Origin of the sequence: Tomitella biformata AHU 1821 (assembly GCF_000524475.1) — a bacterium.
Lineage (GTDB): Bacteria > Actinomycetota > Actinomycetes > Mycobacteriales > Mycobacteriaceae > Tomitella > Tomitella biformata.
Map to the genome: position 1 here is coordinate 1 of NZ_BAVQ01000013.1, position 56,034 is coordinate 56,034.

At 68.6% G+C, this 56,034-nt stretch carries 55 protein-coding genes (1 of these 55 only partly in view); 25 read left to right on the forward strand and 30 right to left on the reverse strand.

The genetic code is table 11. The annotated features are described in order from the left end of the window. Positions 1-85 precede the first annotated feature (85 nt). The 6 genes from TBIF_RS06825 to TBIF_RS06850 form a co-directional block, all read right to left on the reverse strand. Entirely contained in the window at positions 86-1,102 is a 1,017-nt protein-coding gene (locus tag TBIF_RS06825; protein ID WP_024794092.1) for an alpha/beta fold hydrolase, read from the reverse strand. 124 nt (positions 1,103-1,226) lie between these two features. Then, on the reverse strand, positions 1,227-2,144 hold the full coding sequence (locus TBIF_RS06830) for an AurF N-oxygenase family protein (protein ID WP_024794093.1): 918 nt from the start codon (positions 2,142-2,144) through the stop codon (positions 1,227-1,229). 74 nt (positions 2,145-2,218) lie between these two features. Continuing rightward, positions 2,219-2,500, reverse strand: coding sequence for a DUF2516 family protein (locus TBIF_RS06835; RefSeq protein ID WP_038170183.1), 282 nt, complete (start codon positions 2,498-2,500; stop codon positions 2,219-2,221). An 88-nt stretch (positions 2,501-2,588) separates the two neighbouring features. Then, positions 2,589-3,362: a hypothetical protein gene (locus TBIF_RS06840; RefSeq protein WP_024794095.1), complete on the reverse strand. Its 774-nt coding sequence runs from the start codon at positions 3,360-3,362 to the stop codon at positions 2,589-2,591. A gap of 44 nt (positions 3,363-3,406) precedes the next feature. Then, positions 3,407-3,856 (reverse strand): helix-turn-helix domain-containing protein, encoded by a 450-nt coding sequence (locus TBIF_RS23085; RefSeq protein WP_024794096.1) that lies wholly within the window; start codon positions 3,854-3,856, stop codon positions 3,407-3,409. A 125-nt stretch (positions 3,857-3,981) separates the two neighbouring features. Next, positions 3,982-5,196: a DUF445 domain-containing protein gene (locus TBIF_RS06850; RefSeq protein WP_051461400.1), complete on the reverse strand. Its 1,215-nt coding sequence runs from the start codon at positions 5,194-5,196 to the stop codon at positions 3,982-3,984. A gap of 197 nt (positions 5,197-5,393) precedes the next feature. Between TBIF_RS06850 and TBIF_RS06855 the strand changes: the two genes are divergently transcribed. Then, entirely contained in the window at positions 5,394-6,107 is a 714-nt protein-coding gene (locus tag TBIF_RS06855; protein ID WP_038170190.1) for a TetR/AcrR family transcriptional regulator, read from the forward strand. Here the strand turns inward: TBIF_RS06855 and TBIF_RS06860 are convergent, their stop codons facing one another. Next, complete coding sequence (locus tag TBIF_RS06860; protein ID WP_024794099.1) at positions 6,108-6,332, reverse strand: DUF167 domain-containing protein; 225 nt, start codon at positions 6,330-6,332, stop codon at positions 6,108-6,110. A 144-nt stretch (positions 6,333-6,476) separates the two neighbouring features. Here TBIF_RS06860 and TBIF_RS23090 point away from each other — a divergent pair, with 144 nt between their 5' ends. Beyond that, entirely contained in the window at positions 6,477-6,896 is a 420-nt protein-coding gene (locus TBIF_RS23090; RefSeq protein WP_038170192.1) for an ArsI/CadI family heavy metal resistance metalloenzyme, read from the forward strand. Positions 6,897-6,900: 4 nt separating this feature from the next. Here TBIF_RS23090 and TBIF_RS06870 read toward each other — a convergent pair whose 3' ends face one another. Continuing rightward, a complete protein-coding gene (locus tag TBIF_RS06870) occupies positions 6,901-10,188 on the reverse strand; it encodes an error-prone DNA polymerase (RefSeq protein WP_024794100.1) in 3,288 nt (1,095 codons plus the stop codon). A gap of 154 nt (positions 10,189-10,342) precedes the next feature. On the opposite strand from TBIF_RS06870, the gene TBIF_RS06875 reads away from it, so the two are divergent. Beyond that, entirely contained in the window at positions 10,343-11,239 is an 897-nt protein-coding gene (locus tag TBIF_RS06875; protein WP_024794101.1) for an alpha/beta hydrolase fold domain-containing protein, read from the forward strand. Here the strand turns inward: TBIF_RS06875 and TBIF_RS06880 are convergent. The 3 genes from TBIF_RS06880 to TBIF_RS06890 form a co-directional block, all read right to left on the reverse strand. After that, positions 11,221-11,676: a HEPN domain-containing protein gene (locus tag TBIF_RS06880; RefSeq protein WP_024794102.1), complete on the reverse strand. Its 456-nt coding sequence runs from the start codon at positions 11,674-11,676 to the stop codon at positions 11,221-11,223. The two genes, TBIF_RS06875 and TBIF_RS06880, sit on opposite strands and share 19 nt — an antisense overlap. Next, positions 11,676-12,152, reverse strand: a complete 477-nt coding sequence (locus TBIF_RS06885) for a helix-turn-helix domain-containing protein (RefSeq protein WP_235174559.1) — start codon at positions 12,150-12,152, stop codon at positions 11,676-11,678. Before TBIF_RS06885 ends, TBIF_RS06880 begins: the two co-directional genes overlap by 1 nt. 143 nt (positions 12,153-12,295) lie before the next feature. Next, positions 12,296-13,636, reverse strand: coding sequence for a DUF2786 domain-containing protein (locus TBIF_RS06890; RefSeq protein ID WP_024794104.1), 1,341 nt, complete (start codon positions 13,634-13,636; stop codon positions 12,296-12,298). A gap of 144 nt (positions 13,637-13,780) precedes the next feature. On the opposite strand from TBIF_RS06890, the gene TBIF_RS06895 reads away from it, so the two are divergent. Further along, entirely contained in the window at positions 13,781-14,386 is a 606-nt protein-coding gene (locus tag TBIF_RS06895) for a carboxymuconolactone decarboxylase family protein (protein ID WP_024794105.1), read from the forward strand. Here the strand turns inward: TBIF_RS06895 and sigJ are convergent, their stop codons facing one another. The 4 genes from sigJ to TBIF_RS06915 all read right to left on the reverse strand — a co-directional run bounded on the left by sigJ (position 14,387) and on the right by TBIF_RS06915 (position 18,850). Continuing rightward, positions 14,387-15,301 (reverse strand): RNA polymerase sigma factor SigJ, encoded by a 915-nt coding sequence (sigJ, locus tag TBIF_RS23095; RefSeq protein ID WP_038170195.1) that lies wholly within the window; start codon positions 15,299-15,301, stop codon positions 14,387-14,389. A gap of 22 nt (positions 15,302-15,323) precedes the next feature. Next, positions 15,324-15,818 carry a hypothetical protein gene (locus TBIF_RS06905; RefSeq protein ID WP_024794106.1) on the reverse strand — a complete coding sequence of 165 codons (495 nt, stop codon included), beginning with the start codon at positions 15,816-15,818 and terminating at the stop codon, positions 15,324-15,326. 540 nt (positions 15,819-16,358) lie between these two features. Further along, positions 16,359-17,960: an ABC transporter permease gene (locus tag TBIF_RS06910; RefSeq protein ID WP_024794107.1), complete on the reverse strand. Its 1,602-nt coding sequence runs from the start codon at positions 17,958-17,960 to the stop codon at positions 16,359-16,361. After that, entirely contained in the window at positions 17,957-18,850 is an 894-nt protein-coding gene (locus TBIF_RS06915; RefSeq protein ID WP_024794108.1) for an ABC transporter ATP-binding protein, read from the reverse strand. The genes TBIF_RS06910 and TBIF_RS06915 overlap by 4 nt, the downstream gene beginning before the upstream one ends. 253 nt (positions 18,851-19,103) lie before the next feature. Here TBIF_RS06915 and TBIF_RS06925 point away from each other — a divergent pair, with 253 nt between their 5' ends. Next, positions 19,104-19,427, forward strand: coding sequence for a putative quinol monooxygenase (locus TBIF_RS06925; protein WP_024794109.1), 324 nt, complete (start codon positions 19,104-19,106; stop codon positions 19,425-19,427). Positions 19,428-19,537: 110 nt separating this feature from the next. On the opposite strand, the gene TBIF_RS06930 is transcribed toward TBIF_RS06925, so the two are convergent. Next, positions 19,538-20,107 carry a TetR/AcrR family transcriptional regulator gene (locus tag TBIF_RS06930; protein ID WP_024794110.1) on the reverse strand — a complete coding sequence of 190 codons (570 nt, stop codon included), beginning with the start codon at positions 20,105-20,107 and terminating at the stop codon, positions 19,538-19,540. Positions 20,108-20,155: 48 nt separating this feature from the next. Here TBIF_RS06930 and TBIF_RS06935 point away from each other — a divergent pair, with 48 nt between their 5' ends. From TBIF_RS06935 to TBIF_RS23105, 6 genes are all read left to right on the forward strand, one after another. Further along, entirely contained in the window at positions 20,156-20,611 is a 456-nt protein-coding gene (locus TBIF_RS06935; RefSeq protein WP_038170203.1) for a PaaI family thioesterase, read from the forward strand. A 188-nt stretch (positions 20,612-20,799) separates the two neighbouring features. Then, on the forward strand, positions 20,800-21,261 hold the full coding sequence (locus tag TBIF_RS25980; protein WP_200182834.1) for an NAD-dependent epimerase/dehydratase family protein: 462 nt from the start codon (positions 20,800-20,802) through the stop codon (positions 21,259-21,261). Between the two features lie 15 nt (positions 21,262-21,276). Continuing rightward, complete coding sequence (locus TBIF_RS25985; protein WP_200182833.1) at positions 21,277-21,525, forward strand: NAD-dependent epimerase/dehydratase family protein; 249 nt, start codon at positions 21,277-21,279, stop codon at positions 21,523-21,525. Between the two features lie 110 nt (positions 21,526-21,635). Further along, on the forward strand, positions 21,636-23,012 hold the full coding sequence (locus tag TBIF_RS06945; RefSeq protein ID WP_235174562.1) for a hypothetical protein: 1,377 nt from the start codon (positions 21,636-21,638) through the stop codon (positions 23,010-23,012). Between the two features lie 82 nt (positions 23,013-23,094). Continuing rightward, positions 23,095-23,703, forward strand: coding sequence for a type 1 glutamine amidotransferase family protein (locus tag TBIF_RS06950; RefSeq protein WP_024794113.1), 609 nt, complete (start codon positions 23,095-23,097; stop codon positions 23,701-23,703). Next, positions 23,700-24,161, forward strand: a complete 462-nt coding sequence (locus tag TBIF_RS23105) for a MarR family winged helix-turn-helix transcriptional regulator (protein ID WP_038170207.1) — start codon at positions 23,700-23,702, stop codon at positions 24,159-24,161. Before TBIF_RS06950 ends, TBIF_RS23105 begins: the two co-directional genes overlap by 4 nt. Before the next feature lie 75 nt (positions 24,162-24,236). On the opposite strand, the gene TBIF_RS06960 is transcribed toward TBIF_RS23105, so the two are convergent. The 4 genes from TBIF_RS06960 to TBIF_RS24415 all read right to left on the reverse strand — a co-directional run bounded on the left by TBIF_RS06960 (position 24,237) and on the right by TBIF_RS24415 (position 29,223). Then, entirely contained in the window at positions 24,237-24,707 is a 471-nt protein-coding gene (locus TBIF_RS06960; protein WP_024794114.1) for a DUF4262 domain-containing protein, read from the reverse strand. A gap of 60 nt (positions 24,708-24,767) precedes the next feature. After that, entirely contained in the window at positions 24,768-26,357 is a 1,590-nt protein-coding gene (locus tag TBIF_RS06965) for a DNA polymerase Y family protein (protein WP_024794115.1), read from the reverse strand. Further along, a complete protein-coding gene (gene imuA', locus TBIF_RS06970) occupies positions 26,354-27,139 on the reverse strand; it encodes a DnaE2-dependent mutagenesis accessory factor ImuA' (RefSeq protein ID WP_051461401.1) in 786 nt (261 codons plus the stop codon). Before imuA' ends, TBIF_RS06965 begins: the two co-directional genes overlap by 4 nt. Positions 27,140-27,417: 278 nt before the next feature. Further along, entirely contained in the window at positions 27,418-29,223 is a 1,806-nt protein-coding gene (locus tag TBIF_RS24415) for an HNH endonuclease signature motif containing protein (protein ID WP_024794117.1), read from the reverse strand. A 235-nt stretch (positions 29,224-29,458) separates the two neighbouring features. Here TBIF_RS24415 and TBIF_RS25640 point away from each other — a divergent pair, with 235 nt between their 5' ends. From TBIF_RS25640 to TBIF_RS23115, 3 genes are all read left to right on the forward strand, one after another. Then, positions 29,459-29,872, forward strand: a complete 414-nt coding sequence (locus TBIF_RS25640; protein WP_158506321.1) for a hypothetical protein — start codon at positions 29,459-29,461, stop codon at positions 29,870-29,872. Between the two features lie 8 nt (positions 29,873-29,880). Next, positions 29,881-31,047, forward strand: coding sequence for a low temperature requirement protein A (locus tag TBIF_RS06985; protein ID WP_024794119.1), 1,167 nt, complete (start codon positions 29,881-29,883; stop codon positions 31,045-31,047). 254 nt (positions 31,048-31,301) lie between these two features. Then, positions 31,302-32,600: a beta-propeller fold lactonase family protein gene (locus TBIF_RS23115; protein ID WP_158506322.1), complete on the forward strand. Its 1,299-nt coding sequence runs from the start codon at positions 31,302-31,304 to the stop codon at positions 32,598-32,600. A gap of 26 nt (positions 32,601-32,626) precedes the next feature. Here the strand turns inward: TBIF_RS23115 and TBIF_RS06995 are convergent, their stop codons facing one another. Both TBIF_RS06995 and TBIF_RS07000 read right to left on the reverse strand, forming a co-directional pair. Continuing rightward, a complete protein-coding gene (locus tag TBIF_RS06995; RefSeq protein ID WP_024794121.1) occupies positions 32,627-33,271 on the reverse strand; it encodes a response regulator in 645 nt (214 codons plus the stop codon). Then, positions 33,268-34,407: a sensor histidine kinase gene (locus tag TBIF_RS07000; RefSeq protein ID WP_024794122.1), complete on the reverse strand. Its 1,140-nt coding sequence runs from the start codon at positions 34,405-34,407 to the stop codon at positions 33,268-33,270. Before TBIF_RS07000 ends, TBIF_RS06995 begins: the two co-directional genes overlap by 4 nt. A 108-nt stretch (positions 34,408-34,515) precedes the next feature. On the opposite strand from TBIF_RS07000, the gene TBIF_RS07005 reads away from it, so the two are divergent. After that, positions 34,516-35,073 carry a hypothetical protein gene (locus tag TBIF_RS07005; RefSeq protein WP_024794123.1) on the forward strand — a complete coding sequence of 186 codons (558 nt, stop codon included), beginning with the start codon at positions 34,516-34,518 and terminating at the stop codon, positions 35,071-35,073. A 7-nt stretch (positions 35,074-35,080) separates the two neighbouring features. Here the strand turns inward: TBIF_RS07005 and TBIF_RS23120 are convergent, their stop codons facing one another. Together TBIF_RS23120 and TBIF_RS07015 are read right to left on the reverse strand one after the other, a co-directional pair. Beyond that, positions 35,081-36,022 (reverse strand): hypothetical protein, encoded by a 942-nt coding sequence (locus TBIF_RS23120; RefSeq protein ID WP_200182832.1) that lies wholly within the window; start codon positions 36,020-36,022, stop codon positions 35,081-35,083. 115 nt (positions 36,023-36,137) lie between these two features. Further along, positions 36,138-37,007 (reverse strand): LLM class flavin-dependent oxidoreductase, encoded by an 870-nt coding sequence (locus TBIF_RS07015; RefSeq protein WP_024794125.1) that lies wholly within the window; start codon positions 37,005-37,007, stop codon positions 36,138-36,140. A 142-nt stretch (positions 37,008-37,149) separates the two neighbouring features. On the opposite strand from TBIF_RS07015, the gene TBIF_RS07020 reads away from it, so the two are divergent. Beyond that, positions 37,150-38,961 carry a feruloyl-CoA synthase gene (locus TBIF_RS07020; RefSeq protein ID WP_024794126.1) on the forward strand — a complete coding sequence of 604 codons (1,812 nt, stop codon included), beginning with the start codon at positions 37,150-37,152 and terminating at the stop codon, positions 38,959-38,961. A 34-nt stretch (positions 38,962-38,995) separates the two neighbouring features. On the opposite strand, the gene TBIF_RS07025 is transcribed toward TBIF_RS07020, so the two are convergent. Both TBIF_RS07025 and TBIF_RS07030 read right to left on the reverse strand, forming a co-directional pair. Next, the gene (locus TBIF_RS07025; RefSeq protein ID WP_158506323.1) at positions 38,996-39,793 is read right to left on the reverse strand and encodes a sugar phosphate isomerase/epimerase family protein; all 798 of its coding nucleotides are present in this window, start codon (positions 39,791-39,793) and stop codon (positions 38,996-38,998) included. Positions 39,794-39,870: 77 nt separating this feature from the next. After that, positions 39,871-42,192, reverse strand: coding sequence for a sulfatase family protein (locus TBIF_RS07030; RefSeq protein WP_024794128.1), 2,322 nt, complete (start codon positions 42,190-42,192; stop codon positions 39,871-39,873). Between the two features lie 678 nt (positions 42,193-42,870). On the opposite strand from TBIF_RS07030, the gene TBIF_RS07035 reads away from it, so the two are divergent. The 9 genes from TBIF_RS07035 (at position 42,871) to TBIF_RS24420 (ending at position 53,068) form a co-directional block, all read left to right on the forward strand. Beyond that, positions 42,871-44,463: an ABC transporter substrate-binding protein gene (locus TBIF_RS07035; RefSeq protein ID WP_024794129.1), complete on the forward strand. Its 1,593-nt coding sequence runs from the start codon at positions 42,871-42,873 to the stop codon at positions 44,461-44,463. A 37-nt stretch (positions 44,464-44,500) separates the two neighbouring features. Further along, positions 44,501-45,457 (forward strand): ABC transporter permease, encoded by a 957-nt coding sequence (locus tag TBIF_RS07040; protein WP_024794130.1) that lies wholly within the window; start codon positions 44,501-44,503, stop codon positions 45,455-45,457. Then, the gene (locus TBIF_RS07045; RefSeq protein ID WP_024794131.1) at positions 45,457-46,320 is read left to right on the forward strand and encodes an ABC transporter permease; all 864 of its coding nucleotides are present in this window, start codon (positions 45,457-45,459) and stop codon (positions 46,318-46,320) included. Before TBIF_RS07040 ends, TBIF_RS07045 begins: the two co-directional genes overlap by 1 nt. Positions 46,321-46,354: 34 nt before the next feature. After that, positions 46,355-48,097, forward strand: coding sequence for a dipeptide ABC transporter ATP-binding protein (locus TBIF_RS07050; protein ID WP_024794132.1), 1,743 nt, complete (start codon positions 46,355-46,357; stop codon positions 48,095-48,097). 38 nt (positions 48,098-48,135) lie between these two features. Then, positions 48,136-49,140 (forward strand): TauD/TfdA dioxygenase family protein, encoded by a 1,005-nt coding sequence (locus TBIF_RS07055; protein ID WP_024794133.1) that lies wholly within the window; start codon positions 48,136-48,138, stop codon positions 49,138-49,140. 247 nt (positions 49,141-49,387) lie between these two features. Beyond that, entirely contained in the window at positions 49,388-50,653 is a 1,266-nt protein-coding gene (locus TBIF_RS07060) for an ROK family transcriptional regulator (RefSeq protein ID WP_024794134.1), read from the forward strand. A gap of 161 nt (positions 50,654-50,814) precedes the next feature. Next, a complete protein-coding gene (locus TBIF_RS07065; protein ID WP_024794135.1) occupies positions 50,815-51,168 on the forward strand; it encodes an MmcQ/YjbR family DNA-binding protein in 354 nt (117 codons plus the stop codon). Next, positions 51,165-52,487, forward strand: coding sequence for a replication-associated recombination protein A (locus TBIF_RS07070; protein ID WP_024794136.1), 1,323 nt, complete (start codon positions 51,165-51,167; stop codon positions 52,485-52,487). Before TBIF_RS07065 ends, TBIF_RS07070 begins: the two co-directional genes overlap by 4 nt. A gap of 98 nt (positions 52,488-52,585) precedes the next feature. After that, entirely contained in the window at positions 52,586-53,068 is a 483-nt protein-coding gene (locus tag TBIF_RS24420) for an META domain-containing protein (RefSeq protein WP_024794137.1), read from the forward strand. A 67-nt stretch (positions 53,069-53,135) separates the two neighbouring features. Here the strand turns inward: TBIF_RS24420 and TBIF_RS07080 are convergent, their stop codons facing one another. From TBIF_RS07080 to TBIF_RS07095, 4 genes are all read right to left on the reverse strand, one after another. Next, complete coding sequence (locus TBIF_RS07080; protein WP_024794138.1) at positions 53,136-53,435, reverse strand: SHOCT domain-containing protein; 300 nt, start codon at positions 53,433-53,435, stop codon at positions 53,136-53,138. Between the two features lie 89 nt (positions 53,436-53,524). After that, entirely contained in the window at positions 53,525-54,157 is a 633-nt protein-coding gene (locus TBIF_RS07085; RefSeq protein ID WP_024794139.1) for a hypothetical protein, read from the reverse strand. 141 nt (positions 54,158-54,298) lie between these two features. Beyond that, positions 54,299-55,204, reverse strand: a complete 906-nt coding sequence (locus TBIF_RS07090; protein ID WP_051461399.1) for an SDR family NAD(P)-dependent oxidoreductase — start codon at positions 55,202-55,204, stop codon at positions 54,299-54,301. Between the two features lie 26 nt (positions 55,205-55,230). Further along, positions 55,231-56,034: the 3' portion of an enoyl-CoA hydratase/isomerase family protein gene (locus tag TBIF_RS07095; protein ID WP_024794141.1), read on the reverse strand. The gene runs 24 nt beyond the window's last position; only the last 804 of its 828 coding nucleotides appear in the window; its start codon lies off the right edge, out of view; its stop codon occupies positions 55,231-55,233.

The following is a 56,034-nucleotide window of genomic DNA, read 5'->3' on the forward strand; positions in this document are numbered from 1 at the left end:
GTGGGAATTTCTTACATTCCCTTCCTTGCACCTCCGGAGGTGTTTGTGAAGGCCTACTCGATATATATCAGCTCGGCACGGCAAGTTAGCTCGTCACCTCGACGAGGTGCCGCAGTTCCGCGTTGAACTCGAAGGGCGCCTCGACGGGGGTCATGTGCCCCGCGCCGTCGAGCACCACATAGCGCTCTAGGGCGCCGGTCGCCCGCAGCATCTCGGCCATCCGCTCCGAGTGCACGGCCGGGGTCAGCCTGTCCGCAGAGCCGACGATCACGGTGGTGGGCGCGGTGATGGCCGCCAGGCCTACCCGCACGTCGACGTCGCTGAGCGCCACGCCCCAGCGGCCGCGGTTGCGGGCCCGGCAACTGCCCACGATGGCCCGGCTGAACGCCACCTGCGCGCGAGTGGAGCCCCCGCCCATCGAGGCATATTGGAAGCCCCAGGCCGGCAGCAGGCCCGCGGCCAGCGGGGCGGAGAGCGCGACCCGGCCCACCGCGTACGCGCCGGGCAGTCGTGTGGGGAAGGGCAGCACGCCGAAATCGTTGAGTAGGCGGTCCGTCGCGGTGCTGGCCAGCACGACGCCACGGCACTGCTCGGACACCAGGCCCGGGTACCGCCCCGCCCAGGCGCTGATCGTCATGCCGCCCATGCTGTGGCCGACCAGGATCGCGCGCTGCCCGCCGGCTACCGCGGCCCGTACGACGGCGGCGAGATCGTCGCCGAGGGTAGCGATGGTGGGCTCGCTGAGGCCGCTGGGAGTGCGTCCGTGCCCGCGCTGGTCGTAGACGATCACCCGGTGGCTCTGCGCCAAATCGTTGATCTGCGCGTTCCACACCCGCGAGTGGCAGGACCAGCCATGGCTGAGGACGATGGGGACGCCGTCGGCCGGGCCGCGCGCCTCCGTGTAGATGGCCGTGCCGTCATCGGCGACCACCTCGAGGATCTCCGGATCGATGGTCGGATCGCGCAGCAGCAAATCCATCGCGCGACGGCGATCGTGGGTGTCCGAGGCCGAGGGGACTCGTCGGCCGCCGCCCCCGAATCGCGTGAGAGCCAGCGCGGTTGCTGGCCGCAAGGGCAGATTGGTGCCTGGAATATTGACCATCAGCCCGATCCTTCTCCGCTCCCACATATCTACCCGCACACGCAGGTGTCCCCCGCGAGAACGCGGGGACACCGTTGTAGCGTAGAACTTTTTCGACCGCGCCGCAGCAATAAAATCCCAGCGCCTAGGCGATGTGCGCCCGGCGCAGCAGCAGTGCGGACGGCCCGCCGATCAAGCCGATTGAGTCCAGGAATTCCACCGTCCCCGCGCAGCCCTCGTGGAGCATCGCGGAATAGTGCCGGTTGTGGCGCGCCGCGCGTCGCGCCTGCTTCGGGTCGAGGCCGACGGCCCGGTACACCTCGGGGCTGACCAGTGTGCGGACGATGAAGAACGCGACACCGCCGAGCGACAGCCGGACATACCAACGTTGCAGCCGAGTGAGCTCCGCCGCCTTGCGGATGGCCTCCTCGCGGGCGAAGCGGATGTGGCGGGCCTCCTCGGTCACGTGGATCTTGCTGACCTCCCGGGTGATCGGCTGGATGCGGGCATCGCGCATGAAATCGCGCTGCATCATGTCCAGGATCTCCTCCGCGAACAGGGTGCCGCCGTAGGCCAGCGAGCCGGTGGACGTGGACTTGAAGAACGTGCCCAGCCACATCAACACCCGACCGGGCTTATAGCTGGGGATCCCGTAGGTTTGCGCCGCGCGGGCGAACATCGCGGAGTGCCGGCACTCGTCGCCGATCTCGGTCAGCGCGAACCGCACATGGGCGCTGGCGAAGTCCTGCCAGTAGATATCCCGCAGGAGCATCTGCATCAGGATCATCTCGAACCAGATGCCGGTGGAGCTGATGCTCGCAGCCTCGTGCGCGGTCAAGGCCACGCGCTGCTCCTGCGACATCGATTCCCACAGTTCGGTGCCGTACAGGCTGCACCACTCCGGCGTCATGCCGTACAGGGCGGGGTCGAGGGGCTGGTCCCAGTCGATCTCGACATTGGGGTCGAAGGATTTACGTGCGGAGGAGTTCAGCAGCCGGGCGGCGGTCTCTTGCCGAGGCGGCCGCGGCGCTGGCGGCTGGACACGATTTCCGGTGATCGACATGATCGACCCGCTCTCGCGAAATGTAGCCAGGACTTCCGGTTACATACATCCAGTATGGCACCGGGCCCGCGAAGTCACCAGGACTTTGGCTGCTGGATCTCGTCGACCTTGGGGCGGACATCGGCCATGTACACGCCGATGGCGACCACGCCGATGACTCCAAACAGGCTCACCGGCCCCATCAGGAAGATCACGATAGTCGACACCGCGAGGATGCCGAGCCAGATGGGCTTGGTCAACTTGCCCACGGCTGGGAACGCGTCCGCACGCTGCCGGATCGCATGAACCACCGCCACGGCCCCGAAAGCGAGGGCGGCGAGCTTAAGGGCGAAGAACAACCACGATACGGTTTGCACCCCGTCAGTCTACGGATAGCAGACGCCCTGGCCACCATTACGGTGTCCAGGGCGTCCGATAACGCTATTCGGCAAGTGCCGAGCTAATTCAGGCCTTCTTGCCCGGGGCCCGCTTGGCGGCGGGAGCAACCGGAGCAGCCTTGGCAGCCGGGGTGGCCGGGGTGGCCTTGGCGGCCGGCTTGCTCGGGGCGGCCGGAGCAGCCCTCTTCGCGGCCGGGGCCTGCTTCTGCGCCGCCTCGGAAACCTTCGCGGCAGCCTCGGTGGCGGACTTCTTCGCCTTGTCGGCGATCTCGGTCACCTTGTCGGCAGCGTCGGCGCCGGCGTCGACCACACGGTCAGCAGCCTCGTTGAGCTCCTCGCCGGCATCGATGCTGGCATCGCCGATGCGGTTGGAGACCAGGCCGCCCAGCTTGGCGGCGCGCTCGCCGACCTCACGGGTACGGGCCGCCACGGTGCCGAGGGCCTCCTCGGTCAGCTCGCGGGCGTCGGCGACATAGGCCTCGGCGCGCTCCAGGTTCTCCTCGACCAGCGGCTGGTGGCGGAGGCGCTCGACGGCCCCCTCGCCGCGCTCTGCGAGGGAGTTGTACAGGTCGGTCGCGACCTGGACGTACGCCTCGGCGACCTTGCGGAGCTCCTCGGGGGTGAACTTCTCGCGGAGGTCGGAGATCTGGGTGGGGACATCCTCGGGCAGCCCCTGCAGACGCTCACGGGTCTCCTCCGCCTTGGCCTGCCAGTCCGCGGTGCGGGCCTCGGCACGCTCGCGCAGCTTGGTGGCGACCTCAGTCACGGCCTGCAGCGCGTAGTCGCCTGCACCGACGGCGGCGAACAGCGGGGTCTTTACATTCTCGATCGGGTTGGACATGTCACGCTCCCTGAATGGGTAGATTTCGGTCGGTCGACCGGTGGTCAATTGACCGGTGCCGTCACCTTGGGATCGGCTCCGGCTGCCTCGACGGCTGCGGTTGCAGCCGCCACGGCGACGTTCTCTCGACAGAAGGACTCGTAGACCTCAAGGACCACTTGCCGCTGCCGCTCCGTCAAAGCGGGGTCACTGAGCACGGCGTCTCGCACCGGGCTCGGCTCACGCTGCTCGAGGATTCCCGCGCGGACATACAGCGCCTCCGCGGACATCCTCAGCCCCTTGGCGATCTGGCCCAGGACCTCGGCTGAGGGCTTGCGCAGCCCCCGCTCGATCTGACTCAAGTACGGATTACTCACCCCCGCACGTTCAGCCAACTGCCGCAGGGAGAACTGCGCGGTCTCGCGCTGCGACCGGATGAAGCTGCCGATGTCCTGCGCGGTGTTGACGACCTTTTCCGTGCCGATCGCAACCGCATTCTCTACGTTCTCAGTCATGGCATCCTCCGTTGGCTACGAACCCAGAATAGCAGATCTGCTAACTATTGCAAGCACGTTGCTTGCACTGGGGTAATTTTCCCTGTGCGATCGATCACGCTGGTCCAGACTGTTTTAATGCTCAACTACCCGCCGACGATGACTTGCGAAACAACGTGAATCACCAAGCCAGCTAGCGCTCCGACCACCGTTCCGTTGATCCGGATGAACTGCAAATCCCGCCCGGCCTGCACCTCGATCTTGCGGCTGGCCTCCTCCCCGTCCCACCGCGCGACGGTGTCGGTGATGACGCTGGTGATCTCGCCGGAGTAGTTCTCCACCACGTATCGCGCGCCGTCTGAGAGCCAGCGGTCGACCTTGCCGCGTGCCGCCGGATCGTCCCGCAGGCGCTCGCCGATACGGATGCTGTACTCGACGAACTTTGTCCGCAATGTGCTCGACGGGTCCCGGACCGAGTCCTCGATCAACTTCTTGGCGATCCGCCACGCCGCCTCCGCCGCCGTCGCGATCTCCTTGCGCCCCATCAGCTCGGCCTTGACCTTCTCCGCCTTGGCCATCGTCGCGGGATCGTTCTGGAGGTCCCGCGCGAAGTCGACGAGGAACGCGTTCATCGCCTGCCGAATCTCATGCTGCGGGTCCGAGCGCACCTTCCAGGTGAACTCGACGATCTCTCGGTGGATCTTCTCCCCCACCATCATGTCGACGAACTTCGGCGACCAGGTCGGCGAATCGCGCGTGATGACCCGGTCGATGGTCTCCTGCGAGCCCAGCGCCCACTCGTACGCCCGCTCGCACAGCATCTCGATGATCGGCAGCTGGCGGTCCTCCTTGAGCAGCTCCTCGAGGACCTTGCCGATCGGTGGGCCCCACGCCGGCTCGGCGAGGCGGCGCACGATGGTCGCGTCGATGATCTGCTGGACGTCGTCGTCCTTGAGCACCGTCACCAATCCCAGCGCCAGCGTCGACGCCTCCGCCGCCACCCGCTCGGCATTGCGCGGCTGTGCCATCCACGTGCCGACCCGCTCGGGGATGCGCGCCGACTCGAGCTTGCCCAGCACCGCCTCCGGCGCCAGGAAGTTCTCGCCGACGAACGAGCCGAGGCTCTCCCCGATCTGATCCTTCTTCTTTCGGATGATGGCGGTGTGCGGGATCGGGATCCCCAGCGGATGCCGGAACAGCGCCGTGACGGCGAACCAGTCCGCGAGCCCGCCGACCATGCCCGCCTCAGCCGCGGACTTCACATAGGACACCCAGCCGTGCTCACCGCCGCCCTCCGAGAGGAGGCACAGCAGGTACACCAGCGTCACGCCCACCAGGAAACCCGTGGCCACGAGTTTCATGCGGCGCAGATCCTTGACCTTCGCAGCGTCGTCAAATGTTGTCAGCACCTAGCCATTGTCGCCGCCGCACGCCCGCCGCGCGCGCTATCGGGGGCCAACGTCACATTCGCGGGAAGGATGACCCGCCACCGCATGCCACCGCATTCCTGGCACCACATACAGTTGCTAGAGACAGAAATCGGCAGAGTTGACAGGCAATGTGGAGCACGGTGACGGACAGCAAGCAATCGGCAGCCCCGGTGATCGATGGCCGGAAGCGGCGCTGGCAGGAACATAAGCTCGCCCGCAGGTCGGAACTGGCCGACGGCGCGCTGGCCGCTATCCGGCGCCGCGGAAGCGACATCGGCATGGACGAGATCGCCAGCGAGATCGGCGTGTCCAAGACCGTGCTCTACCGCTACTTCGAGGACAAGAGCGACCTCACCAGTGCCGCGACGCTCCGCTTCATGGAGAACCGGCTAGCACCCGCCCTCGCTGAGGCCTTCTCCCAGGACTTGGACGAGTTCGGGCTGGCCGAGGCCGCCATCTCCGTCTATGTCCGCACGGTCGCCGACGAGCCGGAGATCTACCCGTTCGTGATGGGAATGAAGGCCACCGGGCCGGGTGTCCGCGACGCCGTCGCGGCGAGCGAGCAGATCGTCGCCGACATGCTCGCCGAGGTCCTGCGCCTGCACCTCGCGCAGCGCGGCCTCGCCACCGAGGGCTCGAGCACCTGGGCATACGGCGTCGTGGGCGCGGTGCAGGTGGCCACCCACCGCTGGATGTCGCATCGCACGACGGACGTCGACGAGCTGATCGAGCACCTGCTGATGCTGGCCTGGGGCGCCATCGAGGCGATCGTCAAGGCTAATGGCTCCCGCGCCCAGTTCATGGCGGCAAACCACATCCTGCCCACGCCTGACCAGAGCTGACTACTCGGACACCTCGAACCGTTTGTGCCGCGAGGTGTGGCCCGAGACCAGCTCCACACGGCTCTTCGACACGCCGTAGTGCTTGGCCAGCACCTCGATCGCGGCCTTGTTCGCCTTGCCCTCCACCGCCGGCGCGCGCACGAAGACCACCAGGGTCCCGTCGTCCTGCCGCTCGACGAGGGGGCCCTTCTTGCTGTTCGGCTTGATCTGCGCGCTGACGATCATGCGGCCAGTATCCCGCACTAGTGGCCACTGCGGCGGACGCCGCCCCCAGACCCTGATTCGATACCTATCTATATTGATATTTCTAGATTCAGAGCGCAAGATGGCATCGACAGTTATCAATACAACGCCATTGGAGTGACCGTCATGTCCCGCGCCCAGCTCGCCCTCAATGTCGCCGACCTCGAAGGCTCGGTGACCTTCTACTCCAAGCTATTCGGCGTCGAGCCCGCCAAACGCCGACCCGGTTACGCGAACTTCGTGATCGCAAATCCGCCACTCAAGCTCGTCCTGATCGAGGGCGAGCCCGGCCAGGCCACCCGCCTGGACCACCTCGGCATCGAGGTGGAGACCGCCGAGGAGGTCGCCGCGGCCACCACCCGACTCAAGGCCGCCGAGCTCGCCACCTTCGAGGAGAATGACACGTCCTGCTGCTACGCGCTGCAGGACAAGGTCTGGGTGCACGGTCCCGGACAGGAGCCGTGGGAGGTCTACGTCGTGAAGGCCGACGCCGAGCAGATGGGCGAGAGCCCCGCCATCGACGGTCCTGCCTGCTGCGCAGGCTGACCTCCTACTGGTAGTTCCGCGACTTCACCGCCATCCTCAGGTCCAGGGGCTCGAGCCGCTCGGCGACCACGCTGACCGCGCCCGTCGCGTTCTGCACCTGCCCGCGCACCAGCAGCGCCGTCGCGGTGTGTGCCAGCTGTTTGTGCCGCGCCCACAGCCCCACCGAGCACACGACGTTGACCATCCCCGTCTCGTCCTCGAGGTTGATGAACGTCACCCCGCCCGCGGTGGCCGGGCGTTGGCGGTGCGTGACGGCGCCGGCGATAAGAACCCGGGAGCCGTCGCGCACCCCGAGCAGCCCGTTGGCCGGCACCACACCGAGCGAGTCCAGGTGCGCGCGCAGGAACTCGGTGGGATAGCTGTCCGGGGAGATGCCGGTGGCCCACACGTCCGCCGCCGCCAGCTCGAGCTTGCTCATACCCGGCAGCGACGGCGCGTTGGCCAGGGTGCCCAGTCCCGGCAGCTTGTCCGGGCGCTCGGCCGCCGCCGCACCCGCCGACCACAGGGCCTGGCGGCGGGTGGCCCCAAAGCAGTCGAAGGCGCCCGCCGTGGCGAGGGCCTCGGCCTGCGCGGTCGAAAGTTCCACCCGGCCGGTCAGATCCAGCATCGACGTGAAGTCGCCATCCGCGCGTCGGGCATCCTCTATCTCCTGTGCCTTGTCCGCCCCGAGGCTGCGGATCCCCGCCAGGCCCAGGCGCAACTGAAGACCGTCGCCCTCGAGGGTGGCCTCGGCCAGGCTCGCGTTGACGTCGACGCCGTGGACCACGACGCCATGCCGGCGGGCATCGGCGACGAGGGACTGCGGGGAGTAAAAACCCATCGGCTGCGCCCGCAGCAGCGCCGCGCAGAATGCCGCCGGGTGGTGCAGCTTAAACCACGCGGAGTAGAACACCAGCGCGGCGAAGGACTGCGAATGGCTCTCGGGGAAACCGAAATTGGCGAAGGCGTAGAGCTTCTCGTAGATCCGGTCCGCCTTCTCGCCGGTGATGCCGTGGAGCTGGCGCATGCCGTCATAGAAGCGCCCGCGCAGCCGGTCCATCTTCTCCGGCGAGCGCTTGGAACCCATGGCCCGGCGCAGCTGGTCCGCCTCGGCCCCGCTGAACCCGGCGACGTCCACCGCCAGCTGCATCAGCTGCTCCTGGAACAGCGGGATGCCGAGGGTCCGGGCCAGCGCGGGCTCCATCGACGGGTGCTCAAAGCTCACCGGCTCCGCACCGTTGCGCCGCCGGATATACGGGTGCACCGAGCCGCCCTGGATGGGGCCGGGGCGGATCAGCGCGACCTCCACGACAAGGTCGTAGAAGTTGCGGGGCTTGAGCCTGGGCAGTGTCGCCATCTGCGCGCGGGACTCCACCTGGAACACCCCGACGGTGTCCGCGCGCTGGAGCATCTCGTAGACGGCCGGCTCGGCGAGGTCGAGCTGCGCGAGGTCCACGGTGAGGCCCTTGTGCTCGGCAACGAGGTCGATCACGTAGTGCAGCGCGGACAGCATGCCTAGTCCCAGCAGGTCGAACTTCACCAGACCCACTGCCGCGCAATCGTCCTTGTCCCACTGCAGGACGCTGCGGTTCGCCATGCGGGCCCACTCGACGGGGCATACGTCGGCGACGGGCCTATCGCAGATCACCATGCCGCCGGAGTGGATGCCCAGGTGGCGGGGGAAGTCCTCGATCTGGCCGGCGAGGTCCAGGACGGCGGCGGGGATGTCATGATGCTCGTCTTTCTGGCCGCCGACTCGGCCCCAGCGGCTGACCTGCTTGCTCCACGCATCTTGCTGGCCCGGCGAGAACCCGAGCGCGCGCGCCATGTCCCGCACCGCCGAGCGCCCCCTGTAGGTGATGACGTTGGCGACCTGCGCGGCGTGGGTGCGGCCGTACTTTTGGTAGACGTACTGGATGGCCTCCTCGCGGCGGTCGGACTCGATGTCCACGTCGATATCGGGCGGGCCGTCGCGGTCCGGGGACAGGAACCGCTCGAACAGCAGCCCGTTGCGGACGGCGTCGACCGCCGTGATTCCCAGGGCATAGCAGACGGCGGAGTTCGCGGCCGAGCCCCGGCCCTGGCAGAGGATGTCGCTGCGCCGGCAGAACTCTACGATGTCCCAGACCACGAGGAAGTAGCCGGGAAAGTCCAGCTGCTCGATCACGGCTAGCTCGTGCTCAATCTGCTTGTACGCCTTGGGGTTCTCCCGCGCGCTGCCGTAGCGCCGGGCCGCGCCGCGCATGGTCAGCTCGCGGAGCCAGCTGCGCTCGTCGTGCCCGGTCGGCACATCGAACGGTGGCAGCTTGGGCGCGATCAGCCGCAGGTCGAACGCCAGCTCGCGGCCCAGCTCCGCCGCGTGCTCGACAGCCCCCGGGTACCGCGCGAACAGCGCCGCCATCTCCGCCCCCGAGCGCAGGTGGCCCCCGCCCGTCGGCGGCAGCCAGCCCGCGGCGTCGTCGAGGCTGCGCCGGGCCCGCACCGCCGCCATCGCCATCGCTAGGCGGCCGTTCTTGGGCGCCGCGTAGTGCGCGGCGGTGGAGGCGATCACGCCGAGGCGGTGGCGGCGGGCCAACTCGAACAGCGCGTCGTTGCGCTCGTCGTCCTCGGGCACGCCGTGCCGGGTGAGCTCGACGGTGACGTGCTCGCGGCCGAAGCGCTCGATCAGCTCCCCCAGCGCCGCCTCCGCCGCGGCGATCCCGCCGGCCGACTGTAGTGCCTTGCGCACGTGGCCTTTTCGGCAGCCGGTGAGAATCTGCCAGTGCCCGCCCGCCGCGTCGGCGAGCCCGTCGAGGTCGTAGCGGGTGTGCCCCTTCTGCCCGCCGGCCAGGTGCGCGGCGGAGATCTCGCGGGAGAGCCTGCGGTAGCCCTCCTGCCCGTGGGCGAGCACCAGCAGATGAGTGCCATCGGGATCCGGCCCGCCGCTGGCCCCGGCACGCTCTCCCGACGCGCCCAAGTTCAGTTCCGCCCCGAACACGGTCCGCATGCCGAGGCCCATCGCGGCCTCGGCAAAGCGGACCACGCCGTAGAGCCCATCGTGGTCGGTGAGCGCGATCGCCTCCAGGCCCAGCCTCGCAGCCTCCTCGATCAGGGCCTCCGGCTGGCTGGCCCCGTCGAGGAAGCTGAACGCCGAGTGGGCGTGCAGCTCCGCGTAGGGCACCGTCGTGCGCGGCGGCGCCACCTCGGGGGCCAGGTACTCCCCGCGTTTGCGGGACCAGGCGGGGCCGTCGCCGCCATCCCCCACCACGGGCGCACGGCCCGAGAGCACCCGCTCCATCTCCGACCAGGTCTGCGGGCCATCGCTCCAACGCATGACGGACCCCTTCCCTGACAACTACGCACGGTCCCCGCCGCAGGGAAGGAGCGGCGGAGAATAGAACGTTCATTCGAATGATACTTTCGCGTGCCCGCCCCGTCAAGACAGCCCGCGTGGAACACTGGGCGGCGCCCTACGACAAGGAGACCCCTTGAACCTTGAGATGGCCATCGTCTCGGTGTATCTGCGCCGCACCCGCAAACCCGTCTGGTCCGATGTCGACCACTTCGCCAAGCAGCTTCGTGCCCCGAAAGCCGACCCGGCGCCCCCGCGCCGGCTGCGGTCCCGACACCTGGTCGAAGAGTCGACGGTGCGGGGCTTCCGCCTCTTCACGGTGACGCCGCGGGCGGGCGCGACCGGCCGCGGCGTGCTGTATCTGCACGGAGGCGGGTATGTGAACTCGATCGCCCCGCAGCACTGGGCGCTGATCTCGAAGCTCGCCGATCAGGGCGCGACGGTGCGCGTGCCGCTGTACGGGCTGGCCCCGCAGCACACGTTCACCGAGGCCTACGAGCTGCTCGACAAGGTCTACGACGGCCTGGCCGCCGACTCGGATGAGCTGGTCATCATGGGCGACTCCGCGGGCGGCGGCCTCGCTCTGGGCTTCGCCCAGACCCTGCGCGACGCGGGCCGGCCGCTGCCCCGGTCCCTGACGCTGATCGCGCCGTGGCTGGACATCGCGTGCCGCAATCCCGAGATCGACGCGCTAGAGCCGCTGGACCCATGGCTGGCCAGGCCCGGCGCGATCCTCGCCGGCCAGACGTGGGCCGCCGGCACCGACCGCGACAACCCGCGGCTGAGCCCCGTGTTCGGGGACATGACCGGGCTGCCGCCGCTGCACGTGTACTGCGGAACCCTCGACATCGTGTACCCGGACGTCAAGGTGCTGGCGCGGCGGGCGCGAGAGGCCGGCGTCGAAGTGGACCTGACCATCGCCGAGGGCGCCTGCCACGTGTATCCGCTGGTGCCGACGAGGGAGGGCCGGAGGGCGCGCGAGCGGATCGTGGCGATGGCGGCGGGGGCAGATGATCAGTACAAACCAAGCTGACCGATGATGTTCTCCGCCGCCGTGACGATCGCCTGAGCGTGTTTGATTGCCACATCCGCCTCATCGACGGCGGCGTCGTCGCCGGGCCGCTCCGGATACTCCAACTCGTTGCGCCGTCTACGCAAAGCGCCGAACTGTCGAAAGCCCGGACCGAATTGTCCACGCACGGCTTCCTCGACAGCGTAGTGCCCCCCTTTCGTCGTGGGCCGCAGTCCTTGATGTGCGAGCAGAGCGGTCACTGCCTGACGTGCCGCGTCATAGGCGAGTACAAAGGCCGAGTCTGGATCCCGCTTCACGGCTATCCTTGCCGTCTCCAGCGTGACCGCCGCCTTCTTCAGGAGCCGCTCGCCGCTAGCGGTCTCACCAGTGAGCTTCTGCAAAGCCCCGGACGCGACGAGCGCGTTGATCTCGTCTTCGCCACGCCTCCAGCGAGCCATTATGCCTCGAACACGACTGTGAACGCCGACGCCCTGATCTGGGCGACGAGCACATCAGCGGGATCCTGATACTGCTGAGCAGTACGCACAACCGGATTGACCTCGATACCGAGCCGCGCCTGCGCCCGGTCGGCCGCATCGTATACATCGGCCCGGTCGACCTTGCCGACCACCAGCACATCGATGTCCCGCGGCGGAGGTCCGGCCGCGCCGGCATACCGTGCCGCCCATGACCCGAAGATCAGCACCTGCTCGACGCCGTCGACTGCGAACTCTTCGGCGATCACCACCTTCGGCCCGAAGGTTATCTCCAGCAACTGGGTGAGGGCTGGAGCAGCGGGGTGGCTGGTGTTGGCCCGCACCAGCCGGTTTCGCCCCAGCGTCCGACTAGTCACAAGGTCCGCTTCGTCAAGACGGACCACCTCGCGATGCAAAGTGGATAGCGGCACCTTCAAGCGCGCAGCAAGATCGCTCACACCGAACTCCTGGTCAGGGTGCAGCATGAGCCACATCAGCAACTCCGCCTGATGTTGCGACCGGAACACTGGCAGCAACGCAGGACCAACACTACGCATAACTGAAAGATATCTCCCACTTAAAGGGATTGTCAATGGTGGCATCAGATCCGCTCCGAGATCCGCTCCCGATGCCCCGTCAGATCCGCGAGCTCCGCCGCCACCTGCCCCGCACGCCAGCCAGCCCCGTTGGTGACGGCGGTCGACGTCTGGCCCACCTCAGGAAATTGCCGCTCGAACACCTCTCCTACCGCTTCGGCCCGGGCCGCCATGATCGGCACCAGTTGCGTCCCATACTGGACCTCCGCCTCCCGGCTGGCCCCCTCCTTCGCCTCCAGCAACCGCTCCCCGATCCGGTGGGCGAAACCGATCAGGAAGGACCGTCGAAAGCTCGGCGCACGGTTCAATCGCTGCCCGCCGCCGGCCTCCGCCATCGCGTTCGATGCCTGCACCAGCAAGGAGGTGTAGAGCAATTCGCACAGGTCCAGGTCCACGGGCAGGCCGACGCAGCTGGCCAGGCCCAGCCCGCCATGCCAGAGCGCCTGAATGCCGTTCGCATTGGCGACGCTATTGAGCAGCTGCATCTTCGCTTCCGGATACGGGTTGTCGATGAGCAGTCGACGCGTGCGCACCTCATCGACGAGCGAGGCGCCATCATCCGCGTCGACGACCGCGCTGTCGAGCGCATAGCGGGTCATCAGGTCCTGGGCCTTCGCGGAGAGCGACTCGGCCTCCGCGGCGAACGTCGTCGACTCCGCCTTCGCCAGCAGTCCGCGGATCCTGGCGAGCACACGCGGATCCGCCCCGCTACGACCTGAGGGCCGGGCGCTCGCGCGGCCCCACTTCGAGGGGACCGGGATCAGAGGCTCCATCCTCGGTAGCCGGCCGCAGTGCCCGAGGACCTGCAGGATCGCCGTCCATGCCTTTGCGGGGTCGCCGCCCTCTGATTGCCGCCAGTGCGTCACCATTGCCTGAGTGGGGAGGAAGGCGGGCAGCTTCATTTCCTCGAGCTGTTCTCGCCACTGTGCCGGAGCCGTCGTGTGGGCGCTGGTGCGCGAGGCGTGATAGCCGACTGCGGTGGTCACCAGGCGCGTAGCCCGCGCATCGAACTCCCTGCGCACACAGTGCACCGCCTCCGCAGGCTGCCATCCGTTCGCGAAAAGACCGTCGAGGGTCAGGTCGAACATTTCCGACAGCCGGGCATCCGCAATCGCGCGATCCGGGTGGGTGTCCCGCTCCGTCAGCTCCGCCACCACGTTGCTCAGATACGCCGCGTGGGAGCTGCCGCGCGCCGCGTAGTCGATCCCGGCATATACCAACTCCTCCACCTCGGAGAGCCAGTTCCCAGCGCCTCCCCCACTGCGACCCCGACCGGACTGCCGCTGATCACGCCGCTGTTGCTTCCGCTTGCGGGCGGCCCGATTCTGCTGGTTGTTGCGGCTCATGATCGTCCCCTTCGATCGGCGTTTGAGCGAGATCTTATTCCTGCCCTCTGACATCGGCGACACAAGCCGGTCACATTCCGAGCCGCCGCCTCGTCCCATTTGCAGGAGGCCCCACCGCGGCCTCCCCGAGCACAGGAGTCCACCATGGCGCGCATCCCCGCAGTCTCCCCCGCCGACGCCGGGCCGATGACGAAGCTGTCCTACCGCATCGCGGCCCGCAAGTACGGCGAAGTGCCCGAGCCGTTCGCCGTGACCCTGCACCACCCCGGCCTCGCCCGCGCTAGCACCGTCCATGAGTTGATGGCTGAGCGCGCGTCGAAAGTGCTGCCCGCCAATATCCGCGACATCGCCGTGTACCGCACCGCCTGGACCATTGGCTGCTCGTGGTGCGTGGATTTCGGCACCATGCTCCAGCGACTCGACGGCCTCGACACCGAGCGGCTCGCCCACATCGCCGACTACTCGACCTCCGAGCTCTACAGCGAGGACGAGCGGGCCGCGATCGCCTACGCCGATGCCATGACCGGGGACGTCGCCACGGAGGTGACGGACGCACAGGTGGCGGACCTCGAACGGCGCTTCGGCCGGGACGGACTAATAGAGCTGACCTATCAGATCGGGCTCGAGAACCTGCGGGCGCGCATGAATTCGGCGCTGGGCATCCATGAGCAGGGGTTCAGCGCTCAGGATTCCAGCACAGGCGCGTGCCGAGTGCCGTGGGCGGATCAGGACGTGACAGAGCAGGGCTAATCACAGCCGGACGCCGCCGAGCTTCGCGGGATTGACCATGTCGTAGCCGGCCCACACGACGCCATCGCGCACGGCGCAGGCGACGACGCGGCGAGTGATCTCGCGTCGCCCGGTGGCGGGATCCCCCAGACGCCCCCGGTGCAGCAAACCGAGTTGCCCGTTGACCAGCACCGGTTCCAAGGCCAGCAGGTCGTCCGCGCCGTACATGCGTGTGAGGCCCAGCAGGAATCGCCCGACGTGGTCGGGGCCGGTGAGGATGTTGGGCGCGGTGCGACTGGTGCCGCCGGCGTCGCCGATGAACCGGGCGTCCGGGTGCAGTGCCCGCACTACGGCGGCCACCTCGCCCGACGCGACCGCGGCCAGCAACGCCTGCACCCCCGCGTCGTGCTCGGCTTTAGGCGCGAGCACTGGCGCCGCCTCCGCGATCCTCCGTGCGCGGGAGGCAGACTGCCGCGCCGCCGCCGCGGAGATTCCCAGCACGGCGGCGATCTCGGCGAAGGGCACACCGAACCCGTCATGCAGCACAAACGCCACCCGCTGGTCCGGGCCCAGCGTGTCCAGGACGACCAGTGCGGCCAGACGGTTGTCCTCGTCGCGCACCACCGCGTCCAGTGGGTCCTGCGGGCGGGCGCCGGACAGCGGGGTGACGATCGGCTCCGGCAGCCACTGGCCCACGTACTTCTCGCGTCGGACGGCCGCCGACCGCAGATGGTCCAGGCACAGCCGGCCGACCACCGTCGTCAGCCAGGCCCGCAGGTCCTCGATCTCGGCGGGATCGCCTGCCCGGTCCAGCCGCAGCCAGGCATCCTGCACCGCATCCTCCGCGTCGGCGACGCTGCCCGTGAGCCGGTACGCCACCGACAGCAGATGCGGCCGATGCCCCTCGAAGCACCTGGCCAGAGTGTCTGCGTCCATTCCGCGATTCTACGGTTTCAGCTCAGCGCGGCGAGCGCGCTAGCCCTTGCGCGATGTACCCGAGGGAGCCCAGGGCCAGCGCCCATTTGGCGGTGCTGATCGCGGACACGACCCGGGTGCCGGTGTCGGTGATGTGCTGGCGGTTGTCGATCAGGTGCCAGCCCACCACGTTCTCGATGTAGTCCCCGGCGGCGGAGGCCACCGGCGCGATCTCGAGGAATCTCCTCGTCCGCGGCGACAGCGGGGACCGGGAGCCCAAGGCCCGCGCCCCGGCCCGCAGCGCCAGCGCGTAGATCACCGGGTGGACCATGTCCAGGGGATAGTGCGCCCGGTATCCGGCCAGCTCGCGCGTGTCCATGCCTTCCAAGACCGCCCGATAGGACTCCGCGGAGGTGGCTGTCTGGATCTTCAGCAGCTTGGGTCCGGCCGGTCCCAATGTGCGGAGGATGTTGGCCTGCGAGACGACATAGGCCGCCGCCCAGCCGAGGAAGACGCCGTCTGACTTTGTGAATGCCATTGGGCGAGGCTAACAACGATCGGCCGGTTTCGGGCCCGACGCCACCAGAGCCGCACGGCCACCCACACATTCGCAACGACCATCGCGCCGTACGGGATCGCGAACACGACGAGGCTGCCGAGGGTGGTCGCCGGCGCGAAAGCGTACGGGTCGCGATGCTCGGGGTGGAGTAGCTCGGCCACCATGCCAAAGAGCAGAAGCCCGATGAATCCAACCGTCGCGGCGTTCACGGCGGACACGATCGACCGCCCCACCCAGAAGCTCCTCTGGAAGCACACTCCGCCGCCACAGGCGATCGCCATCAGCGGCAGGAATACCACCATCCCGAAAACGCTAACCAAGCCGAATCCCGCCAGCACGTCAGGAAGCGGCAGGTCCAGGAGGCCGCAAACGAGCATCAACGCCACCGTGAGGAACCCCAGTGCGACCGGCGCCGACGCCACCCACACCGCCCTGGCGAAGTCCCCTGGGTGCGGCTGTGGCGAGGTGGCAGAGGGAAGTCCGAAGTCGGTCACCGGGCCATACTCCCACGCCCGCGGATCAGGAGGCGCCCGCGATATCCCGCTTGCCGTATCCGGCGAAACCGATGGCGACCAGCGCCGCCGCGATCACGATCAGCACCACCGATCCCACCCAATCCACACCTGGCACAAGCACATTCGGGGTGAACCATAGCGGGCTGATCGCCAGCACCCAATCCCACAACCGGAACATTGGGCCCAGGATCGTCAGCGCGAAGGTACTCACCACCCCCAGCCAGGCGAGTTCCCGAAACCTCGGCGCCGCGCCCACAAACGCCACGCCGAAGCCAGTGAGCAGCCACACCGACGGCACGGTCGCGACTGCCTGGAGCACCACGTCGCCAACCCCGATCCCGGCGGTCCCCCGCGCCGCCGCGATCGCCCCGATCCCCACCCCGCCCACCACCATCGCCAGCGCCGGACCGACCAGGGCCAGCACCACGTGGGTGGCAAAGTACCGGGTCCGCGTCACCGCCCCAGCGAGGACCAGCTCACCGCGCCCGGCCACCTCCTCCTCGCACACGCGAAGGACGAGCTGCAGGCCGTAGGCGGCGGCGAGGATCGCGAGGATCTTGAGTAGCGTGCGGATGTACTCGAAGGTGAGGTTCGACGACGCCCCGCCGGCGGTGAGCAGCCGCACCAGCTCGGCGTTCCCGGTGAACAGGTCTGCTATCGAGCCGAACAGGAAGCCGAACACGACGCCCAGCACCACGAACCCGGCGGTCCATGCGCACACCGTGCCCCGCTGGAGGCGCAGCGCGAACCCCCACACGCTGGTGACGATCCCCCCGCGGCCTCGGCCTGGGGTGGAAGGGAGCAGGCCCATGCCAAAATCTCGCCGGGCGAGCAACGCGGTGGACACGGCCACGAGCACCACAGCCAGCGCCAGGCACAGCAGCAGCGGCCACAGGTTGCTCTCCGCGGCCGGGCGTACCCGCTGGGTCCACCCGAAGGGCGTGAGCCAAGTCGCCCACCCCGCGCTGCCACTCGCGTCGACATAGCCGCGGACCAGGTATGCCGCGCCGATGGTGGAGACGACGATGGTGGTGGCGGTGCGCGCGTCGGACGCGAGCTGCGCGGCGACCGCGCCGAGGCCCGCGCCCATCAGCCCGCACGCGGTGAAGGTCAGCGCCAGGGCTAGCGTGGCGGTGACTCCACCGCCCGCGGCGCAGGTGACGGCCAGGCAGACGAGCCCGAGGACCACAGACGCGAGCCCCGCCAGCCCGACCGCGACCAGCAGCCTCGTGTGCCGGCCCACGACGCCCGACGCGATCAACTCGTCGCGCCCGGAATCCTCGCTGGCCCGGGTGTTGCGCACCACGATCAGACCGCCCATGACCGCGGCGAACAGCCCGCCGAGCGCCAAAGCCCGCCAGGTGTTGAAGCCGTCTGCCGTGTCCAGGTTCCCGGCCGGGCCGAACAGGAGGCTGAACACCGGATTCGAGCCGAGGGTGATGGAGAGAGCCTTGCGCTGGGCCGGCGTCGTGAAGATCCAGTTGTAGCCGAGGATGGAGCTGGCCGAGAGCGCTGTGATCAGCACGATCCAGGGTGCGATGCGTCGAATGTCCTGGCGCGCCGTGACTTTGAGCAGTGGCTGGAAGCCCGCCAGCAGGCTGCTCACCCGGCCAACTCCTCGCCGTAATGTCTCAAGAACAGCTCCTGCAGTGAGGGCGGCTCCACGGTCAGCGCCGTGATGCCGCGGGCGCTGAGCTCCGCGATCACCGGCCCGAGGTGCTCGACGTCGACCGACATCCGCACCCGCTCCCCGTCCACCCGCAGTTCCCGCACCCCGGGCAGCCCGTCGAGCCCGGCGTTGCCTGCGCCCAGCACCGCGGTCACCGTCGTGCGTGTGTGCTTGCGCATCTGGGCCAGCGATCCGGTCTCCACCACGACGCCGTCACGGATGATGCTCACCCGGTCTGCGAGCGCCTCAACCTCGCTGAGGATGTGACTCGAGAGCAATACCGTGCGCCCACGGGCCTTCTCCGCGAGGATCTCCTCCTGGAAGACGGCCTCCATCAGCGGGTCCAGGCCGGCGGTGGGCTCATCGAGGATCAGCAGTTCCACGTCCGAGGACAGCGCCGCGACGATCGCGACCTTCTGCCGGTTGCCCTTCGAGTACGTGCGGCCGCGCTTGGTGGGGTCCAGCTCGAAGCGCTCAAGGAGCTCTGCACGCCGGGACTCGTCGAGCCCGCCGCGCAGCGCGCCGAGCAGGTCGATGGCCTCTCCGCCGGACAGATTCGGCCACAGGCTGACATCGCCCGGCACGTAGGCCAGCCGGCGGTGTAGCGCGACGATGTCCCGCCAGGGGTCACCGCCGAGCAGCTCGACGTGGCCGGCGTCGGCGCGCAGCAGCCCCAGCAGCACGCGCAGGGTGGTCGATTTCCCGGACCCGTTCGGCCCGAGGAAGCCGTGCACCTCGCCGGGCTTGACCTCCAGGTCCAGCCCGTCGAGCGCCGTGAACTTGCCGAAGCGCTTGACGAGCCCCTCTATCTGGATCACGGGTTCCATGGCTGTGACGCTACGAGCTTGACCCACCGGGCGTCGCCGGTATCGGAGAACCACGCTGGTCGATGCGTTGGGCCGAGAAAAGGCCGAACACGATCAGGCTCAGGCTCAGGAATGCCGCCAGCACGCACCAGAGGGACGAGTAGTCGGCGGCCTCGAGGAGCACCTGATCGGGCTCCTGCGCCGCGTAGGATTGCCCGCGGGACGCGCCCGACGGACCGAATCTACCTGCGCGTCCAGGACACTAAGGAGCGTCATGATCTTCATCGTCGTCAACTTCCAGGTGAAGCCCGAGCTGGCCGACACCTGGCTGGACCTAGTTGCGCCGTTCACCGCCGCCACCAGGGCTGAGGACGGCAACTTGTGGTTCTACTGGTCACGCGCCGTCGAGGACCCCAACCTGTTCGTGCTCGTCGAGGCGTTCCGCGACGAGGCCGCCGCGGTCACGCACGTGCAGGGGCAGCACTTCATCGACGCGATGCGGGACTTGCAGCCGGCCCTCACCGAGACGCCGCGGATCATCAACACCGTTATCGAAGGCACCGAGTGGTCGCTGATGGGCGAGCTCACCGTCGACTGACGGCTCCGCCAGGGAGTACAACACGAAGTTCGACGCGTCACTGCCCGGCGACACGAGGCCGGGACCCTCAGCTACCTGAAGCGGCTCGCGGCCAAGATCGCCCCGCTGCGCTAGGTGCCTGTGTGCCGCTCGATCAGCTCCACCAGGTGCCCACTGACCCGGTCGAGCGGGTCGGTGGACTGCCCGGCGAGCGAGAGCATGACAGCGCCCTCGATCGATGAGATAGCCAGCGTCGCAAGTGATTCCGCGATGGCGTCGTCCGCCCCGTCGCGCCGCAGGCTCGCCGTGAGCACCCGCTCCCAATCCGCGATGGCCGTTCCCGCCTCGTCCGCGGCCCCGGGCGCCTCCGAGCGGCCGAGCGCGGCGCCGACGACGGGGCATCCGGACTCGTAGCCGCTGCCGGCGATGACCCCCTTCCACTGCTCTACGAACGCCCGCATCGCGTCCGCGGTGGGCCGGCCGTCGACCAGCGCGGCCAACCGGGCGGTCATGAACTCGCCCGCGGTGCGGGTGGAGACCTCGATCAGCTCGGCCTTGCCGTGCGGGAAGTGCTGGTAGATCGAGCGCCGGGCCGCCCCGCTGTGCTCGAGCAGCTCCGTGAGCCCGGTGCCCGCCACTCCTTTGCGCCGCACCAGCTCGATCGCGCTCATGACCAGCCGCTCGCGCGGACCTGCCGTCATCGGACCTCCCGTTGCCAATATACCGATCAGTCTACTATCGTCACCGCCATGACCTCGCAGACATTAAACCCCGCCTCCATGTCCGGCCTCGAACTCCTGCGTTGGATGACCACGCAGGAGGATCCCCGCCCCGGCATCGGCAAGCTCCTCGGCATGGTCCCGCGGACCATCGAGCACGGCGAGGTCTCGTTCGCGATCACGCCGCGCGCCGATTTCTCCAACCCTCTCGGCTCCGTGCACGGCGGCATCTGCGCGACACTGCTGGACTCCGTGATGGGCTGTGCCGTGCACTCGACGCTGCCGGCCGGCGTCGGCTACACGACGCTGGAGCTCAAGCTCAATTACATCCGCACCGTTCCCCTGGACGCCGAGGAGATCACCGGGCACGGGACCGTCATCCACGTCGGCCGCACCACTGCCACGGCCGAGGGCAAGGTCTTCGACAGCGCGGGCCGCCTCGTCGCGCACGGCACCACGACGTGCCTGATCATGCGGCCGAACTGACGCCCTAGTTCGGAGCCACGCCCATCAGCGGCTGCGGCGCGCGAACTGGTCGGCGTATCGTTTAGGTCACCAATTGCCGGACCGCCGACAATCTCCACGTCCCCTCACAAGCTCCCGTACTCCCCGACGGCCCGACCCTCCTTTCACTGGCGTGGGCGGCCGATGCGGAAGCACGGAAGGTGGTTGTCATGCGGGTATTTGTGGCAGGTGACGCGGGGGTTGTGGCGCGGTATCTGGTGCCCAGACTGGTCGACCGGGGCCATCAGGTGACGGCCACGACGACGGATGCCGCCAAACTCGACTCCCTGCGGCAACTCGGTGCCGACGCCGTCGTGATGGACGGGCTCAACGCGTCGTCGGTCAGCGCGGCGGTCGTCGCGGCCCGGCCGGAGGTGATCATCCACGAGATGACGGCCATCTCCGACAAGCCCGACATCAAACACATGGACCGCTGGTTCGCCACGACGAATCTGCTGCGCACCGCGGGGACGGACCACCTGCTGGCCGCCGCAGTCCTCGAGGCCGGCGACGCGGACGACCAGCTCGAGCTCGTCCGCAAGCGCCAGTTCCCACTGGTGGGGCAGGGCACCGGCCACAGCTCGTGGGTGCATCTCGACGACGCCGCGAATGCGACCGTGCTCGCGGTGTAGCAGCATGCCACCGGCGTGTTCAACGTCGTCGACGACGAGCCCGCCCCCGCCCGCGAATGGCTCCCCTACCTGGCCTCGTGCGCCGGAGCGAAGCCGCCGATCCATGTGCCCGCATGGATCGCCCGGATGCTCGCCGGCGACGCGGCGGTGACCATGATGACCGAGGGCCGCGGCTTCTCCAATGCCAGGGCGAAGCGGGAGCTCGGCTGGGAGCTGCGCTGTCCCTCCTGGCGCCAGGGCTTCAAGGAGGGCATCGCCGCATAACCTCATGCACTCCCCACCACCTCGGCGAATCCGCTACCGTGGCCAGATGCCGACACGTCGAAAGTATGTCCAGGCCCGCTGAGCCCGGCGGCGCGCTTGACCGCTCCGCTATGACCAGACTCCTGACCACACAGTTCGCCGATCGCATCGCCGTCTACCGGGAACTGCTGAACCATGTCGCCGCCACTGGTTGGCCCTCGCACCCGGATCCGCGGTGGCCCGTCGACACCGACACTGTCGAGGGTCCGTCGCTGACCACACCACATCTGCGGATCCACGTCGCTCACAGCTATCAGGATGGCGCGGACGTGGGCTCGTTCCCGGCGGGCGTGGAGCCTGTGTGCCTGCGGATCCACGTGCAGGGATATTCCGACCAGTACCCCGATCGCGAGGCCGCGGGAACCGACCTCGCGGACGCGGTCCCAGAGGAAGAGGGTGAGGCCTGGGCCCGCGCGTTGCTGGGGCAATGGTCGGACTACGCGTACGAGCTGACTCGGCAGGCCGACGCGGGCGAAGCACGCAGCAGAATGTGGTTCAAGCAGCGGATCTACGTGTTGTTCCTGGCGCCCGACGGCACACCGCTACTCGCGCCGGACAACACCGCATGGCCCCGGATCTGGGAAAGGAACACTGGCGCGCGGAAACTCGACCCAGACCCGTCGTCGACCGAATTGCTCGCGCATATCGCGCAGTTCGGCCCGTATGCGGTGACCGAGGGGATCCGGGATCCCCACACCGAGCCCGACGGCGGTTGGCGGTTAGCGATGACCGGCCTGCCCCTCGACGGACTCACCGACACCTCGGCCGCCACGGCGCGGCAATTGCGAGATGCCGTCCGGGTCCGCGGCGCGGTGGACTCGAAGTTCCGTCCGATCCGAGTGCACCTCGAGCGCGCTACCGCCGTCGTGCACTTCCGGTGGGCCCGCAATCCGAACACCTTCGCCGTGACCTTGCGGTTGCCCCAGACCCGGGGCGAACTACCTGGTCCACCCATGGACACTCCCCGCGGAGTCGCCTACGAGGCATTGGGGCGCTGGCAGGAAGGTCTGCGCACGGGGTTCCTCGTCAGGGGCACCCGACGTCGAATCTACGGAGTGATCCACCTATCGGCGCCGCCTCACACACCCGGTCCACGCTCGCGTGAGTTCGGCATTGCCGAGGTCCTCCCGCTCGCATGGGGTAACGCCGAGGTTCTCGCGGTGTGGCTTGAGGCCTACGTGAACAACGAACAGGGACTGCCGTTTGTCGGGCAGGCCGCGGCCCGCTGGTCGGACGAGACCACCGCGCACGTGGAGGTGCTCGAGGTGACGGCTGGGACTCCGGACACGGTCGTCGCGCAGCTCGCGCACGCCATCACCCACCGCCTGGCGGACCTCGGCGCGGAGACGATCGAGACCCCCTTCCGCGACGAGCACCTTGTCGCGCTCGGCTATGTGGCGCGGCCCGACGGACAGGGCATGGCGCTAGACGTCACCTCGATGCCGTGACCGGCAGACCCGGCCAATGCCCGCCTCCCTGATGCCGTCGGCCTATTGACAACATGTTGTCACAGTGACAGCATGTTGTCTTATGGAAACCGTGCATGTAGCCCTCTATGACACCTTCGTGGATTGGGAGATCGGTCTCGCCATCGACCACCTCAACAAGCCGACCTGGCATAAGCGCCCCGGCCGATTCACCGTCCAGACGGTGGGGCTGACCCGCGATCCGGTCGTGACGATGGGCGGCCTGCGGGTGCTCCCCGACCTCACGCTGGACGAGCTGCAGCCCCGGGACAGCGCGATGCTCATCCTCACGGGCAACGACATCTGGCCCACCGAGCAGTTCGCACCCTTCGCCGCGAAGGCCCGGGATTTCCTCGACGCAGGCGTCCCGGTGGCCGCGATCTGTGGCGCCACCGGCGGACTCGCCCTGGCCGGGCTGCTCGATGACCGCGAGCACACCAGCAACGCCGCCGAGTTCCTCAACGGCGTCGGCTACGCCGGCGCGCACTTGTACCGCGACCGGCCCGCCGTCACCGACCGCGACCTCATCACCGCCTCCGGCACCGCGCCAGCCCACTTCGCACGAGAGGTCCTCGAGCGCCTCGACGTGTTCGAGCCGCACGTGCTCGCTTCGTGGTTCAAGCTCTACGGCGACCGCGACCCGGCCGGATTCTTCGAGTTGATGGCGGAGTGAGCGCACGTGCCAAACAGGATCGGGCTGAGCAGGATCTCCTCAGTGGCCTCGCCCTGGGCGCGTTCCGGCTCAACGGCCAGTTTCTGGAGATCGCGGAGGACCTCGCGCGGCCGGCCGGTCTGACCGCGGCGTGGTGGCAAGTCCTCGGCGCAGTCCTCGACCGGCCGCTGCCCGTTGCGGATATCGCCCGCACGATGGGCATCACCCGACAGAGCGTGCAGCGCATCGCCAACCTTCTCGTAGAGAAGGGCCTCGCCGAGTATCAGCCCAATCCCGCGCATCGCCGCGCCAAGCTCGTCGCGCCCACCGAGCAGGGATTTGAGGCGATCGCCAAGATCAACCCCACCCACTCCGCATTCGCCGGCCGACTCGCCCAGGCGATGGACCCAGCGGAGCTGGCGGATGCGCTGTCCGCGATCCACCGGCTGTCCGCCGCGCTCGAGAGGCTGGCCGACTAGGAAAACCTACGTGCAAGGTCCTCGCTAGGGGGCGATATCCTCGCGGGTCACCTCGATGCCAAACCCGAGACACGCTCACGTCACGTCCGGAGCCACTCCCATCAGCGGCTGCACATTTGCCGGAAACCCGTAACCGGCCTGCCATGGGAAGCGCCCCTCCTTGTCCGGCCACACCAGCTGGATCGCACGGACCTGGCCGTATATCTGTGCCGCCACCCTCAGGTCGATCGGCAGCAGAACCTCGATCGCCACCATGTCGAAGCGCTTGATCAACCTGCCAACCTCCTGGCCGGCGGCGAATTCGCCCCGCTCGATCATCTGCGTGGCGGCCGAGTTCACGATATTCCCCGCAAGCCCGACATCGAGCCCGTAAATCACGAGCTCCGGCAGCCTCTTCGCGGTCAGCCCGACGGTGTACGCGAACGGCGCCGCCTCGGTCTCAGCGTCGCCGAACACCCCCTGCACCGCCCAACCGTGCTTGGCGATCTTGTCGAGCATGTCCTGTAGCTCTGCTTCTTGCCACTTGCGCAGCTGTTCAGCATTCATGATCGTTCCCTTCCTCGTGATGTGTCCGCCCGCTCCCCGGCCCATGACCACGGCCGACGATCACTCGTACCTCCCCTCCACCGTCCAGGCCCCGCCCCGGCAGATCAGCAGCAGCGCGGGTGCGGGGCTTTCCCCGTCAGAATCACGAGACCCCGGCAGCACCTGCGCCCGCGCCGCGCGGAGGCCCAGCACCGGATCCCACCAGCTCTCATCCACCGGCCACGGCCCCGCCCACCGCTCCACCCGCCAGGCCTTCTTCAACCAGCGCAGGGTCCGCGGGTCCGCGCTGAACATCCCGCGGGCGGTCACGAACACTGGATGGCCCACGCCATCCAGCAGCTCCACCGGAGTCCGCTCCCCCTCTGTGCTGAGCACCGACGGCGCGGGCGCGGGCAGCTGTCCGGGCCAGGGCGCCGACGGATCGGCCCGAGGCAGAAGCTGATCGCCCCACGGCAGCAGCGTGATCTGCTCCGCGGGCCCGCGCCCGCCGCTGCGCACCCCGATCTGCACGGCATCGCCGCCGAGCAGACCCTGCACCCGGGAGACGGCGCGTCGGGCACGGTCCTGCCCCTCCCCCGCGCCGCCGAACAATCCCAGCTGCAGCGAGCCCGAGGAGACGACCTCCACGGGCTCGAGCCGCAGCACGGCGATGCCGGCGCTGGGCTTCGCGGCGTTCTTGCCGGAGAGCCAACCGTCCATCTGCCAGCGCACCCGATCCGCCGTGCCCGCGGGGGTGAGTGGCTCGGCGCAGCGCCAGGTGCGGCTGTGCTCCTCCCCCGCCTCGGTAACCGCGTGGATCAGCAGCCGGGTGCAGGCCACGCCCGCCGCGGCGAGCCCGGCGTGCAGCCGCTCCGCGAGCTCGCGCCCGGCAAACGCGGCCATGTCCACGCGGTTGATCGGCGGCTCGCACACCTTCTCCACCGCCAGCTCCACCGCGACCCCACGCGGGGCGGGTGCCCGCTCTGGCTCCCCGCACGCCAGCCTGTGCGCGCGCACCGCGTCCGCGCCGAACCGAGAGGCGACGTCCACCCGCGACAGCCCGGCGAAAGCCCCGAGCGTGCGAATCCCCATGCGCCGCAACAGGTCCACTAAGTCCGCACGCCCCGGACCGGCCAAGCTGGGCTCATCCACCAGCGCGGACAGCGGCAACGGCGCCAGAAACGACGGCCCATCGCCCGGCGCCACTAGGCGGGCGACCTTGGCCGCGACGACAGCCGTCGACAGCTCGTCGGCGATGCCCACCTGGCACTCGACGCCCACCGAGGCGGCGGCGTCGATCAGCGGCTCGGCCACCGCGTGCTCGTCGCCGAAGTAACGGCTGGCCCGGTTCGCGGAGAGCACCAGCAGACCCGGGCGCAGGATCTCCACGCCCGGGACGATCTCCTCGACCGCGCTCACCACGGGCTCGAAGAGCCGGGCGTCGCGGTCCTCGTCCGCCGCCAGGACCATCAGCTCCGGACAGCGCGATTGCGCCTCGCGCCGCCGCAGGCCCCGCCGCACCCCGGCCGCCCGAGCCACCGCAGTGCACGCCAGCACCCGGTTCGCCGCGGTCACCGCGACGGGCAGCGCGGGCGAGAGGTCCTTATCCGCGGCCGCGGCCACCGCGGGCCAGTCCGGGCACCACAAGGCCAGGATCCGACGGCCGCTCATCCCACTCGCCCGATCACAGGGACGGCCGCGGCGGTGGTCAGCCCACGCCACTGCATTGCCTGGCCCTCGCCGTGCCCCAGGCCGAGCCTGGCGCTGCGCAGCGGGAAGGACCGCCCCCGCGCCCGGACCGAGAGCTCCAGCCCGCGCAGCCGCCCGCAGCCCACGCCGAGCCCCTCATAGTTGCCGACCTGCGAGTCGATGCGCGTCTCCGCGCCCTCCCAATCCCCATCTGTGACCACCAGCGCGGTACCGCGATTTCGGGCGCGGGCCACCACCGCCCGAGAGCGGCTGGGTGGCACCACCAGCCCGCCCAAGTCCAGCACCACCAAATCCATGCCGTCGAGCAGCACTGCGGCCACCCCGACCCGGTCCACGCCCGGATCGGGGACCAGCGCCACCCTGCTCAGGTCCGCACCCATCTCCACAGCCGCGAGCAGCCCCAGGCCCTTGTGCCCGATCACCGCCGCGTGCCCGCCGTCGGCCGTGACCGACGCGAGCATGCCGAGCAGCAGGGACGTCGAGCCCGTGACCGAGGTGACCGAGCCGCGGGCGAGCCCCCCATCCGGCAACAGCGCGGCGAGGCCCGGCGGGGCCGCGAGCACCCCGCGGACACTGGCAGGACTCCGCTCGGGCTCCTCCGACGCTGGCGGCCCCTGCGCGACGGGGAGGGTTCGGAGCATGGGCCGCGCCTCCTCGGCCCGCTCGACCCGAGCCGGGACCGCGGCCATCTTCCGCCGCAACGCCTCAATTTGCTCCCCCCGAGAGAGCGATTCCAAACCCATACAACCCACCTCCGCCCCCAGGTCCGCCAGCATGATCACGGGGAAGGCGTGATCTCACATTATTAGAATGATTGTTCGATAACTCAAGTAAACCCGACCGTGGATAGCCCGTCAACCGCCCAGATCAGCGCCGACAAACCCTTCGATCCGCACGCGTCCCAGCACCCGAGAACCTCTGCGAGGAGGCACCCTCTCATCCACCACTGACATCGGCAGCCCAGCCCCGATACCGACGGCAGCACGCAGGCAAGACTGACCCGAAACCGCCTAGTCTCCGGCTATTCCCGTTTTGGTGGGGGTTGCGGTGACGCTGTCGGTGGCGGCTCCTGGCCGCCGGGCACCCTGCGAGCCTTGGGGATATAGCCGGGTGGGCCGGGGAACTCCTCCTGCGGTTCCAGGTACTCCTCGGGGAACAGGTAGTGATTGACCCGTCCCCGCCGCTCCGGGTCGATGCACGCCGGCGGGTGCCAGACCGTGCGGAACGGATACCGGCTCGTGGGCGGGGCGATGGTGGTGGCCCAGTCGTGCTCGCCGGGCCCGACCAGTCCGTGGTGTTCCGGGCAGGCGAAGGCCAAAAGCTCGATATCGGTGTTCCCGTTCTCGGCCCACTCGTCGGTGTGGTGGACCTGGCAGGAATAGCCCGGCCGGGTGCACCCGGGGTGGGTGCAGCCGCGGTCCCCGGCGTAGAGCACGATCCGCTGATCCGCCGACGCCAACCGTTTCGAGCGGCCCAGATGCAGTGGCCGGCCCTCACCGTCGTAGATCACGAGATAGTGGTGGGAGTGGGAGGCCATGCGGATGGCCTCACGGATCGGGATCATGGTGCCGCCCCCGGTCATGGCGTTGCCTGTGGCGGTCTCGAGCTGTTCGAGGGTCATGGTGATGATCGCGGTGACGGGCAGTCCGTTGTGCTGACCGAGGCCGGGTGCGCCGAGTGCCCAGCGGAAGAGTCGTTTCAACGCGTCGTGGTAGATCTGGCCTTGGCTGCGGCGGTCCCGGCTGGCGGCCGCGGACGAGTCCGCAGTGTCGGCCGCATCGGCATCGTGTGGCGCATCGGCGGCATCTGATTCAGTGGCGTCCGGGGTGGGCGTGGATGGTTCCGGTGAATCGGCGGGCTCGTCGGGAGACGGGCTGGGTTCTGCGGGGCGGGGCTGCTCCGACGGTTCAGCGGCCGCGGCGGCCTCGGCGAAGTAGTCGAACAAGTCCTGCTGAGCTGGGGTTGGGTCTGATGGGCAACCCCGACCGCCCGCACCTGAACCTCCACCCGCGCCCGGGCCCCCAGTTGTCGGCGCGGCCCGGTCTGCCCGGTCGTCACCTGTGCCGAGGTCCGCGGCGTCGAAGATCGGGTGCTCATCGTCAGGGTTCCCCACCCCGGGCTGCCCGGCCTTCGCCAAATACGCCTCCACATAGGACCGTGTCTCCGCGTCGATGCAGAAGGAGCCGCGGGTGAGCTTGTCCCTACCCTGCCGGCCCATTCGGAAATACGTTTTGCCTTTCCGCTCCTCCTCGTCGGGGAGATCGCCGTCGGGGTTGAGGTGGGCCTCGATCTGCCGGGCCGCGGCATCGACCTCGTCGGGGTCCGTCTGCTTAGCCAAATCGACCAGCTGCTTCTCGGCCTTGCCCTTCTCCTCCGCAGGGATGTCGGTGGGGAGGCGCTTGAAGAATTTGAGGATCACGTCGGCGTGCTCGGTGTTGATGTCGCCGTCGCGCTGGGCATCCCCGGTGGGTGCGTGCTCCCCGTGGATGGGCTGACCACCGATCCCCACACCGGGGCCCAACAGGACCGCGCTGGCGATGCGTCGTTTCGCGTCGGCGGTGGTGATGTGGAGACGCTTCGACAGCACGATGTAGAGGTGCGTGGCGCCAAGTTCGGTGGCGGCGTTTTGTTGGCCGAGTTGGTTGATCAGCTCGTGGCTGATGCCGGGGATGGTGCGGCTGATCCGCTCGAACCCCTCCACGACGTCGAGGCGGGTGAGGTTGTCGAGATGGTCGAACTGCCGGGTCGCCAACTCCTTGACGGAGGCGTGGGCGAGGTCGAGGAGTTCCGCGGCGGAGAGGCCGTCGAGTTGCCATTGATGAGACATCGCCCCTCCCTCCGTGGGATCAAAGATTCGTAGTTCTTTGAGATACCTGGAGGCTATCTGGACCCTCTGACATTCCCCGGCCCCAGACAGCCAAAAATCACCCCCATTCGATAACGGTACGGTAACGATTGCGGCATCACTCGGCGCGCCGTCGGAGGAAAAGGCCATAGCCAAGATTCCTACCCCTGGCACCGGCGACCTCGTATCGTCAGCACCTCCACCCGCCGCCGCTCCCTTGGGTCTGCTGTTCGACCTGGTCTTCGTCGTCGCCGTCAGTCTGGCCTCGGCGGGCTGCACCGCGAGATGCTGCCCGAGTTCCCCCGCCCTACCTCGGGTCGATCCCCTTGTGCTCGGCCTGCGGCTCGGGTGGACGTCCCGCCGGGCGAACCGCGCCGACACCAAGCCTGCGGCAGGCCGGGCAGCTCCCGGGATCCTCGCCGTCACCGCGATCGCCGTGTCCAACGGCGGCGACAACGGGATGCCGGTGGTCCTCATCGCCATCGGCCTCACGATCATGATCGGCGTCGTGGCGTTCGGCCTCTGGCCGGGGCCGCGGTGCCCATGGCCCCCATCCGCGCTGCGCGCCGCCCCGAACGGTCGTATCGTCAGCACCCTCCACCCGCCCAGGCGAAGGGACCGACCGCTGTGATCACCTCCATGCGCCCGCGCGACCCCGCCGAGGAGCACCGCGCCGCCACTCCCCTGGAGCTGCTGTTCGACCTGGTCTTCGTCGTCGCGGTCAGCCTCGCCTCCGCCGGAGTCCACCACGAGATCTCGGCGGGCCACGTGGCGAGCGGGCTCGTGGGCTTCGGGATGGTGTTCTTCGCGATCTGGTGGGCGTGGATGAACTTCAGCTGGTTCGCCAGCGCCTATGACTGCGACGACGCGCTCTACCGCGTCACCACCCTGGTGCAGATGTCCGGCGTGCTGATCCTCGCCGCCGGCATCTCGGATGTGTTGGAGCACCGCAGCTTCACCCTCGTCGTCGTCGGCTATGTGGTGATGCGCGTGGCGATGGTCAGCCAGTGGGTCCGCGCGGCGCGGGCCGACCCGCCCCGCCGCCGCGTCGCGCTCGGGTACGCGGCCGGTATCGCCGTCGTGCAGATCGGCTGGGTCGCGTGGCTGGCCGTGCCCGAGCCGTGGCAGCCGTGGACCTTCCTGGCGCTGATGCTGTGCGAGCTGGCGGTGCCCGCCGTCGCGGAACGCCAGGGCCCGACGACGCCGTTCCATCCCGAGCACATCGCCGAACGCTATGGCTCGTTCACCCTGATCGTCCTGGGCGAGTCGGTGCTGGCCTCGACCACTGCGATCATCGCCGCCCGGCACGAGGTGGAGCACCTGGGCGCGCTGGTCGTGATCGCCGCCAGCGCCATGGTGATCGTGGCCAGCATGTGGTGGCTGTACTTCGACCGGCCCCAGCACCACCTGCTCGGCGGAATCGGAGCCTCGCTGCGCTGGGGCTACGGGCACTACCTGGTGTTCGCCGCCGCGGCCGCGGTATCCGTCGGGGTGGAGATGGCGCTCGACGTTCGCAGCCCCGGTGCCACGGTCTTGGGCACGAGCCAAGCCGCCGCCGTCGCCACCGTGCCGATCGCCGTGTTCATCGTGATGTTCTGGTTCCTGGCTCTGCGGTCGGTGCGGGACGGGGTGCTCGACGCGATCGCGCTCGGCGGGGCCACCGCAGTCGGGGCCTCGACGTTCCTGCCCGAGTCCCTGCCCATAGCTGCGGGGCTGACCGTCCTCACGGTGCTGGCGGTGTCCGTCCGCCGCCGAGGCCTGGAGTCGGCCTCCAGCTCAGGCCAGGCCCCCAGCGCCACTGCGTAATGAGATCGACGGCTAGCTCAATTCAGTTCTTGTGCTGTCGTCTATTTTCACCAAGATAATGATCTATCAATTCCGAAACACCAGTCATCCCTCCGAAACCTTGGCATGCAGAAAATGAGGATGTAGTTACCATTGCGAACTAGATTAGAGCGAATGTCCATATAAATTCAGAATTTCTATTATGTTCGTCGAGTATGGCTAATTCTATGGCCGCCCCGCGCCGGACGCGGAATACTCGAAATGGAAACATCACCATGTCCATAATTGAACGGTTCCCCTCGAGCGCACGACGATCTCGGATATCGGCGGCCCTCGGCGGCGCGATATTGATCGTCGGTGCCATCCTCACCGCCGCAGGACCCGCATCCGCCGCCAGCGTCATCACCGAGGTGACCGTCGGGGAAATGCCGATCAGGGTGGCGATCGCACCCGACGGCCAACGCGCCTACGTCACCAACCGGGGCAGCAACACCGTGTCGGTGATTAACACAGAGGCCAATGAAGTCATCGCCACCATTGACGTTGGCCGGACTCCGTACGGGGTGGCGGTCACCCCAGACGGATCGCGCGCCTACGTCACCAACCACGGCGGCCACTCGGTGTCGGTGATCGACACAGAGGCCAATAGTGTCGCGACCACCGTCCAGCTCCCGACCGGTTCAATTCCCCGTGCCGTGGCAATCACCCCCGACGGGCAATATGCCTATGTCGTCCATCAGTCCGGAGCCACTGTTTCGGTGATCGACACCGACACCAATACCGTCGTTGGCACCATCCGTGTCGGCGCGGGCCCACGGGAGGTGGCGATCGCGCCCGACGGCCTGCATGTCTATGTCACCGACAATATCGATAACACGGTGTCGCAGATCAGCACGGAAACTAACACGGTTGTCGACACAATCTCCGTCGGCACGGACCCATTGGGCGTGGCAGTCACGCCCGACAGCCTCGGTGTCTACGTCGTCAACAACACCGATAACACGGTGTCCCAGATTGATGTGGCCACGGGAATAGCCACCGCCATCCCCGTCGGCGCGAAGCCCATGAACGTGGCAATCACCCCGGACGGCCAACAGGTCTATGTCACGAACCACAGCGACAGCACCATGTCTGTGATCGACGCCGGATCCAGCGCCGTCACCAGCACGTTTCTTGTGGGGAAAGGCCCTGAGGGGTTTGCGATCACCCCCGACGGCCTAGGCGCCTACGTCGCCCAGTCTGGCAGCGGCCTGGTGTCGGTCATCGCATTCGATCAGGCGCCGACCATCAGCGGCACACCGCCCGCCGGCGGCGTCGGGCAATCCTACGACCACACCTTCACCCTCACCGGAGAGCCGATCCCGACCACCCACGTCACCAGCGGCGCTCTACCCGAAGGCATGGAACTCTCGCTCGACGGCGTCTTGTCCGGCACCCCCACCGAACCCGGGCAGTTCGCGTTCACCGTCACCGCGTCCAACGACGTAGGCGCCGACGTGGGGCTGCCCGTCGTCCTCGACATCACCACCGACACCCCGACGCCCGCGCTCGGCTCACTCGGGAGCGTCGGCTGACGGAATGTCGGCTGACGGAATAGCGCCTACCGCCCCTGCGCCATGATCGCCGCCTGGATCCGGGACTGCAGCCCCAGCTTCCTCAGCACCCGCGCCACATGGGTCTTGGCGGTGGTCTCCCCAATCTCGAGCCGACGCGCGATCTGCCGGTTCGAGAGCCCCTCGCCAAGGCAGTCGAAGACCTCCCGCTCCCGCTCGGTCAGCTCGTCGAGGCCCTCCGGAGTCGGCACCTCGGCAGCGAAAGGCACCGAGGCCGAGGCGAATCCGGCGATAACGGCGCGGGTGACCTCCGGGGCGAGAACGCCGTCGCCGTCGTGGACCGCGCGCACAGACCGGATCAACTCGTCCGCGGAGACGGTCTTGAGCAGGTAGCCCGACGCGCCCGCCCGCAGGCTGCCGAACACGTACTCGTCCACCTCGAAGCTCGTCAGCACCAAGACCCGCGCGCCCGACTCCGCCGTGATCGCCCTCGTCGCGACGAGGCCGTCGACCCCCGGCATCCGGATGTCCATCAGCACCACGTCGGGCCGCAGGGCCCGTGCCTGGGCGATCGCGACCGCGCCGTCGGCCGCCTCCCCCACGACCTCGATGCCGTCATCGGACTCGAGGATCATCCGCAGGCCGGCGCGGATCGCGGCGTGATCATCGGCGAGCAGCACACGAATGCTCATCGGGCGCCCGCGATCGGCAGCGCGGCCTCGATAGTCCACTGCCCGTCCGACGCCTGCCACGACGCCCTGCCGCCGACTGCCAGCGCCCGCTCGCGGATGTTGCGCAGCCCATGCCCAGTGCCCGGATGGGGCCGGTCCCCGAGCGCATTCTGCGAGGTGATCACCAGCTCGTCGACCGCCGCGGAAAACCGCAGCTCCACGTCTCGTCCGGACGCATGCCTCGTCGCGTTGGTCAGAATCTCCTGCACGATGCGGTATCCCGTCAGGTCGGTGTCGGTGTCCAAGCCTTGCGGCGGCGCTCCGACGACCGCCACGGGCGACCCGCTGGCCCGCGCCGAGTCCACGAGGACCGCGATGTCCCCCAGCCGCCCTGCCGTGGTGGGCGCGTCGGACTCGCTCTGGAGCAGCCCGATCATCGTCTGCATCTCGCCGAGGGCCTCGACGCTGTTCGCGCGCACCGAGGCCAACACCGCGATCGCGCGCGCCGGATCCTTGTCCCCCAGCCGCAGCGCCGCCTCGCTCTGGATCGCGATGGCGGACAGGTGCCCGGCGATCACGTCGTGCAGGTCTCGGGCGAGCCGCTGCCGCTCGGAGCCGACGGCGGCCACCTGGTCAAGCTCCGCGACGCGGGCGAGCGCAGCGAACTTGACACGCTCGGCGTCGGCCGCGTCACGCTGGGTGCGTAGCGAGCCAGCCCACCAGATGGGGGTCAACACCAGCAGGGTCCCGACGCCAGCGACCAGCACCCCGGCCGCGACATCCGCCATGTCGATCGCCGCCCACACCGCGACGGCCGCGACCACGGTGACGCCGCCGCGCTCGAGCACCCGCCGCACCAGCGGCGTGCCGCCGAGAACTGCCGCATAGAGCAGGTCGCCATACGCCAACCACGCCGAGACCGACGGTCCCAGTGCGGCGTCGACGACCAGGGGGATGGTGCCGAGGATCAGCCCGAGCAAGGGATGGGAGCGTCGTAAGAGGATGGCGCAGCAGATCGCGGCGAGGACGACCAGCCGCGGCCACCAGCCGACGTCGCTGTAGCCACTAACCAGCGCCGACAGGTCCAGCAGATACAGCAGCGCCCCGCCGGCGAAGTAGCCGAGCGCGATAAGCGCAGATGTGTACCGGGTGCTCACCGATCCATTCGACCACACCACAGGACTGGCCGCGTCCTCCGAAGTGATGACGCCCTTCAGTCCCGACGGCGGACGCGGGCACGCGCGATCGCGTCAAGGGTGAATGGCATGAACAGTCACATCACCGCCGTCATCATCGGCTGCGAGCTCGGGTTCTGGCTCCTGATCGCTGTCGGACTCTCCGCCCGCTATCTGATCCGCCAGCCCCGGTTAGGCGCGATCGTGCTGGCGCTGGTGCCAGTGCTCGACGTCGTCCTGATCGCCGCGGTAACCGTGGACCTGCACGGCGGTGCCGAGGTCACCACCGTGCACCGGATCGCCGGTCTCTATCTGGGGATCAGCGTCGCGTTCGGGGCATACTTGGTGCGCTGGGCGGACGTGCGGTTCGCGTACCTGTTCGCGGACGGCCCCGCGCCGGTGAAGCTGCCGAAGCACGGCCCGGAGGCCTTTCGCCACGAGTGCGCGCTGTTCTTCCGGTGGCTGGTGGCGGCCGCGATCACCGCCGTCGCGGTGCTCGCGCTGACGCTCACCGTCGCCGACGACGCCCAATCCACGGCGCTGTGGGAGGTGTTCCCCACGATCGGCGTCGTGACGGTGATCTGGCTGATCACCGGCCCGGTGTGGGAGCTGGGCGCGGCGCGCTCGGACGCGGAGGCGCGGAGCTGAGCTGCGCCTACGACTCCCGAATCCACGTGTCGTCGGCGCCGTCGAGACGCCAATCCTGCCGCGGGCCGTCAGACTCGGCGACAGCATCCGTGAGCCAGATCGTGCTGCCCGGGTCCCAGCCGGCAATGACCGAGGAGGTGTCGGCGTCGATCTGAAGGGCGCGCGTGGCGCTGCTGAGATAGGCCATGACCGTGAGGTGCACGGCGTCCCACTCGTGCGCGACACGTGCCCAATCGGGGATCACCCATCGGCCGTCACGGCCGGTCGTGCGGAACCAATCGTGCCGTCGGGACGCGGTGACCTCAAGTGGAAAGTCCCGGCACAGATAAACCCAGTCCGCTTCCGAGCGGACCTCGAACGTGCGGCCGGACCCGCGGACGGGGATCGCCGTCGCCTGCTCCCACCCGAGGGAGTCCTCCACCAGGCCAAGTGCGGCGGGCAGGTGGCCGACGGTCTGGACGAGCCCAAGCGGAATCGACCACCAGTGCCCAGTCCAACTCGCGTGGGGGCCGCCTGGCCGTCCACGCACTGCCGATTCCTCCTCGACGCGTGCATCGCGCACCCACTTCGCCAGAGTGTGTTGCGGATCCTTCGGCAGCGGCGGCCGGGCGTTCTCCGATCGCCAATCGATGGCCCACTGCTCGGCCCGGCGAGGCTCCCAGAACCACTGGGTGCTGGGATCCGACGCGAGCCGCTCCGAGAGTGGCTCCAATGCGGACCGGATAACCGGGTGTTCCGCGAGCACGTCTGCCTCCTCGGGTGGCTGCCAATATCTGGCGGAGTCCACCGCCTGTCCCAGCGCGGCCAGTATCCGGTGGTCGTCGAGATCGGACAGATCGAGGGCCAAGATTCTCGCGGAGAGCCGATCCAGCGCGGAGACGAGGTGGGGTCGGGGCGGCTCACGGCCGTACTCAAGCCCGAAGGCGGCGCTGTGAATAGCCGGGTCCAAATCCCTGACGAGCTCCAGGCAAAGACGTCGGCCGCGTGGCCCTGCCAGGAGCGATTCCCCACGTGGAGTCACTTAGCCATCCACCAAATCACCCGCAGCCCAGTCATTTTCGCGGTCACAATGCCGCCGCACCGCCTCGATTCTCGGCGACCTGCCGCCGGATCGCCGGGATGACCTCCCCGGCCAGCCGGCGCAGCTCGTCGTCGTCCGCGGCGTCGAGGACGAAGGTGTCGATGCCGTGCTCGACGGCGAGCCCCGCGCATAACCGCACCAGCTCGGCGGTCTCAGCCTTGCCATTGATGTTGAGGATGCGGCGGATGGCCGAGGGTTCGCGGCCGGCCTCGCCCGCGGCGTCGTCAATGCGGGCGCTGGCCTCCGCGATGCCCTTGTGGTCGATGTAGCCGAGGGAGGGCAGCCAGCCGTCAGCCTGCACGCCGACCAGCCGCAGCATCCTGGGCTTGTAGCCGCCGATCCAGATGCCGATCGGGTGCGCGGGCGCGGGGCCGGGGTGGACTCCAGCAAGCGAATAGAACTCACCGTCGTGGGAGACGGCGCGCTCGTCGGACCACATCAGCCGCAGCACCTCGATGGCGTCCGTGAGCGCGCCGACGGCCTCGCCGGGTGTGCGCCGAGGCCCGCCCATCGCGGCGATGGCGTCCCAGAACGCGCCGGCGCCGAGGCCGAGCTCGACGCGGCCACCGGTCAACACGTCCAGGCTCGCCGCGGCCTTGGCGAGCATCGCGGGCGTGCGCAGCGGCAGGCTCGCCACATCCGGGAACAGGGCCACGCGGGTGGTGCGCGCGCCGAGCACGGACAGCAGCGTCCATGCGTCGAGGAAGCGCCGCTGGTAGGGGTGGTCCTGCACGCCGATCAGGTCGAAGCCCAGCTCGTCGCACAAAATCCCGGAGCGGAGCACCGCCGCGGGGTCCGCCGCGGTTGGTGTCAGGAAGTATCCGAACTGCAACTCACGCCCGTAGTCAGCCATCGATCCACTGTCCCACGGCGCCGGGTCACGCGCCGAGGAATCTGCGGGTCGCCACCTCGACCCCAAAGTAGACTGCTGGACGTGACGCGCGCCACTGACTGGACGTCCGACACCGTGCGCGGCTAGCGAGAAGGGATTGACCATGACCCACCCCCTGTTCTCCTCGCCGTCGATCAGTGTCGACCAGCACGACGACGGAAGCATTGTGATCGCCTCCCGAGACCCCTTGCGCCCCTATCCGACCAGCGTCGTCCACACATTCCGAGCCCTCGCCGCAGCACATCCCGAACGGGTCCTGATTGGTCAGCGGGGCTCGGATGGGCAGTGGCGCACGTGTACCTGGTCGCAAGCGCGCCGCCGCGCAGACCGGATCGCCCAAGGCCTGCTTGATCGTGGACTGGCTGATCAGCCCATCATGATCTTGTCGGGTAACAGCATCGACCACCTGATCCTCACGCTCGCGGCCTATACCGTGGGAGCACCGGTGGTCCCGACCAGCGTCGCCTACGCCCTGCAGAGCGAGGACCACCACAAACTGAAGGCCGTGGCCGAAGTGGCCCATCCCGCGATGATCTTCGCGGAGGATTCCGCCTATCGCGGCGCGGTGGAGGCAATCGGGGTCCAATCCACAGTCGTCTCGGCGACCGGAGATCTCCCCGGCTCCCTCGCCCTGACCGGACTGGAGGCGACGCCCGGGGACGGCGTCGAGGCCCGGTTCAGCTCGATCACGCCGGACACCGTCGCCAAGATCATGTTCACCTCGGGCTCCACCGGGACGCCGAAGGGCGTGCTCAACACGCACGGCATGCTGAGCGCGAACCAGCAGCAGATGCGCCAGGTATGGCCCTTCATCGCGGCCGAACCCCCGATCCTGCTCGATTGGCTGCCGTGGAGCCACACCTTTGGCGGCAACCACAACCTCAACCTGGTGCTGACCAACGGGGGCAGCCTATGGATCGACGACGGCCGGCCCAGCGCCAGCGGCATCACCCAAACCGTCGCCAATCTCGCGGATGTCCAACCCACTATCTACTTCAACGTGCCTGCGGGGTACGCCGCCCTGATCCCCATCCTGGAACGCGATGACGCCGTCGCCGCGTTGTTCTTCAAGAATCTTCGCCTCGGCTTCTTCGCCGCGGCCGCACTCCCCCAATCCCTCTGGGAGCGGCTGACCGCCCTCGCCGCAGCACACGATTCCGCGATGCAGATGACAACCTCGTGGGGAATGACCGAGACGGCTCCCGCCGCCACCAGCACCCACTTCCCCATCACCCGCAGCAACAGCATCGGAGTGCCGTTGCCGGGGGTCGAGCTCAAGCTTCAGCCACACGGCGAGAAAATCGAGTTGCGGCTTAAAGGGCCCAACGTCACGCCGGGGTTCTTCGGACGCCCCGACCTGACCGCCAGCGAATTCGACAGCGAAGGCTATCTCCGGACCGGTGACGCGGTGGCCTTCGTCGACCCCGCAAATCCCGCGCTGGGGCTGACCTTCAACGGACGGATCGCGGAGGATTTCAAGCTCGACACCGGCACCTTCGTCAGCGTCGGCACGCTGCGCCCGAACCTGTTGTCCGCGATGGGAGGACTCCTGACCGACGCCGTCATCTGCGGACAGGACAACACCTATGCGGCGGCGCTCATTTGGCTCCACCCCGAATACGCGGGACACTGCTCGGCGGAGGGCATGCCCGACGATTGGCTCCGCGAGCGTCTCACCGTCGGCCTTGACACGCTCGCATCCACCGGCACGGGATCATCCGGCCGCGTCGAACGCCTTCTCATCCTCCCCGAGCCGCCCAATCTTGATGCCGGCGAGATCACCGACAAGGCCTATGTGAACCAGCAAGCGTGCCGGGATCTGCGGCACACGGATGTGTCCCGGCTGCTTAGTGTGAACCCCGAGAGCGCCGTGATCCTGCGGCGCACAACAGAACTGCCGCCTCGCTCGCACTGACCGCGTGCAGCGCCAAGGGGGAAGGCCGGCATGGTCACTCGCCGAGGAATTTGCGGGTCGCCGCGGCCAGGTGCGCCACCCGCCGATCCATCTCGCCCCGCTCCGCGGTGAAGACCTCCAGGCCGAGAACCAGGTCCGGCTCCGCCGCGCGCAACGCGCGCACCAGCTCCGCGACCGGCGCATCCCCGTCCCCGGGGGCGAGCCGGCCCGTCATCGGCGCATAGACCTCGCCGGGCGCTGGCGTCCTGCGGCCGCTGATCTGCGCCTCGAGTATCTGGCCGGGCTCGAGCCCGGCCAGATCGGCGCCGGTGCCGCCGCCTCGGAGGTGGTGCCACGTGTCGAACAGGACCCCCGCGGCCGGCGAGCCCGCCCGCTCTACGATCCGCAAGGCGGTGGCCAAGTCCGGCAGCGCGGTGCCGGGGAGGAACTCCATGCTGATGCGGGTCCCCGCCTGTGCCGCGCGGTCGGCGATCTCCCGGACCTCCGCAGCCATCACGGCCTCCTCGACGGCGGGGTCGCCGAGGTAGTGCGCCACGTTCAGAGTGCGGGCGCCCAGGTCAACCGTGGCCTCGAGACAGCCATCGAGGCTCGCGTGGCGCTCCGCGTCTGCGGCGGCCCCGTCGGAGCCGGGCAGATAGCCCACCAGTCCGTCGACGACCCCGATCGAAACCCCGGTCCCCGCGAGCTGCTCGCGCCAGCCCGATTCCCGTCGGGCGCGGAAGTACTGCGCGGGCCGCACCGAGATCTCCGGGAATCCATGCCTGGCCGCCAGCGTCGCGAGCTCGACCAGCCCTGCCTCCGGCACGCAGCCCCAGCACAGGGCAGTGCCCACCAAACTCTCCCGCGACTGCGTCATCCTGATCCGCCTCCGTCTGCCGGGTTCCCGTCCTGGACAGACTCCCAGAGAGCTCAGTCCGCCCATGCCTCGGCGGCCCGCTCCGTCTCCGCGATGACGAGGGCGGCGACGCCCTCGGGACCCGGCGTGTAGGTCACGGCACGCAGCCCGCCAGTGTAGCGAAACACGCCGCGGCGCGCCCGCAGGTCACAGGAGACCGGCCCGCGGGCGTCCACGCCAACCGAGATCCCCGTCCACGGCGCCATCCCGACGAGCTGCGGCACGCGCAGAGCACCTCCGGTCGGCTCCCCGTCCACGAACACGTCCAGGTCCCATCGCACATGCGGCGCCACCGCCGCGGACAGCTCCACCAGCCGCGCGCCGACTGCCAGCGGCCCGCAGTCCAGCTCGGTGTAATCACCAAAGGCGTTGTAGCCCAGCCAGAGCCGGCCGCTCTCGACGAATAGCAGGTAGCCGCCCTGCGGGTCACCGTGGGCCAGCAGCACGCCCTCGTCGCCGCGCTCGAAGCCCGTCAGCTCCACGGCGGCGTCCCAGTCCCGGTAGGCGATCAGCCGCGAGCTGCGGTAGCGCTCCAGGACCGGACTGCCGGCGAGGATGCGGACGGGGCGGGCCAGTCGCTGCTCGTCCGGTCGCCGACGCTGCCCCACCCTGTTGCCCAACAGCGGGAAAACGGTGTTCGCCCAGGCCGCCTCGTCCCACGCCTGGGCCAGCTCGGCCACCAGCTCGGGGTGCTCGGCGGCGAGGTCGCGCAGCTCCGTGGGGTCCTGGAGCACGTTGAACAGCTGCCAGCGCGGCTCGTCCAGGCTCGCGGCGGGGTCGAGCAGGGTCGGGTTGAGCGCCAACAGCTTCCAGCCGTCGCGGTAGTAGCCGCGGTTGCCGGTCATCTCGGTGTACTGCTCGTTGTGCGCGGTCACCGCTGACCGGTCCCGCAGGAACCCCGCGGCGGAGACCCCGTCGAACCCCTTCGCGACCAGCCCGTGGCGGGCGGAAGGCCGCGCGACCCCGGCCAGGTCCAGCAGGGTGGGGGCGAGGTCAGTGACGTAGGCGAACTGGTCGCGGATTCCGTTGTCCCCCTCCGCCGTCGACAAGCCGGCGGGCCAGGACAGCAGGAACGGCACGCGCACCCCGCCCGCGTAGGACTGGCCCTTGTAGAACCGGAAGGGCGTGTTCGACGCCTGCGCCCAGCCGCGCGGGTAGTGCACGCCCAGGCGGGCTGAGCCGATCAGCGCCGGGTCGTGCGGGACGTCGCCGACCCACGCCGGGTCGTCCACGCGGGCGAACTCCGCGAGGTAGCTGCGGGTGCCCTCCGGCCCGCCCTCCGCGGTGCCGCCGTTGTCGGTGGTGAACACGATGATGGTGTTGTCGGCCTCCCCCAGCTCGTCGAGAGTGTCGAGGATGCGGCCCACGGACTGGTCGACCGAGTCGACCATCGCCGCGTACACCTCCTGGTAGCGGGCAAAGCGGTCCTGCTGGTCCGCGGTGAGCGAGTCCCAGGCGGGAACATCGAAGCCGCCCAGCACGTTTCGCGCGTCCTCGGTGCCCGCGGGGAAAAGCCCGGCCGCGAGTTGGCGGGCGAACCGGGACTCGCGCACCTCGTCCCAGCCGGCCGCGTACTTCCCCCGGTGCCTGGCGATATCGCTCTCCTTCGCTTGCAGCGGCCCGTGCATGGCCACGTGCGCGAAGTAGAGGAAGAACGGCTTGTCCGCGTCGTGCGCCCGGAGATCCTTGATGTAGGAGACGGCCTTGTCGGTGAGGTCATCGGTCAGGTAGTAGCCCTCCGGGTACTCGTCGGTGTCTACCGCCGAGTTGTCCGAGACCAGCTGGTTGGGGTGGAAGAAGGAGTTGAGGCCCTCGAGGGAGCCGTAGTACCGGTCGAAGCCGCGCTGCGTGGGCCAGGAGTCCCGCGAGCGCCCGGGCCCCAGGTTCGCGTCGCGGACCAGGTGCCATTTGCCGACGGCGTAGGTGGCGTAGCCGCCGTCTCGGAGGATCTCTGGCAGGGTCAGCACGTCGTCGGCGAGCTCCAGCCGCAGGCCGGGGTAACCGGGGTCGGCGTTGGCGACGAATCCGTAGCCCGCCCGGTGCGGGTTGAGCCCCGTTAGCAGCGCCGCGCGGGACGGGGAGCACAGCGGCGTGGTGTGGTAATTCGTCAGCCGCACACCGGAGTCCGCGATCCGGTCCAGGTTGGGCGTGGGGATCTCGGAGCCGAAGGGTCCGATGTCGGAAAAGCCCATATCGTCGATGAGCACCACCACGATGTTGGGTGCGCCGGCTGGGGCGGTGGCCACGGCGGGCCAGCTTGGGGTGGACGCAGCAGCGGTGCGGCCGACCGTGCCGCCGAAACCTTCGTAGCCGCGGGCATTCTCGGGAATGGGCATGGGCGGGGAACCTCATCTCATGGGAATCGCCGCGAGACTCGCGCGGCACGTCCACCAGTAGAACACCGGAGAGCGCCCCAGTACACACAAATAATCACCATGATTGAAACCAATAAAATCAGCGTGACGCGAATAGATCGAATCACGCTGACGGAATGTTCCCGCAGGCAAGGAGCCCGCGTCCATCCCCAAGTCCCGCTACCAGCCAAGTCCGACGATCGCGGGCATTTGGTGGTCACGGCGCCGGCCGCTACTTTGATCCTCATGCCCAGCAACCTCCCCGCCGCGACGCAGACCACTCAGGTGGCCCGCGCGTCGAGTGCTGGTCGAGGCCGAATGCTAGGGCTATATTGCCACGGGCACTGTCAGCGGCGACCCATGTGCCGTCAGTCCTGACCCAACACCCGCACTAGCGCAGCCTGTTCGGCCAGCACGCCACGCCCTGCCTGGCTCACCGAATCACCAGCACCCCGCTATGGGCAGCACCCCAGCCATACACCGGCTACACGATTCGATTTTCTCCTCGGACGATTCTTCGCCGAGGCCGAGGTCGAATCATGTTTCCTCATTTCTGCGCAATTGAGTTTCCCCACTTAATTGCCCCGAACCGTGCATTTGATATCGCCCGATCGGACGAATGCATTGTCATCGCCACTGCCATCTCCTAAAGGAAAACTTGTGAGCATCTTCTCGTCGTCCGCCGCCAGTCGGCGCACTCTTGTGCGGTTCGCCGCGCTAGCCGCCGTCGCCACCGCAACCATCGCGGGCTGCAGCAACGCCGCTGGCGAATTGCGCTCGGGCGGAGCCACTTCGGGCTCTGAGACCCCGGTGGACGGCGGCACTCTCAAGGTGGGCGTCCTGCAGGACCTGACCGCCGGCGGGCTCATGACAGGGACCACCAGCACCCAGATCCTCAACTCCGGACTGGTTTACGACCGCCTGGTGGAGTACTCGGCCGGCACGCTCGAGCCGCAGCCCTCCGTGGCCACCGGCTGGGCCGTCGCCGAGGACGGGCTGACCTACACGCTCACGCTGCGCGACGACGTGAAGTACCACTCCGGCCGCACGCTGACCTCGGCCGACGCCGAGTTCTCGCTGCGCGCATACACCGATCCCGTGTGGAACGCCCAACTGCGCAGCACCGCCGCCGCGATCACCGGATATAACAGCAGCGACCCCACCACGCTGGTCCTCACCCTCGATCAGCCCATTGGCAACCTGTTCGACCTGCTCTCGATGGTCCCACTCATCGACTCCGAGACCGTCGACCAGCTACGCGCCGGCGAGGCGTACATCGGCACCGGGCCGTTCGTGCTCGACTCACGGACCCCGAACTCCACCATCGTCTACAAGGCGAACGACGCCTACTGGGCCGAGGGCCAGCCGCATCTGGACGGTATCGAGGCGCAGATCATTCCTGACACGAACAGCCTGCTGGCCAACCTGCGTGCCGGCCAGATCGACGTGAGCGGCGAGCTGACGAGCCGCGATGTGAACACCGTCGGCGGGCTGGGCGGCTTCGAGGTGCTCGAGAACGACGCCGCCGCCGCGAACTCCTATATCGGGATCAATGTGACCGCCCCGGGCCTGAGCGATGCGCGGGTGCGCCAGGCCATCGCCTACGCCGTGGACCGGGACCGCATCGTCGACGAGGTCTACCGCGGCGCCGCCTACCCGGCCGTGCTGCCGTGGCCCAGGCGCTCGCCCGCCTATGACGAGGCCGCGAATCAGGCCTACGCCCGAGACCTCGACACCGCCCGCAAGCTCATCGCCGAGGTCGGCGAGATCCCGTCGATCCCGCTGAGCTACCCCACGGGCAACCCGACGTATGAGCTGGCGGCGCAGATCGTCCAGGCGAACCTCGCGGAGGTCGGCATCACCGTCGATCTCGTCCCAGTCGAGTACAGCGTCGCCATCAGCAAGCTCATCGCCGGCGAGTTCCCCGGGATGTGGCTGCTGACCCACGGCTTCGCCCAGTACACCCCGTCCACGCTGACCGTGAGCGCCTTCCCGTTCAACGCCAGCCGCAACGCCTCGAACTACGAGTCGGCGAGCTACCGCGCGGCGGCCGAGGCCGCCTGGCACGTCGCCGACGGTGCCAGCCCCGAGGCGCTCGAGCGCTACAAGACGCTCAACTCGGAGTTGCTGGACGGACTCTTCGTCATCGAGCTGGCCTCCATCGTGCCGCGCACCGTGACCTCCGCGCGAGTGCACGGCTACGCGCAGAACCGGCGCGGCGAACCACTGCTCGCCGGCACCTACCTGAGCTGACCACGGCCGCTCCGGCCCGCATCTAAGGACGATCACCATGTATCGATATTTGGTCAGCAGGCTCCCGTCGACCCTGCTCGTGCTGTTCCTGGCGTCGGTGGCGATATTTCTGCTGCTGCGACTGGTCCCCGGCGATCCCGCCACCACCCTCGCAGGCGCCGACGCCACGCCCGAGTCCATCGCCGCCATCCGCCACCAGTTGGGCCTCGACACGTCGACTTTCAGCCAGTACATCTCCTGGATTGGCGGGGTCCTCACCCTGGACCTGGGCCAGAGCTTCCAGTTGGGCGGCTCCATCAACGACCTGCTCGGCGCCGCATTGCTCAACACCGTGGTGCTCGCCGGCGCGGCCATGCTCTTCGCGGTGATCGTGGCCCTGGTCCTGTCGTTGTCGTCGGTGATCTGGCCGCGCCGCTGGCTGACCACGCTGGCCAGCTCCGTGAACACCCTCGCGGTCGCACTGCCGCCGTTCGTCACCGGCGTGCTGCTGGTCCTGGTGTTCGCCGTGCTCACCCCCCTGCTGCCGGCCGGCGGCGTGCCCCCGGACGGTTTCCTGGCCCGCCCGGACATCACCTTCCAATATCTGCTGTTGCCGACCATCTGCCTCGGCCTGCCCAGCGCCGCCGCGCTGACCCGGTTCCTCACGGAGTCGCTGCGCACCGAGATGCGCCAGCCCCACGTCCTCACGCAGGAGGCGCTCGGCATCTCCCGCGCCCACATCGTCACCCACGGCGCGCTGCGGGCCGCGCTGCCGCCGGTGGTGACGGTGCTCGGCCTGCAGGTGGGCCACCTGCTGGCAGGCGCCGTGCTGGTCGAGGCGATCTTCACCTGGCCGGGCCTGGGCCTGCTGGTCCAGCAGGCCATCAACGGCCGCGACTACCCGGTGGTGCAGGCGGTGCTGCTGTTCTCCGTCGCCGTGTTCGTCATCGCGCAACTGGCCACCGACCTCGTCCACGCCAAACTCGACCCCCGCATCCGCATCGGAGCCCGCTGATGAGCACCCTGAGCCTCGCCCCCGCCCCAGCCAGTCGCTCCCGCATCCGAATCCCGGCCTTCGGCCGCTCGTTCGGCCAGGGCCAGGGCCTGGTCGGCCTGATCCTCGTCGTCGCCGTGGTGCTGCTCGGCATCGCGGCGCCGCTGCTGACCAAGTACGGGCCGCTGGAGCAGATCCCCGGCGCCAACCTCGTCGGCCCCAGCTCGACGCACTGGTTCGGGACCGACGAGGTCAACCGGGACGTCTTCACCCGCACCTTGTATGGGATCCGGATCAACCTCGTGATCGTGTTCGTCTCGGTGGCCATCGGGGCCACGATCGGCACGGCGCTCGGCCTGCTCTCCTCCCTCAACAGGTGGGCGGACGTGGCCGCTCAACGGGCCTTCGACGTCGTGCTCGCCTTCCCCGCACTGATCCTGGCCATTGCGCTCGCCGCGGTCATCGGCACCGGGGCGGTCACCGTCGGCATCGTCATCATTGTCGTGGAGATCCCCGCCTTCGGCCGTCTTGCCCGCGCGTCCGCGCTGCGGATCCGCGAGCTGCCCTATGTCGAGTCGGCCGAGGTGATCGGCGCGGGGCGCTGGTGGACACTGCGCTCGCACGTCCTGCCCAACGCCGCCGAGCCGCTGGGCGTGCAGATCGCGCTGGCGCTGTCGGTCGCGGTGTTCGTCGAGGGCGCGATGAGCTTCATCGGCATCGGGGTGCAGCCGCCGAGCCCATCGCTTGGCGCCATCATCTCCGGCTCCGTCGCCAACCTCGACGCAAACTCCATGTACGCGGTCGGCCCGCTGCTGGTCGTCACCGCACTGGTGCTCGGCTTCCTGCTCATCGCCCAGGCCCTCGGCCACAGCCGCCGGACCTAGAACTCCGCCTGAGAAGACAAAGGAGAACACGATCATGACTGTGCTCGAGATCCAAGACCTGGTAGTCCAGTTCGACGGACGCCCCGGCCCCGTCGTGGACCACGTCGACCTCACGGTGCACGCTGGCGAGATCGTCGCGCTGGTCGGCGAGTCCGGGTCCGGCAAGTCGCTGACGGCCCGCAGCATCCTCGGGCTCCTGCCCGACGGCGCCCGCACGCGGGGCTCGGTGCGCCTCGGCGGCGTCGAAGTCCTCGGCGCGGACGCCGCCACGCTGCGCGGAGTGCGCGGCACCGGCGCCGCCATGGTGTTCCAGGAGCCGCAGACCGCCCTGAACCCGGTGCAGACCATCGGCACCCAGTTGGCCACCGCGCTGCGGGCGCAAGCGAAGGGCACCAGCGCCCAAGGCTCCAACGCCAAGCTGTCGCGCGCCGAGGCCCGAGGGCAGGCCATCGAGCTGCTGCGCCGGGTCGAGATCCCCGACCCTGCGACGCGGATCGGCTGGTACCCCCACCAGCTCTCCGGCGGGCAGAAGCAGCGCGTGGTGATCGCTCTCGCCCTCTCCGGCAAGCCCCGGCTGCTGATCGCGGACGAGCCCACCACAGCGCTTGATGTGACCGTGCAGGCCGAGATCCTCGACCTGCTGCGCGGCCTCGGCCGGGAGACCGGCGCGGCCGTGCTGCTGATCACCCACAACATGGGCGTCGTCGCGGACATCGCCGACCGCGTCGTGGTGCTGCGGGCCGGACGCGTGGTCGAGAAGCGCGGCGTGTTCGACATCTTCGCCACGCCGCACGTGGACTACACGCGGCATCTGCTCGCCGTCATCCCCCAGCTGCCCGAATCCGCCCAGGTGGCCCCCCGGAATGTCGTCCGCGCGGTCGCGGACCTCCCGGCGCCGGACGCGGATCTAGCTCCGGTGCTCGAGCTCGAGAACGTGGGAGTGTGCTATCCGGCGCGCGGCGGCGCGGCGGCGTTCGATGCTGTGCAAGGCGCCAACCTGATCCTCGCTCCCGGCGAGACCGTCGGCCTCGTGGGCGAGTCCGGCTCAGGTAAAACGACGCTCGGCCGCGCGGCCCTAGGGCTGGAGAAGGCCACCGGCGGGCGGGTGCTGATCTCCGGTGTGGACCTCGCGACCGCGGATCGGGCGCAGCTTCGACTGCTCCGCAAGGGCATCGCGCTGGTGCACCAGGATCCGCAGGCCTCCCTCGACCCACGGTGGAGCGTGGGCCAGTCCGTCGCGGAGTCGCTGCGCGTGCACCGGGTCGCGACGGGGGCCGCCGCGCGGGCACGGGTGGCCCAGGTCCTCGACTCCGTGCGGCTGCCCCGGGACTTCGCCGAGCGCCGCCCCGCCGAGCTCTCCGGCGGCCAGCGCCAGCGGGTGGCCCTGGCCCGCGCCCTGGTCCTGGCCCCGCGTGTGCTCGTGGCCGATGAGCCGACCAGCGCCCTGGACGTGTCCGTCCAGGCCGAGGTCCTCGACCTGTTCGAGGACCTGCGCGCCGAGTACCAGTTCGCGTGCTTGTTCATCAGCCACGATCTGGCCGTGGTGCACCGCGTGGCCGATCGCGTCGCCGTGATGAATGCCGGCCGGATCGTCGAGCTGGGCCCCGCCGACAACGTCCTGCTCGCCCCCGAGCACGACTACACCCGGCGGCTGATCGCCGCCGTGCCCATCCCAGACCCGGTGCGCCAACGCGCGCGCGCCGCATCCGCAGCCCTGCTCGACCCGGCTGTGGAGAACACCGACCGCCACCCGGACGCCATCCGCGTCGCGGTCTAACCATCCAAATAATCACCACAGAGCGAAAAGGAAATTTCATGACTATCCTCGACGTCCGACCCGACCTCGACACGAACATCGCCGCAGCGGAGATCGCCGCGGACATCTACGCAGCCGGCGGCATCACCGTCCACAAGCATGGCCAGCACATCGGCGCTGTCATCGACGGCGTTGCCCTCTCGGGAGACATCTCCGACGAGACCGCCTACGCGATCCAGTACGCCCTCGCTGCGCACCGGGTGATCTTCTTCCGCGGCCAGCATCACCTGACCGATGAGATCCAGTACGCCTTCGGCGGCCGATTCGGCTCCCAGACCACAACCCACCCGACGCTCCGCTCAGACGACAACAAGACCCTGGTCCTCGAGGGTGCCGCCAGCAGCTGGCACACGGACGTCACGTTCATCGACCGCATCCCGAAAGCCTCGATCCTGCGTGCGGTGACCGTGCCGCCTTACGGCGGCGCCACCACCTGGGCCTCGACCATCGCGGCCTACGACCAGCTGCCAGCCCCGCTAAAGGCACTGGTGGAGAACCTGTGGGCGGTGCACTCGAACGCGTACGACTACACCGAGGTGCTCAGCGCGCGCCAGGGCAATCCAAACCTCGCCGGCAAGGGCCAGAACTACGTGAACGAGTTCACCCGGACTGTCTTCGAGACCGAGCACCCGGTGGTGCGGATCCACCCGGAGACCGGCGAGAAGTCGCTGCTGCTGGGCCACTTCGTCAAGGAGTTCATCGGGCTCAAGCCCGCCGAGTCCGCGGCACTGTTCCAGCTGCTGCAGAACCGGGTCACCAAGCTCGAGAACACCACGCGCTGGGCCTGGCAGCTCGGGGACGTCGCCATCTGGGACAACCGCTCCACCCAGCACTACGGCATCTCCGACTACGGCGACAGCCCCAGGAAGATCCACCGCACGACCCTCGCCGGCGACGTGCCCGTGAACGTCAACGGCGAGTCCAGCCGCATCCGCACGGGCGACGCGTCGCACTTCTCCGTCATCGACCAGCCAGCCCGGCTGCCGGGCTTCGCCGCGAACTGATGTGTGCCTGTAAGACGGCGGCGGGGCTGATATTCTCGGCGACATGCCCCGCCGCCGCACTGCCGCACCGCGCGCCACACGCGCAGCCGGCGCGCTCAGCCGCCAAGCGTTGTGTCCGGGCGAGCCATGTCATGGCTGTCGAATTCTCACGCCCTAATTGACCGACCCGCGCCAGCGTCACAGCTGATCACCGCGGCACGGTCTACGCCGCCTCGCCCGCAATGGGCGAAATCGCAAGGACCACACCGTGTTTGCCGCCACTGATCTTCCCCTCCCCTCCGCCCGCGCAGTCCCGTGGACGCCGGCAATCGTGCCGCCCACGTTCGCCATCGCCGGCATCCCCTCCGCGGCTGTATTCCGCGTGCTCACCAGGCGGGGACCGTTGTCTCGGGATGAGATCGCGAAGGCCACCGGCCTGTCCTCCGCCACAGTCAACCGGCAGGTCTCCGCGCTGCTCACCGGTGCCCTGGTCCGAGAGCGGCCAGAGCTCGTCGCGCATGGCGCCATCGGTCGCCCGCCCGTCCCCGTCGACGTCTCCCACGAGTCCTATCTGACCATTGGCATTCACATCGGCGCCCTCGTCACCGCCCTCGTGGCCAGCGACCTGCGTGGCCGCATCATCGGCGCCGCCGACATCCCCACCCCGCGGCAGATCCCCGACCTCGCGCTCGCGCGGATCGCAGCCGGGGCCCGCGCGCTCGCGGCACGTTGGCCCCAACGCGTGCCACTGTGGGTGGGAGTGGCTCTGGGCGGCTCAGTGGACTCCGGCACCGGCGTCGTGCAGCATCCTCGGCTGGCATGGACCGGCGCCCAGGTTGGGCCGGTGCTCAGCCGCGAACTCGTCTTGCCCGTGTCGGTCTCCGGCCATGTGGAGGCGATGGCCGCCGCCGAACTACTGCTGGCCAGAGAACAAGAGAACCGTGAGTTCCAAGGCTCCACGCTGTATTTCTACGCCCGGGAGACCGCCGGCATGGCGCTCAGCTTCGACGGCCAGGTACGGATCCCCACTGCTGGGTCTGGCACCATCGCGCACTTCCCCACCGGATCGGACGCCGTCTGCGCCTGCGGGCGGACCGGCTGCCTGGAGGCCACCGTCGCAGACCACGCGATGCTCGCGCGCGCGCACGGGGAGGGCATCCTCGGCCGCCAAGCCGCCACCATCGACGAGCTGTACCAGGCCGCCCGCCAGGGCTCGGCCGCCGCACGGGAGCTGCTGGCCCGTCGCGCCGAAGCGCTCGGCCGCACAGTGGCGGTGCTCAGCGATACCTTCCGGCCCGACCGCGTGATCCTCGGCGGCCAGGCCTTCACCGAGTATCCGGAGGCCATCGGCCGCGTGGCCGAGGCCATCAAGGGCTCCGCGTCCCTGTCCCACCAGGACATCCGGATCACGGGGTTCGGCGGGCGGGTGCAGGCCCACGCAGCAAGCGTCGTCTCGCTCAGCGCCCTGTACAACGACCCCCTGGGCGCACTGCGGCAATTGGGGGGCGCGCCTAGCCTCAGGCTTTCACGCTGAGTGAGCGGCACGCCGGCCTGCGCGGGGAAGGATCCGGGTTCGGCGCTCCGAGTCATTCGGCCAGCCCTTCCTCACGTGCCCTCCTCGATGTCAGACAAAGTATGTACCGTCGTACGCAGATCCAAATAGCCCCTAACGGTCAGTGTCCCCAGGAGGACGATATGCAGGGCGACACACTCCATCAGCACGCCCGTGACATCGCGGTGTCGCTCGAGGACGTGACCAATGGGCGCCCGTTCACTCCGCACCTCGAAGCGTGGAAGGTGCATAACAAGGTTTTCCTCATCGTCACCGACCATGATCCGGACCTGCAGATCATTACTTTGAAAGTTAATCCCCACGAGGGGGATGCGCTCCGCCGTGCCGTCGACACGATGACGAGCGGTCGCTATTTTGACAAGCGGCATTGGATCTCTATCGGGCCCGGCGCCGGGATCACGAAGCAGCTGATCGAGTACCTAGTGCACGCATCCTACGACCTCGTCGGCGACCGTGCGCTGAGGCGGAAATCGTGAGCGAGGTGCCGTCACTCTTCGACATCGACGACGACTCACGGCCGCTGGCTGATCGGCTCCGGCCGCGCACCCTGCACGATGTCGTCGGGCAGAGCCATATTCTCGGGGCGGACGCGCCGATCGGGCGCATGGTCGACGCTCAGAGACTTGTATCGATGGTGCTGTGGGGACCGCCCGGGTGCGGGAAGACCACGATCGCGCGGCTTCTCGCCGAGCAGACCGACCTGGCGTTCGAACCGCTTTCCGCCACCTTCGCTGGCGTCGCGGACCTCCGGAAAGTGTTTCAAGCAGCGCAGCGCCGGCGCGAGGTCGGTCAGGGCACGCTGCTGTTCGTCGACGAGATCCACCGCTTCAACCGCGCCCAGCAAGACTCGTTCCTTCCCTACGTCGAAGACGGCACCGTAGTCCTCGTCGGCGCAACCACGGAGAACCCCAGCTTCGAACTCAACGGTGCGCTGCTGTCCCGCACCCAGGTCTTCGTTCTAAAGCGCCTCGATGATGTCGCGCTCAGCACCCTCATCACCCGCGCCGAAGCGCTCATCGGTCAGCCGCTACCGCTGACTGATGAGGCTCACCAGGCGCTGATCGCGATGGCGGACGGTGACGGCCGGTACTTGCTGAACATGATCGAGCAGGTGCACGCCCTGCCCGCACCCGTCGACTCGGCCGTCCTCACCGCCGCCGTGCAGAAACGGGTTCCGCTGTACGACAAATCGCAGGAAGGCCACTACAACCTCATCTCCGCGCTTCACAAGTCGATGCGCGGCTCCGACCCTGACGCCGCACTGTACTGGCTGGCACGGATGCTCGACGGCGGTGAAGACCCCCTGTTCATCGCCCGCCGCATCACCCGATTCGCCACCGAGGACATCGGCATGGCCGACCCGAACGCCGTTCAACAGGCCCTCGCCGCCTGGGATGTCTATGACCGCCTCGGTTCACCCGAGGGAGAACTCGCCATCGCGCAAGCTGTCATCTATCTAGCAACCGCGCCGAAGTCGATCGGCGTGTATCGCGGATTCAACAAGGCGCGCGCCGCCGCGAAACGGACTGGATCACTAATGCCGCCCGCGCACATCCTGAACGCCCCGACCCGCCTCATGAAAGACCTCGGCTACGGCGACGGCTACCAGTACGACCCTGACACCGAGAACGGGTTCTCAGGCGCGAACTTTTTCCCCGAAGGCATCCCCCGACAAACCTTCTACGAACCCTCCACCGAGGGATATGAGCGAACCATCTCCGCACGGTTACACCACTGGGCCCAGCTCCGGGACAAGGACGTCAGTGGCCCCACTCTCGAATCCGATGCAGACTGACTCCCTCTGGCCTTGTCCCCGGACGTGTCCTCCAACCATTCCCGTGACCCGGCCACTCGCAGCCAATAAGTCGACAGGAGGCCAGATATCATCGCCGCATGCATTCTCATCGCACGTTTCGCCGCCCATCCACCCTGCTCGTCACAGTGGCAGCGCTCTCCGCGCTCGCACTGACCGCGTGCAGCAACAGCGAGCGCGCCTCGACCGAGACCACTACCGCAAAGCCGACGACATCGACGACCACAACGGCCGCTGGCGCCTCGCTCGGCGGCAAGACGTTCACCGCCACCGAGATCACCGGCCACACGCTCGTCGAGGGCAGCGAACTGACGATCGCGTTCGAGGACGAGACGATCGCGGTGCGGGCCGGCTGCAACAGCATGCACGGCGGCTACACCTTCGACGAGGCCACGCTCGCGGCGCCGATGTTGGCGGGCACCATGATGGCCTGCGAGCCTGAGCTGATGGACCAGGACCAGTGGGTCGGCGCATTCCTCGCCGCCGCGCCCGACGCCGAACTGTCCGGCAAGACGCTGACCCTGACCTCCGGCGAGACCGCCATCGTGCTCACCCAGGATTAGCTCCACGATGAATGGGAGGGTCCGCCGAATTCGGCGGACCTCCCATTCATCTGAAGTTCTAGCGCGGCTATCCGAGAAGTTTGGCCTTCTGCGCCACGAATTCCTCCTCGGTCAGGATTCCCGCGTCCCGCAATTCTGCGAACTTCTTCAATTGCGCGATCACGTCATCCGCAGAAGGCGCGGCTGGCGCGGCAGGCTCCGCGGGGGGCAGGTATACCGGCGGCGCGACCGGCGGCGGTTGTAGCGCGGCCCGTTTCGCCTCGGCCCTGGCCGCCTCGTTATGCGCGACCCTGGTCGCAGTCTTCGTGATCACCGCGGTGCGGGCCACCGATCCCAGCAAACTTCCCCGACGTCGACGACCTGGCATGATTTCTCCCCTCGTCGGCCGCGAACACGGCCGCTAATGATCCCAATCTAGCCGTCAACTCCCGGACGGGACAGAGCGGCGGAACGAGGTTAGGCCGGAGCCGACTGCCACTGCTGGCGCATGGAGCGCTCCCGGTCGATCATCCGGGACTGCGCCAGCCCACCCGCGATGATCAGCACGATGTACAGCGCATACCACCACCAGTCCACATTGACCGACGTGACGGTGACGTCGTCGAACTCCACCGTGTTGATCTGGTTGAACAGCAGCATCACACCGCCGACAATCGCGACCGCGCCGCCCAGCGCGCTGAGGATCACGAGCAGCACCGACGGCAAGTCCACGGCCAGAGTCAGGATCGCCAGCAGGACGCCGATGACGACGCCGACCAGCACGATCACCCAGTCCCACGTGACGCCCAGCGCGGCCATCGCGCCCGCGCCGAGGGCGAAGCCCACCGACGACATCGCCAGCACCACCGCCACCGCGTAATACAGGTAGGCCAGCACGGAGAAGACGACCGCCAGAACAATGCCGGCGGTCCAGCCCATCGCGGTCGCGAAGAATCCGTCGCCGCTGATCGCCGCGACCAGAGCGGCCCCCAGGTTCAGGCCCACGAAAGCGCCCCAGATGGCAATGACGAACCGCATTGCGATGATCCCGCGGAAACAGAAGACGGCGCCGACCAATATGGCCAGGATTCCAATCACGATGTCAGACATGCGGAAACAGTACCTCGCTGCATTTCCCGATACCCACGAATGCCCGTCGCCACTCAGGCCGGAAGATAGCGTCCCCAATAGGAACTCCAGTGCACAGCAATCAATGTCACCGCCGCCGGAATGGGAGCAGCCCATCGTCTCCTAGGACGTGAGCGTCGCGGACAGGGTCCACAGGGCTTCGGCGGTCTCGGGGTCTGTCGCGTGCTCGGCGGCCACCCCCAATGCGCAGTCGGCGAGGTATGCGCCGCCGAGGGTGTCGAGCTCGGGTGCGGTGGCGCCCCACACGGACGTCGCCGCGGCCTCGGGGATGGCCTTGAGATTGGCGAGCGAGTTCTTGGTGTCCGCGGCCATGCGCTTCATCTCGGCCATGTCATCGCGGGACATGTGGCGCGCGATCCCGGTGGCGCACACGCCGGGATGCACCGCGAACGCGCGTAGTCCCTGGTCCCCGAACCTCCGTTGCAGCTCAACGGTCATCAGCGCGTTCGCGGACTTGGACTGCCCGTAGGCCACGAACTTGTTGTACTCGCGCTCCACGAAGTTCGGGTCCGCGAGGTCTACGGGGTGCGCCTTGTGCGCGTCCGAGGACAGCGTGATCACCCGGGCGGGGACGCCCGATCTTTCCGCCGCCGCGATCAGCGCGGGCAGCAGCGCCGTGGTGAGTGCGAAGTGGCCCAGGTGGTTGACGCCGAACTGCAGCTCGAAATCGTCCCGAGTGCGCGCGAAGGGCGTGTACATCACCCCCGCGTTGTTGATCAGTATGTCGATCGGGAGGCCGCGATCGGCGATCCGATCACCAAGCGCGCGAACGCAATCTAGATCGGCCAGGTCGACGCCGAGTATGTCCAGCTCCGCGCCGGGGTGCGCGTCCCAGATCCGGGCCGCGACGGCCTCCGCCGCGGAGATCGCGCGCGCGGCGAGAATCACGCGTGCGCCGGCGGCGGCCAGGGCCCGCACGGTCTCCGTGCCGAGGCCGCCGGCCGGGCCGGTGACCAGGGCCGTGCGGCCACCCAGGTCGACGCCGTCCAAGACTTCGTCGGTAGTCATCGGGGGCGTGCTTATTGCGGGCCGGCTCATTGCGGGTCGATCTCCTGCCAGTCGGTGGATAATCTCGAATCCCATTGGGGTGCACGGCGGTCCATGAATGCTCGGACTCCCTCTGCGGCATCGTGCGTGCCCATCACCCGCAGGTGCAGCTCGGTTTCCAGCTCCGCTACCCGATCCGGCGAATATCCGCGGGCCGCGCCCTGCCACAGCAGCCGCTTGGACAGCGCGGCCGACATCGGGGAGACATTGATCGCGATGTCCCGGGCGGCCTCGAGCGCGGCGGGCAGCACCTCCTCCGCCGAGAGGCAGCGGCTGGCCAAACCCAGCCGCACCGCCTCGACGCCGTCGAAGGTGCGCCCCGTCAGCAGCACGTCGGCGGCCACCGCGAGCCCGGCGATGTGCGGAACAGTCCAGTGCGACATGGCGTCTGGAATCACGCCGCGGCGAACCTGAGGGATCGAGTACTTGGCGTCGGCGGCGAGGATCCGGATGTCGGCCTGCATCGCGATAGTCAGCCCGATGCCGATGGCGTGCCCGTTCACCGCCGCGATGACCGGCTTGCGCAGGTCGAACGCCGGCGGGTTGATCGGCGAGGCAGTGAACGTGTCGGCGGCAGGGGCATCGAAAACATCCTCCGGCCCGGCCCCCTTCCCTCCGCCCAGGTCCGCCCCCGCGCAGAAGGCGGGCGGCGTGCCGGTCAAGACGATGGCCCGGACCGCGTCGTCCGCGTCAAGGTTCCGATACGCCTCCCCCAGCGCCCGGCCCATCTCCTTCGTGAACGCGTTGCGACGCTCCGGCCGGTCGAGGGTGATCAGCGCGACGCCGTCGCC

What these genes read in the sequence shown, in the direction of transcription:
- TBIF_RS06985 (WP_024794119.1), top strand. Translation starts at nt 29,881, where the DNA reads ATGCGCCCGCGCGACCCCGCCGAGGAGCACCGCGCCGCCACTCCCCTG.
- TBIF_RS07020 (WP_024794126.1), top strand. Translation starts at nt 37,150, where the DNA reads ATGACCCACCCCCTGTTCTCCTCGCCGTCGATCAGTGTCGACCAGCAC.
- TBIF_RS06965 (WP_024794115.1), bottom strand. Translation starts at nt 26,357, where the DNA reads ATGAGCGGCCGTCGGATCCTGGCCTTGTGGTGCCCGGACTGGCCCGCG.
- TBIF_RS06830 (WP_024794093.1), bottom strand. Translation starts at nt 2,144, where the DNA reads ATGTCGATCACCGGAAATCGTGTCCAGCCGCCAGCGCCGCGGCCGCCT.
- TBIF_RS07065 (WP_024794135.1), top strand. Translation starts at nt 50,815, where the DNA reads ATGCAGGGCGACACACTCCATCAGCACGCCCGTGACATCGCGGTGTCG.
- TBIF_RS24420 (WP_024794137.1), top strand. Translation starts at nt 52,586, where the DNA reads ATGCATTCTCATCGCACGTTTCGCCGCCCATCCACCCTGCTCGTCACA.
- TBIF_RS25980 (WP_200182834.1), top strand. Translation starts at nt 20,800, where the DNA reads ATGCGGGTATTTGTGGCAGGTGACGCGGGGGTTGTGGCGCGGTATCTG.
- TBIF_RS06880 (WP_024794102.1), bottom strand. Translation starts at nt 11,676, where the DNA reads ATGGCTCGCTGGAGGCGTGGCGAAGACGAGATCAACGCGCTCGTCGCG.
- sigJ (WP_038170195.1), bottom strand. Translation starts at nt 15,301, where the DNA reads ATGGACGCAGACACTCTGGCCAGGTGCTTCGAGGGGCATCGGCCGCAT.
- TBIF_RS07045 (WP_024794131.1), top strand. Translation starts at nt 45,457, where the DNA reads ATGAGCACCCTGAGCCTCGCCCCCGCCCCAGCCAGTCGCTCCCGCATC.
- imuA' (WP_051461401.1), bottom strand. Translation starts at nt 27,139, where the DNA reads ATGGGTTTGGAATCGCTCTCTCGGGGGGAGCAAATTGAGGCGTTGCGG.
- TBIF_RS24415 (WP_024794117.1), bottom strand. Translation starts at nt 29,223, where the DNA reads ATGTCTCATCAATGGCAACTCGACGGCCTCTCCGCCGCGGAACTCCTC.
- TBIF_RS07055 (WP_024794133.1), top strand. Translation starts at nt 48,136, where the DNA reads ATGACTATCCTCGACGTCCGACCCGACCTCGACACGAACATCGCCGCA.
- TBIF_RS07040 (WP_024794130.1), top strand. Translation starts at nt 44,501, where the DNA reads ATGTATCGATATTTGGTCAGCAGGCTCCCGTCGACCCTGCTCGTGCTG.
- TBIF_RS06925 (WP_024794109.1), top strand. Translation starts at nt 19,104, where the DNA reads ATGATCTTCATCGTCGTCAACTTCCAGGTGAAGCCCGAGCTGGCCGAC.
- TBIF_RS07080 (WP_024794138.1), bottom strand. Translation starts at nt 53,435, where the DNA reads ATGCCAGGTCGTCGACGTCGGGGAAGTTTGCTGGGATCGGTGGCCCGC.
- TBIF_RS06850 (WP_051461400.1), bottom strand. Translation starts at nt 5,196, where the DNA reads ATGAAACTCGTGGCCACGGGTTTCCTGGTGGGCGTGACGCTGGTGTAC.
- TBIF_RS06860 (WP_024794099.1), bottom strand. Translation starts at nt 6,332, where the DNA reads ATGATCGTCAGCGCGCAGATCAAGCCGAACAGCAAGAAGGGCCCCCTC.
- TBIF_RS06895 (WP_024794105.1), top strand. Translation starts at nt 13,781, where the DNA reads ATGGCGCGCATCCCCGCAGTCTCCCCCGCCGACGCCGGGCCGATGACG.
- TBIF_RS07085 (WP_024794139.1), bottom strand. Translation starts at nt 54,157, where the DNA reads ATGTCTGACATCGTGATTGGAATCCTGGCCATATTGGTCGGCGCCGTC.
- TBIF_RS23115 (WP_158506322.1), top strand. Translation starts at nt 31,302, where the DNA reads ATGTCCATAATTGAACGGTTCCCCTCGAGCGCACGACGATCTCGGATA.
- TBIF_RS07090 (WP_051461399.1), bottom strand. Translation starts at nt 55,204, where the DNA reads ATGACTACCGACGAAGTCTTGGACGGCGTCGACCTGGGTGGCCGCACG.
- TBIF_RS06840 (WP_024794095.1), bottom strand. Translation starts at nt 3,362, where the DNA reads ATGTCCAACCCGATCGAGAATGTAAAGACCCCGCTGTTCGCCGCCGTC.
- TBIF_RS07050 (WP_024794132.1), top strand. Translation starts at nt 46,355, where the DNA reads ATGACTGTGCTCGAGATCCAAGACCTGGTAGTCCAGTTCGACGGACGC.
- TBIF_RS06945 (WP_235174562.1), top strand. Translation starts at nt 21,636, where the DNA reads ATGACCAGACTCCTGACCACACAGTTCGCCGATCGCATCGCCGTCTAC.
- TBIF_RS06935 (WP_038170203.1), top strand. Translation starts at nt 20,156, where the DNA reads ATGACCTCGCAGACATTAAACCCCGCCTCCATGTCCGGCCTCGAACTC.
- TBIF_RS07015 (WP_024794125.1), bottom strand. Translation starts at nt 37,007, where the DNA reads ATGGCTGACTACGGGCGTGAGTTGCAGTTCGGATACTTCCTGACACCA.
- TBIF_RS06960 (WP_024794114.1), bottom strand. Translation starts at nt 24,707, where the DNA reads ATGAATGCTGAACAGCTGCGCAAGTGGCAAGAAGCAGAGCTACAGGAC.
- TBIF_RS23090 (WP_038170192.1), top strand. Translation starts at nt 6,477, where the DNA reads ATGTCCCGCGCCCAGCTCGCCCTCAATGTCGCCGACCTCGAAGGCTCG.
- TBIF_RS06950 (WP_024794113.1), top strand. Translation starts at nt 23,095, where the DNA reads ATGGAAACCGTGCATGTAGCCCTCTATGACACCTTCGTGGATTGGGAG.
- TBIF_RS06855 (WP_038170190.1), top strand. Translation starts at nt 5,394, where the DNA reads ATGTGGAGCACGGTGACGGACAGCAAGCAATCGGCAGCCCCGGTGATC.
- TBIF_RS06870 (WP_024794100.1), bottom strand. Translation starts at nt 10,188, where the DNA reads ATGCGTTGGAGCGATGGCCCGCAGACCTGGTCGGAGATGGAGCGGGTG.
- TBIF_RS06905 (WP_024794106.1), bottom strand. Translation starts at nt 15,818, where the DNA reads ATGGCATTCACAAAGTCAGACGGCGTCTTCCTCGGCTGGGCGGCGGCC.
- TBIF_RS06995 (WP_024794121.1), bottom strand. Translation starts at nt 33,271, where the DNA reads ATGAGCATTCGTGTGCTGCTCGCCGATGATCACGCCGCGATCCGCGCC.
- TBIF_RS06915 (WP_024794108.1), bottom strand. Translation starts at nt 18,850, where the DNA reads ATGGAACCCGTGATCCAGATAGAGGGGCTCGTCAAGCGCTTCGGCAAG.
- TBIF_RS23085 (WP_024794096.1), bottom strand. Translation starts at nt 3,856, where the DNA reads ATGACTGAGAACGTAGAGAATGCGGTTGCGATCGGCACGGAAAAGGTC.
- TBIF_RS06825 (WP_024794092.1), bottom strand. Translation starts at nt 1,102, where the DNA reads ATGGTCAATATTCCAGGCACCAATCTGCCCTTGCGGCCAGCAACCGCG.
- TBIF_RS07030 (WP_024794128.1), bottom strand. Translation starts at nt 42,192, where the DNA reads ATGCCCATTCCCGAGAATGCCCGCGGCTACGAAGGTTTCGGCGGCACG.
- TBIF_RS06890 (WP_024794104.1), bottom strand. Translation starts at nt 13,636, where the DNA reads ATGAGCCGCAACAACCAGCAGAATCGGGCCGCCCGCAAGCGGAAGCAA.
- TBIF_RS06930 (WP_024794110.1), bottom strand. Translation starts at nt 20,107, where the DNA reads ATGACGGCAGGTCCGCGCGAGCGGCTGGTCATGAGCGCGATCGAGCTG.
- TBIF_RS07005 (WP_024794123.1), top strand. Translation starts at nt 34,516, where the DNA reads ATGAACAGTCACATCACCGCCGTCATCATCGGCTGCGAGCTCGGGTTC.